A 49,002-nucleotide genomic window follows, 5' to 3' on the forward strand; every position below is an offset into this window, starting at 1 on the left:
CTGCTGGTCGTTCTTCCTCATCGCCGTGCTGGGCTCCGGTGCGTTCGCCCTCGACACGCTGCTGGCACGGCGAGGCCGGTCGCGGCAGGATGCCACGACCGGCTGAGCTTGCCGCGCTTACGGATTGAAGGGGATCGCGGTGCCCGCAGGGACGCACGGGGCCGGGTCGGCTGCGCCGTAGAGCCGCGACAGCGCGACCTTCAGCGGGCCGAACAGCAGAGTTTCGAGGTCGTTGCGGACGGGAGTGGTGAAGCAGTAGCTGGGCCCGGCCGCACCCTGCGGCGAGACCTCGGCGGCGGCGGATTCGGAGAGATTGGCGTCGGGGGTGGTGGCGCGGGTGCAGGCGTCCGCGGATTTCAGAATGTTGCAGTCGAGCCAGTCGACCGCGAAATGGGTTGAGGCGGCCCAGGATCCGACCGCACGCGGGGTGGCGAAGTCGATATTGGAGGTGTCGCCGTGACTGCCGCCCTTCAGGACCAGGAACTGCAGGGGCGCGTTGTCGCGGGCATTGGCGCGGACCCAGTCGTACCAGGATTTGCCGCCCAGCGGACCGTCGGTCGGGTCGAAACCGATATGCGCACCCGCGAGATCGATATCGTTGACGGGGAAGACGCCGCCGACGGTGACGCCGGGGATGTCGGTGTCGGCGGTCTGGATCTGGGTGGGCACATTCCCGAAGCTCGGTTCGAACCCCGACATGAGCACCGCCGCAGCGGGTTTCGGTAGCGGACGACCGTCCATGCCCTGGCCTTCGCCGAGGTCGTAGAGGTAGTGGCTGGTGGCGATGGAACCCATGGACTGCGCCATCAGGCCGATCCGATCGGTGTCGACCAGGTCGAGCAGCGGATTGCGGTCGTTGTCACCGGCCGGAGCGTAAGCGGGGTCGTATCGCTTGCCCACGCGCGGAATGTGCACGGTGTTCCAGAATCCGACCGGGCTGGAGGTGTCGCCCAGCACGGACTGCGTGTCCGATGCCGGGAGGATGTCGTCACCGACCACCCAGCGCACCACGTCCTCGATGTCACGGCACGGGCCCGACGCGAAGCAGTGCGGGGTGTTGTAGGGCACGACCTCGTCGAGCACCGTGCCGTCGCTCGCGCCCTGCCCGGCTTCGTCGTAGGTGAGGCCGATGTAGCCGTGCCGGACCGCGGTCATGGTGTAGGCGTAATAAGAGGACTGCGGCACCACCGCACCGTTGGAGAACACCGTCATGGGGAACTTCCGGCCCGGATTCGCGCCGAGCGCGTCCTCGGGCAGCCACAGGGTCGCGGCCATGCGCAGGCCGCGCGCGTTCACGATCTGGATCTTGCGGGCCTCACCGAGTTTGAAGTCCGCGCCCGGGGTGTCGCCGGAAACGCAGTCGCCGCTGCGGGTTTCGTAGAGCACGGTGTCGTCGGGCTGGATGCAGGGGTAGCGGAACGCCCCGGTGAGGCCGACATTTCCGGGGCTGGTGGTCGGTGAGTCGCCGTCGAGGACGTTGTCGGCGGCGTCGCCGAAGACGCCGCTGTGACTCCAGTTCGGCAGGAACAGCCGATTGGCCGCGATCGGTTGCGCGCCGAGGGCAGTCGGGAGCTGGCGGATGGTCTCGTCGAGCACCTTCTGGATGTTGTCGCGCAGCTTCTGCTGTCCGTCGGGACCCTGGTATTGCCCGGGATCCAGCATGGGCGCGAGGTCGGCGAAGGCACGGCCCGGCAGGCTGGTCAGGTGGCTGATCCAGTACTGCCATTCGGCGGGCTGCGCCCAATCGTGCTGATAGCCCTGCAGCAGCATGGCCATGTTCTGCAGGATGTAGGCCGGGTCCACGGTGTCGGGAGTGGCGGGTGCCGTCGCGGCGGGGTCGGGGGGCTCGGCCACCGCGGGCGCGGCGGCACAGCCCAGCAGGCCGACGGCGAATATCGCTGTGGCGCAGCGAATCCGAGCCCGGGTCGAAACGTTCACGTTGGGTCCTCCCTCTTGTTCCGCAGTGCATCAGACAGTGAAATCCCTGGCGTGCACCGGACGCGAGGACGTGATCGGCCAACTTGTTGTCGTTATCAGCCGCGCGAATTCTGTCGGTTTATGTCAATCACCTGTCTTCCGGCGAACTGCCCTGACATTGTCTGAGCCAGTTCAATGCGAGAGAGACCCGGATCACAGTCGATCCGGGTCGCGATCGAGGTGAACCAGGAGGTCCGGGTGCGTAGAGCCCGTCGTATTCGTGGTCTGGCAGCGCTGCCGGCGGTGGCGTTGCTGGCGCTGGGCGGGCTGTCGGCCGCCCCCGCACAGGCCGACGCCTATCCCGGACCGCAGCCGCCGGACCCGTCGTACGTGTTCACCGAGATCGGGCAGCTGTTCACCGGAACCTTCGTCGACGCGATGACGCCCGGCCAGCTCCAATACTTCGTGCAGGCAGGCATTCTCGACACGGCGGGCCGCCTGTCGGAGCCGTTCGTGGATCTCACCAAGCCGGAGACCTGGCACACCCCGCAGGGCGCGTCCGGCGCGGCGGCGGCGGCACAGAAGTTCTGGGACGCGCTGACCCATGTCGCGCCGTTCGGGCTCGGACTGCCGACCCATCCGGCCTACATTCCGGACTGGAATCACAACGGGCGCTTCGGAGTCGCGGACGCCGAGGACGCGCTGCACGACGACGATTACGACGATCCGGCCTACGCGCAGGCGCAGTACCGGCTGCCGTGCAACAACCCCGACGGCACGGTGTGGTTCGAGACCGAGGACGGCAGCTGCGCCCCGACCGACGCACCGGTGACGTTCAAGCTGGCCACGGTGAAGAAGTTCCGCATCGTCAATGCGCGCGGAATCTCGTTGGCGGGCAAGGTGTTCTTCCCCGCCGGGGTCGATCCGGATCATCCCGATGCGCAGAAGCATCCCGTGACCATCGGCTTCCCGGGTGCGTCGGAGCATCAGAGCGATGTGGGCATGTACGCGATGGGCGCGGCCCGCAACGGGTTCGTCAGCTTCACCTTCGCGCAGGCCGGGCAGCCGGGCAGTGACGGCAACGCGCTGGATCTGCTCACGCCGCTGCTGGCGTCGTGGGGGTGCTTCGCGCCGGGGTCGTGCCTGGACGCGCAGGATGTGACGCGCTGGGTGGCGGGGCAGGACATCACGGCCATCAGCGATCTGAACAACGAGGTCGGAAACCTGCTGCGGCTGCAGAATCCGCGTCTGGTGCGGATCAATCCGGCGTATGCGCCCGAGGGTGAGAATCAGCGCAATCCGTGGCTGGATCTGCTGGATCTCGATCACATCAACCTGTGGGGTCAGTCGGTCGGCTCGATCGGCATGTCCTCGTATCTGCGCTGGCAGGATCAGGGCCACGGGTACGACGGGCGGCCGATCCCCCGGGTCGACTCGTTCGTGGGGATGTCAGGGTTCACGCAGTCGGTGGCGTCGGCGGCGGTGCAGTACCAGACCGCCGATCTCGATATCCCCGGGCTCAACGAGAACGGTCTCATCATCCCGAATCCGATCCTCTCGGCGACCGACGGCCCGATCGGCACCAAAGATCTCTACGACTTCGAGCGCCGCGACCCGCGCAGCACCTCCCCGATGATGACGGTCACCTACGAGGGCGGCAGCCACGGCGACTCCATCAACTGGCTGGGTGTCCCGCACAATGTGAAATCGCCTGCGCTGTCGGTGCATTACGCCATGTCGTGGTTCAACTGTTATGGCCGCGCCGACACCGATCAGGCGGCCTGTGACGCGCTGAGCACGCCGATCGACGGGCTGTCCCGGGCGGTGGCCACCGAGTACGCGCCGCAGGGCCACGACGGGCCGAGCCTGTGCGTCACCATCCCCGACCGCGCCACTCTCGAGCAGGTGCTGCGGCCGCAGATCTTCCTCCAGAACCTCACCTCCAGTCCCGGCTGGCACGACTGCACCCCGCAGTGACCCCGAATTCCTCAGGAAAGCAACACATGTCGATACACAAGACGCTGCTCACCACCGGCGCGCTGGCGGCCTCGCTGGCACTGGCCGGGCTGAGCGTTCCGGGCGTGGCGAGCGCCGCCCCGGACAGCGGATCCAGCCTCACCGGATCCACCGGACCGAATCCGGTGTTCGAGGATTCGGTCGAGTACTACGCGGGCGGACTGGGTTCCGGGTACGGCTCGCAGACGATGGCCACCGGTGACTTCTTCCACGACGGCAATCAGTCGGTGGCCGCCACCGGTGTGGCCGGCGGGGTCGCGATCATGCGCGGAGACGGGCACGGGAAGCTGCGCCGAACCCAGTTCATTCCCACCGAGATCGGCGCGAACGCCGTGGTCGCGGGCGATCTGCGGGGCACCGGGAACCTGGATCTGGTGGTGAGCAATCAGCTCAGCATCACGGTGCTGTTCAATGACGGCAACGGCAATTTCAGCGTCGACCGGGTGTATGCACGCGACCCGAATCCCGATGTCACCTACCGCACCGGCGGGCTGCCGGTGGGTGTGGAGCTCGGCGATTTCAACCACACCGGGCATTTGGATCTCGCCTTCAACAATCTGGTGCCGGTGCCCGGCGCGATCGGCGTCATGCACAATGACGGGACCGGTCACTTTGCCGAACCGCAGTGGCTGGCAGCGGGTTTGATCCGCTCCACGGTGTTGGTGGCCGATGTCGACAATGACGGCTACGACGACATCATCACCGGCGATCTGGGCACCACCGGGTTCTGGGTGCTGATCAACGATCATCATGGCGGATTCTTGCCGCCGCGCTGGAATCTGCTGCCGCTGCCGGACGAGGATCTGAAGGCAGTCGACATGGATGGCGACGGCAATGTCGATGTCATCTCCGCGAATGTCGCGGCATTCAGCTTCTCGATCAGCTACGGCGACGGCCACGGCAATTTCGGGCCGCCGCAGATGACCTTCGGCCCGATCGCCCCGTGCGCCATCGCGATCGGCGACTTCACCGGTAGCGGCCGCAAGGATATAGCCGCCATGCAATACGTGCCGTCGACGGCGATGGTCTATCGCAACAACGGCGACCGGACCTTCAGCTATGTCGAGCAGCACACCATCGGGCTGGGTTCACAGGCCGGTGAGGCCGTGCGCCTGGACAACGACCGCCACGACGACATCATCACCATGAGCATGCTGTCGGAGTCCGTGGCCGTGCTGCGCAACCGCATTCCCCTCAATTCCGATGAAGGACAACAGGATCGATGAAGAGCATGATCACGGCCGGGCTGGCGGTGACCGGGAGTGCGCTCGCGGTCACCGCGTCGCTCGGCGCACCCGGGGCGAATGCCGTGGAGCCGATGCTGTCGTGGGGCACCAGTTTCGGCGGCACCAGCATCAATCACCTGACCACTGCTCCGGCCGGTGCGGTGTTCGACGGTGACATCGGCACGCTGACCCCGGCCGTCGCGCCGGGCGTGCTCGGTGTGCTGGCGACAACCGCGGGCGGGCACTGTGTTTCGGGTCAGTACGCGTTCTACCCCAAGGACGGGAGCTCGCCGGAGATCGTGCCGGTGGGCACCACGTGCGGGCTGCCGGTGATCTACGCGGTCACCGCGGGCCGTCCCGCGGGCGTGTACGCCGAGGTGTGCGCGGAGATCACCACCGACCCGTACCGGACTCGCACCTGCCTGCGTTTCCCCAACGACTGACGAAAGCCCTTTCATGACTGCCTCTTTCACCCGACGGATGTGCACCGGCATGGCCCTGGCCGCCCTCGCGGCCATGCCCGCCGCCCCGGCGCTCGCCGACACACCCACCCCGGCCGACACTCCCGCGGTCAACGAACCGGCCGCGCCGCAGCCCGCACCGCTGCCCCCGGGCCTGACCACCAGCGCGGGCTGGCTACCGCCGATCAACTTCAATGTCAATCTGGCCGGATTCGACTTCAAGCACACCGATCTCACGCCCGAGTGGGCGACCTACGACGCGGGCAACTGGTATGTCAGCCCCGATCTCCCGATCTGGACGCTGGGCTGGCTGGCCGATCTGAAGCTGGGCGATCCGAACGGCGCGGACGCCGAGATGACGCTGTACCTCAAGGACGGTACGCAGGAGGTGGTCCCGCTGCACTCCAATCTGACCGTCTGGAACTACCTGTCGAACCATCCGGGCCGTGATTACGCCATGGTGTGCCATCGCGCCATGCAGCCCGGCGACGCGGGTCAGCGCACCTGCTTCCGCTTCGTCAACTGACCCACCGACCACAGAGGTATCCCACCGATGCGATCCCCCACCCGCCTGCGCGGCCTGACAGCGCTGACCGCCGTCGCGGTCACCACCTCGAGCTGCCTCGTCGCCGCCGGGCTGGCCACTGCCGAAACACCCGGGCGCACCGAGCAAGTCGTCGAGAACTGGGGCGGCATCGAGGTCCGCGAGATCACCCTGGACAGTCCGATGCTGCCGTCCGCAGGCCCGCACCCGCCGGAATGCGACAAGATCAGCTACTTGCGCTACCGGCTCACCGACGGGCCCGAGGATCCCGAGCAGGCCGACGCCGTGCTGGTCATGCAGCCCGGGGCGACCGGCAGCGCGTACTCGATGGACCGAGTGGCGCGAAATACGCTGCACCAGTTGGCGGGAACGGGCAAGAAGGCGGAGTGGTGGTCGATCGCCCGGCGCGGGGTCTGCCAGCAGGACAACACCGGCATCGACGCGGCACGTGCGGCCGGCGACTACCGGCTTGCGCTCGATTACTACTACAACGGCAAGGAGATCGACGGGAAGACGTTCCCGGGGTGGCGCGGGCTGTGGGGCGACAAGATGGGCGCGGACTTCGGCGTCGCCCAGACCTCGCAGGACGAGTACGAGGTGCTCACCCGGGAGCTGCCGGATCAAGGCTTCCGGCAGACGAAGACGTTGTGCGGCGGGCATTCCCAGGGCGGGCTGCTCACCGGATTGTTCGCGGCGACCGACTTCACCGGGAACCGGGCCGACGCCGGGTACAACCAGTGCGCCGGGTTCGTGGCCTTGGACACGCTGGTGACCGCGGATCCGGTGGGTTCGAAGGTCGATCCGCTGTTCAGCAAGCTCAGTGAGCTGGGACTGGCACTGCCGGAAGCGATTTCGACGGCCTTGCTGAAGTTCGGTCTGGCTCCGGCGGACAATGCGCTGATCCCGATCTTCAACCCGCAGACCTTCAACGCGCTGGCGATCCTGGGGCTGGCCGCCCAGTTCGAACCCGACGCCGAATCCGATGTGCTGAAACGTCTTCCGGTGACGTGGGGACTGGACAGCACGTTCCGGGTGGGCGGTGCCAACACCTGGGCCGACTTCCTCACCGGCGCGAACAGTCTGCGTGACTTCCGTTTCACGAATCAGGCGGCGTTCGGTCAGCTGCTCAGCAAGAACGGCATGAACATCGGCCTGGACCAGGTGAGCCTGGGGACGCTGGCGGGTGGCCCGGTGGAGGAGAAGACGTTCCCGCTAGCGGATGGGCTGCAGCACATTCCGCTCATCGGGCTGGGTGTCGGTGGCGCGCTCGGACACGAGAAGCGGGTGGGTCCGGTCGATCCGAACACGCTCTACAGCTGGGACGACTACCGGCACACCCCGACCACGTTCTACACCGATCCGTGGAAGGAAGTCGTCGACATCAACGACTTCGCCCGAATGGTCACCGGGCCACTGGGATTCACCGAATGGTATTTCCCGACCCGGGTGCTCTACGACACGTTCCTCGCCCTGGGCGGCAGCCGTACCGGTTCGCTGTCGAACATCAAGTACAACGCCGAGGTGATGCAGAAGCCGATGATCACGATCAACGGCACCGACAGCATCGTGCACGACATCCTCGACGCGCAGGACCTGGCCGCCTCGATCATCCCGACCGCACCGCACTTCCAGCGCGTGATCGTGCCGGGGTACACCCATATCGACACTCTGGCCGGGGCGGAGACTCAGAACGACGGCAGCCCCGACCCGGTCGGGGTCGCGATCGCCGATTTCACAGCCCGGACCATCGGCTGAGGCCGCATTTCAACTGGCTGACGCCGCAATTCACGCGGCTGAGGCCGCAAATCAGCTGGCCGAGGTCGCAATTCACTCGGCTTCGGCCGCACCCATCTCTCACGAAGGAATCGCCGTGGCAATCAAATCCGATGTCGCGGCTCGACTCGACGCCTCGCCGCACTGGCGGGGCGCTCGCGCCGAGCTGGCTCCCGAGCTCGGACGGTTCCGCAGCACGCACACGTTCACCTGGCTGGCATCCCGCGCCGGGGGCGGGATCGGCGGCGGCGGACGGGTCAAGCTGCTCGAGGTGATGGGGCTGAGCGGGGCGATGGCTTTGTGCTACGCCCCGCTCGGGCTGCGGGTCGTGTTGCGCAGCAAGCTGACTCGCGTCGACTGCGAGCTGGCGACGCTGCGCACGGCGTGGAATGCGCGCGCCCGCTACGAATGGCATCACCACGTGTACGCGTCGCGCTTCAGCGGGCTGTCGTTGGAGACAGTGGAGCGCGTCACCCACGGCCCGGACGCACCCGGGTGGACACCGGCCCAGCGGCTGTTGCTGCTCGCGGTCGACGAACTCTGCGCCGACCGGATGATCAGCGAACCGACCAGTGCGGCGCTGTCCCAACATCTTTCGCACGCCCAACTGGTCGACCTGTGCATGCTGGTCGGCCACTACGACATGCTCGCCATGCTGCTCATGACCTTCGGCATCGAACCCGAACCGGAAACCTGGCGGCGCGGCCCCTTACGCCGGCTGCGCGACACGTCGACCGGCGACGGGATCACCCCCTCCTGGCTACCCGCCTTCAACCGCCGCGTCACCAACCGCCTGGCTCGCCTCTACGCCGGAAAACTCCCGCCTTACAGCCTGATCCACCATCGCGGCCGCAAATCCGGCACCCCCTTCACTACCCCCGTCGTCGCCCACTACGACGACTCTCTCCTGATAATCCCGCTCCCCTACGGCACCAACACTGACTGGGTCCGCAACATCCTCGCCGCGGACGGCGGCTCCGCCACGTACCGCCACCGCACGGTCCCCTTCAAAAACCCCCGGCTCGTAGACGCCGCCGGCGCCACCGACCTTCCGGCTCGCGCCCGCCGCTACACCCGTCTGGTCCAGGTACTCGTAGCCGACCTCGTCACGGCCTAGATTTCTCGAATAGTGCTGCCATACAGGACATTTCGGGTTCCCAGGGATCTTGTGCGGCGGTAGAATTAGCACATGCATTCGAAGGGGGAATCACTCGACAACAGCGGCATCACCGCCCTGGTGACCGCGGTGCAGGACTTCTCGAACACCGTGCACGACAACGGCCTCGCCGTGCTGAGCGACACCGATTTCGTGGAAGCCCTGCGCCAGTTGGAAACTTGTAAACGTCAACTGTCGGCGCTGGATTCACGCCTGATCATCGCCGTCACCGAACGTGACCTGCCGCAATCCACCGGCACCGGTTCGGCGAAGGAATTCCTCCGTCAAACGTTGAGCCTGTCGCGTTACGACGCCGCCGGCCGCGTGAGGATCGCCCAGTCCTGCGGCGACCTCCTCGACATCACCGGCAACCCTCGCGGCGATACTCTGTCCGCGACCGCGGAAGCCTACGAGTCGGGCGCGATCTCCCGCGACCACACCCGCAACATCGTCGACGTCATGACCCACCTGCCCGCCGACACCGCCGCCGAAGCGTACGCCGAGATCGAGCAACACCTCGTCGAACACTGCCTGACCGGCGGGCCCGACGACCTCCCCAAAATGGGCCGCGAAATCCTCGCCCGCCTCGACCCCGACGGCACAGTCATCTCCGACGCCGACCGCCGCCGCCGTCGCGCCCTCACCCTGGGTCGCGCAGGTGTGGACGGCATGTCCAAGATCGAGGGCTGGCTGACCCCAGAACTGCGCGCCTACCTGGACGCCTTCTTCGCCAAGTACGCCCGCCCGGGCATGTGCAACATCGACGACCTCGAACCGCTTGCGCTGTCGGCGAAGTCGTTCGACTCGAAGGTGTTGGAGGCGGCTGCGCGTCGTGATCGTCGTGACGCGGGTCAGCGCACCCACGATGCCCTGTTCGCCCTGCTGCAGCCGGTCCCGTCCACCGGCAAGCGTGTCGCCATGCCCGGCACCTCGGTGGCTGTGGCTGGCACGCGTGGCCACGTGGTGGCCGCGTCGGGAACATCCGGCAACACGGCGGCCGCGACTGCTGCACCGGACACCTCGGCTGTGCCTGGCGCGCCCGGTAACTCGGTGACTGCGACCGGTGCGGCCGTCGGTTTGATTGCTGCGGCCGGTGGGTCTGCGACCTCGGCTGGCGTCGTCGGCGCAACCGATACCTCCTCCGCCGCGGGATATGGCGAGTCCTTGGGTGCAGCAGCCGCATTCGGTGAATCCTTCGGCGCTGCCGCCACGTTCGGCCAGCACCGTGGCCTCAAGACCCAGGTCATCCTCACCATGAGCCTCGCCGACCTCGAGCGTGGTGCGGGTCTGGCATCCACCGCGACCGGCGGGCACGTGTCCATCAACGAAGCCCTGAAGATGGCTGCAGGTACCCGCCCCGTCCTGGCAGTCCTTGACCCGCACGGGATCCCGCTGTTCCTGGGCCGAGGCAAGCGCCTCGCCTCCCCGGGGCAGCGCCTCGCCCTGATCGCGCGGGACAAGGGCTGCACCCGCCCCGGCTGTGATGCTCCTGCCTCGATGTGCGCGGTCCACCACATCGTCGACTGGGCCGACGGTGGCCCGACGGATCTGTCGAATCTCGCTCTGGCGTGCGATCACTGTCACGCCCTGGTCAACGACTCGGTCGACGGCTGGAAAACCGTAGTCATGGACAAGGACTCGGCCCACCCCGGCCGCTGCGGCTGGATCGCCCCCAAGCACGTGGATCCGACCGGCACGCCGAAGGTCAACCAGCGTCATCACTTGGGGGCGTTGGTTGCCGCTGCGGTGGATTCCAGTTGCCGGCAGTGGGGTTCACGGGTGGCGTGAAACCCGGACGGCCGGTGTACAGCTGGCGTTCGCAGGGCAGGGGAAGTGTGGTTACGTCGCCTGCCCTACCGCACTTGGGCTGACGCCAAGTTGGGAGCCGTGACCCGCCGATCCCGGCCCACGGACTGCACGCATCACCTTCTCGAGACAAAACAAAACAGAACAAGACAAAACAACACAACAACGCCGAAATCTCCCGGTAGGACTCTCCACCCCCGTCGCCCTGGTCGCCGAGTGGCACATTTTCTCGGGCAAATCACCCAAAACCCCTCCGGAATGTGCCACTCGACGAAAACCATCGGGCAGTGCGCCTTCGGCGACAATCTCGAGGTTCTTTGACAACTCCACAGCGCAGCGATTGCCCACAGAACGGTCGGTCCACCTCGGGTGCCCCACCCACCCACCCACCCCTGCCAGCGGATCCGTAAACGCGGCTACGCCGCCTGCCCGCGCAGCAACGGCGTCCGCGCACCTGGTTCTTGTTTTTCGTTGTTGTTCTTGTTCTTTGACATCCGCACCGAGTCGATGCGCGGCCGGTCGGTGAGGGGGCTGGGGCCGGTGGTGGGCGAGCTCAACCCGGCCACCTTGTTACTCCTCCTCCTGGCCGTCTTTGTCTTTGAGCTTTTGTCTTTTCGGCTCTTGGCTTTTCGGGCTACGGGTTGGCGGGGTGGATGTGGGACATGGCGGCTTCGGTCATGGCGCAGATGGTGAGGCTGGGGTTGACGCCGACGTTGGCGGGGACTGCGGAGCCGTCGCAGATCAGGAGGTTGGTGTAGCCGAAGACTCGGTGGTGGCGGTCGATTACGCCGGAGGCGGGGTCACGGCCGATGACGGCGCCGCCGAGGAAGTGGGCGGTCATGGGTGCGGAGCCGAGGGTTTCGCCGAGGGAGGCGAGGGGTCGGCCGTTCATTTGGCGGGCGGCGAGGGTGGAGATCCGGCGGGCGATGTCTACGGCCGAGGTGCCTTCGGGTGGTGGGGCGGTGGATTCGGTTTGGAGGCGGCCGGGGCCGAATCCTCTTCGCAGACGCAGGGATACGTCGGTGCCGCGCATGACGGTGAAGATGATGGTGCGGCGGGACCATTGGCGGGTGCGGAGGAGTTGAAGGAGGTAGCCGGGGTAAGAGCGGAGGAATTGGGACCAGCGACCGGCGGTGGTAACAGCGGTGGTGGCGGGGCCGTAGGTGAGGGCCAGGAGGCTGCCGCCGTCGCCGTAGGTGTTGTTGGTGATGTGGGTGTGGTCGTCGAGGAAGATGCTGGAGGTGATGGCGATGTCGCTGCGGTAGTCGGAGTCTCGGACCGATGTGGTGGCGGCGGGGATGGATTCGTCGTTGGTGCGCACCACGTCTCCGAGCCGGTCGGACAGGTCGGGCAGGGAGCCACGGCGTTTGCAGGCGGCCAGTAGTTCGTTGGTGCCGAGGGCACCGGCCGCGACCACGATGCCGCGAGCGGTGAATTCCCGGACACCACGGCGTAAGAGCCCCGGCCGGTGTGCGCGAACTCGGTAGCCGCAGGCCCCGGAGCGGTCACCGACCGGGACGATGTCGACCACCTTGAGTTCGGGAACGACGGTGGCACCGGCTTTCTCGGCCAGCCACAGGTAGTTCTTCGGCAGGCTGTTCTTCGCCCCGTACCGGCATCCGAGCATGCATTGCCCGCACCGCACACATCCGGTGCGAGCGGGTCCTACCCCATCGAAGTAGGGGTCGGGCACCGTTTTTCCGCTCTCACCGAAGTAGACGGCGGTCGGTGTATGCCGATACCCGTGCGGCACACCGAGTTCGAGCGCCAGCTCGCGCATGAGTCCGTCGACCGGCCGCTCACCCTGATATGCCTCGACCCCGAACATGCGTCGCGCGGTATCGAAGTGTGGCGCCAATTCCGCTCGCCAGTCGGCCAATTCGCCCCATTGCGGATGCCGGTAGAACTCGTCGCCCTGCGGTTGGTACATGGTGTTGGCGTAGACCAGGCTGCCGCCGCCGACGCCGACCCCGGCCAGCACCATGGCGTGCCGGTAGGGCGCGAGCCGCAGGATGCCGCGCAGGCCGAGGCTCGGCAGCCACAGGAATCTGCCCAGCTGGGTGGCGCGCTCGGCGAAGTCGGTGTCGGCGAAGCGGCGGCCCTGTTCGAGGATGCCGACCCGATATCCCTTCTCGGACAGGCGTAATGCGCTGACACTGGCCCCGAATCCGCTGCCGACGACGAGCCAGTCGAAGTCGAAGCCCGGGTCGTCACCACCCGTGTCGTCACTACCGATATCGTCGGAGCCGTCGGCCTCGAAGTCCTTGTTCCCGGTCTGGGAATTTTCCACGTCGCAACCTCCGCGCAGCCGATGTCCCGGGGACGCTATCGGTGCGCGGGCCACTGCGAACAGGGCCGTCGCGGTCGGGCGATTGACATTTCTTGTCTGAAACGCCAATCGTTCGAACGGGTTATGCCGGTTCGAGTACCCGTGCCGGGGCGCGGCCGTGACGGGCGCGGTATTCCTGCGGCGGGCAGCCTTTCCAGCGCCGGAAGGCCCGGATGAACGAGGCGGCTTCCGCGTAGCCCAGGCGCGCGGCGACCTGTTCGGTGGTCATATCGGTGTGGTCGAGCAGTTCTTCCGACAGCATCTGGCGCACCTCGTCGAGCAACGCCCGGAAGGAGGTGCCCTCCTCGGCCAGCCGCCGCGACAAGGTGCGCGGGCTGATGAACAGCTCGGCGGCGACCGCGACCTGATCGGGGATCCGGCCCGGATCGCGGACCAGTAGGTCGCGGACCTCCCCCGCCACCCCGGTGCGCGCCTGACGGCGGACCAGCAGGTCGCGACAGAGTTGCTCGCAGGTGCTGCGCGCCCACTCGTTGGCTTGGGGCAGTGGCACATCCAGATAGGCCGCGTCGAATACGAATTCGTTGCGGGGTGCGTCGAATTCGGGTTCCAGGCCGAAGACCTCCCGATAGCGCCCGGTGTCGGCGGGCCCGTGATGCCGGAAGGTCATGCGCGACACCGGGACTCCCCCGGTGAACAGTTCCCGCGCCAGCATCTGGATGCCGGTCATCACCCGCTCGGTGAGGAAGCCGCGGACGTCGGCGGGCACCTCGGTGTCGTCGAGGACCAGGCGCGCCTCGGTCTCGGTCTCCTCGAATTCCAGTTGCCCGAACGCGAAGGCGAGCCCCACGTACCGCAGCGCCACCTCGACCGAATCACGCAAGGTGCGGCTCGAGAGCATAGCCAGACCCCACGGTCCGTAGAGCGAGATGTGGTATTTGCTGCCAGCTTCCACGCCCAGCCCGGCCTCGTGGCCGAAGCGGGCGAGCAGGTTCCGCACCACCGTGAGTTCCTGGCGGGCGGTCACCGTGGCATTCGGATCGATCACCGCCTCCGGCAGCAACCCGGTGCCCGCCAGGCATGCCGTCGCCGGCATCCCGCGTTCCTCCGCGATCCGCGTCATGATGTGAACGCTGGAGGTGTTCCTCGATAAATCCCAGTCGAACATGTGCGCGTTGTCCTCATCGACTCCCGGCCCGCATCGACTCCCGGCCCGCCAATGTGGCACAACTTACACGGATAAGTGTGCCGCAGGTTAGCGGTAATTTCGGTCCGGTTGACTCCCGCCGCCACCACTTTCGCCGTTTCTGCCGCTTTCGTCCTGGTCAGGCCTGGATTCTCGCTCATCTCCCTAATCTGACGCCGACCCACTCGAGGATCGCAGTGCACTCGAGAACAGCTATGGGGAGGTTGAGCGATGACACGCACCGAGATGACACGTATCGAAGCAGAACTGGAGATCCGCGACGGCATCCGACTGAGCATGGTGACGCACCAGGTCCCGCTGCCGGACGGAGCGCCGGCGCATCCGGCCGAGTGCGATCAGCTGCGGCATTTGCGGGTCAGAGCGGTGGCCGCGCCGGATGATCCGTCCCAGGCCGATGCCGTGATCGTGCTGCTGCCCGGGGCCATCGCCGGGGCTCGGTCGTTGCAGCCGCTGGGCCGCAATACCGTTCGCAATCTGGCCGCGGCCGGGATTCGCGCCGAGGTGTGGGTACTGGATCGGCGGGCCAACGGGGTCGAGGACCACTCCGCAATCGAAGTGGCGATGGCCGAGGGCGACTACCACCTGGCCTTCGACTACCTCTACGGAGGAAAGCGGGTCGGCGGCCGCACCTTCGACGGTTTCCGCCGCGACCGCGACCTCGGCTTCCTGTCCGAATTCGGTTCCGCCCGCACGGTCGAGGACACGCACGCGGTGTTGTGCCGGGAGATCCCGGATGCCGATACCCGCGCGCAGAAGGTGTTCCTGGGCGGGCATTCGCTGGGCGGGATCCAGGCGGGCACCTATGCGGCCTGGGATTTCGACGGCCGTCCGGGGCACGAGCAGATCGCGGGGCTGATCGCGCTCGACACCGTCACGCATTTGGATCCGCTGCGGCTGGAGCGGCGGCGGGCGCTGGCCGGACCGCTGGGCGTGCTGGCCCGGGCGGCCGAGCGGGGTCCGGCGCTCATGCGGCGGCGGCTCGCGCCCAACAGCACCGCCTTCCTGAAGGGCGGTTGGGGCAATGCGGAGACCTTCGCGATCGTGGCCGCGGTGGGCGCGGCCGCGACCCTGGCCCCGGACGAGGAGTCCGACATTCTGCGGCTGCTGCCCGAACGGGGCACCCCGGATCTGATCGTGCGCGGCTCGACCGCCCGTACGTGGCGTGAATTCCTCACCGGTACACCGGATTACCGCAAACTGCGGCTGACCAATCAGGCGGTGCTCGGGTTGCTCGGCGGTGCGCACACCTCGGTCAATTTCGCCATCCTGTCGATGAGTTGCGGCACTCTCGACAGCGCGGAGGTCGCGCCCCGCACCTTCCCGCTCTCCTTCGAGGCCGGCCAGACGCCCGGTGTGCGGCCGCTGTACCAGGCCGCGTGCGGTACCGCTCCGCGCTACAGCCCGACGTCCTTCGAGACCCTCTACCGCTGGCGCGACTACGACCGCTGCGGAACCCCGGACGCCCCAGCACAATTCACGCGCACGGGGATCGCTGCCGCCACCGGCGAGAGCGAGGTGGTCAGCCTCGCCGAGTTGGCCGGGATCTTGGCCGGTGGGCGGCTCAATGTGTTCGAGGACTACTTCCCGGTCCGCCAGCCGCTGGACGCCTTCGCCGCCATGGCCGGGTGCCGGACCGGTTCGCTCGCGCCGATCCGGCACGAACGGGGCGCTGCCCGACTGCCTTTCGTGAATCTGATGGGCGGGTCCAGCTTCACGCAGGTGATCGCCAGGCTGGGCGTGTACCCGGAACAGAATGTGCACTGGTTCCCCGGCTACCTGCACTGCGATCTGGCGGCCGGAGCGGATCCGCGCACCGACGGCAGTCCGGAACCGATCGCGGCGCACCTGACCGAGTTCGTCCGGACCACGCTGGCCTCGGTCACGCTCGCCTCCTGAGTTCACCGAGCCCCCAACTGCAGGCCACCGACAGAACCCGCCGACGGAAACTGTCAACCGCCTGTCCGGCGGTGCCATGGGCAGCGGTTCCGCCGCTGCATAGCGTTCAGAAAAGCCTTAACCCCCGGGAGATTTCACACTCGCCGGCGCGGCAGGCGCAGGGAGGAATCAGTAGATGCCCGATGCGGACCCTCTCGTCCCATCACCGGTCACGGCCGTGGGGATCCTGCGCGCGAATGTCAGCGGGATCGCGGTGGCGAGCCTGCGCACCTTCGGGCGGACGGTCGATCTGGGCGCGGAGGCGCTGCACGGCGGTGTCACCGACCTGCTGGCCCGCCGCTTCCAGTGGCGCGAAATGCTCTCCCAGGCTTGGTATCTCATCACCGTGACCGCGATTCCGGCGATTCTGATGGCGGTGCCGTTCGGGGTCGTGGTTTCGGTCCAGGTGGGCAACCTCATTCATCAGTTGGGAGCGGATTCGCTCATCGGCGCGGCGGGTGGGCTCGGCGTCATCCAACAGGGCGCACCCATCGCCACCGGACTACTCCTCGGCGGCGCGGGCGCCTCGGCCATCGCCTCCGATCTGGGCGCACGCACGGTGCGCGAGGAGATCGACGCGCTACGGGTGATGGGCATCGATCCCGTACGCCGCCTGGTGATTCCACGGGTGGCGGCCATGGTCCTGGTCGCTCCGCTGCTCAATATTCTCGTCATCTTCGTCGGTGTGATCGCCGGATACGTGGTGGCCATCGGCGCGCAGAATGTGACCCCGGGCAGCTACTGGGCGACCTTCGGCGCGTTCACGGTGGTGACCGATGTGTGGATCTCCCTCGGCAAGGCAGTAGTTTTCGGCTTCGTCGTGGTGATCGTGGCCTGCCAGCGCGGGCTGGAGGCACGCGGCGGGCCGCGCGGGGTGGCCGATGGCGTGAACGCGGCGGTGGTGCTGTCGGTCGCCGCGATCATCGTGATGAATCTGGTCTTCACCCAGTTCGTGGCCATGTTCCTGCCGATGCGGGTGGCGTGATGACCGCGACACCGTATGTGCCCCAGGGGCTTCGGACCATCAATCGGCTCACCCGCAACCGGGGCCGCCTGCTGGCTCCGCTGGAGAATGCCGGGTTCATGCTGGGCTTCGTCCTGCAGGCCCTGGCCGGAATCCCTTTGACGCTGCGCCGCTATCGCGGCGAGACGCTGCGCGCGATCACCGATATGACCTGGGGCCGTGGCTCGCTGATCGTCGGCGGCGGCACCGTCCCCATGCTGGTGGTGCTGGGCCTGTCGATCGGCGCGGGCGTCGGCATCCAAGCCTTCACCGCCTTGAATCTGATCGGCCTGGGCTCGGTGTCGGGCGTGGTGTCGGCGTTCGCCAATACCCGTGAGCTCGGCCCGATCGCCGCGGCGGTCGGGTTCGCGGCGCAGGCCGGGTGCCGGATGACCGCCGAGATCGGGGCCATGCGGATCTCCGAGGAGATCGACGCGCTGGAATCGCTCGGTCTGCGGTCGGTGCCGTTCGTGGTGAGCACCCGGGTGATCGCGGGCGCGGTGGCCATCGTGCCGACCTTCCTGATCTCGCTGATCCTGTCCTACCTGGCGTGTTCGACGGTGATCGTGCTGCTGCACGGTCAGGCCGCGGGCGTGTACGACCACTATTTCTTCCAGTTCACCAGCGGCTACGACATTCTCGCGGCGGTCGTGAAGATCCTCGTGTTCGGTGTCGCGGTGATCCTGATCCACTGCTACTACGGCTTCTTCGCCGCGGGCGGGCCGGAGGGTGTCGGTATCGCCTCCGGTCGCGCGGTGCGCGCCAGTTTCGTGGCCATCATCGGCCTGGACATGGTGCTGACCCTGCTGCTGTGGGGCATCAATTCCGCGATCGAATTCCCCGGATAGGTCTATGCCCAACTATGCGATTCCCGGCGTACGCACCGGCCCCGGCAGATCTCGCCTCCTCGGGGTGCTCGCCGTACTGCTGATCGTTCTCGCCGTCGTGGCGTGGTCGATCCTCGACCAGCGCGCCACCGGTCCGCGACTGCGAATCCAGTTGCGTACCGAGCAGATCGGGGAGGGCATCACGCCCGGCACCTCGGTGCGCTTCGACGGCGTGGCCATCGGCCGCATCGCCGAGGTGCGGCCCGAGGCGGGCCGGCAGCTGCTGACCCTGGATCTGGATCCGGCGCAGACCCGCGGCCTCACCGACACGCTCACCGTGGATTACGCCCCGGAGAACCTGTTCGGCATCAGCACCGTGGCCGTACACGGTGCGCCCGGCGGCAGCCCGCTGCGCAACGGCCAGCTGATCGATATGGCCGGTCGGGTCAGCGATGTGACGATGGGCGCGCTGCTGCGTTCACTCACCCAGACCTCCACCGAGGTGCTGACGCCGCAGCTGGCCGCTCTGCTCACCCAGGTCGGCACCGACCTGCACGCCTTCACCCCGGTGCTGCGCGCGGTGGTGACCTTGAGCCGGACGGTGGCCGACACCCAGCAATACCCGTCCTCGTATCTGCTGGGTCAGTACGCCGGGTTCTTCCACGGGTTCGGCGCCTTCACTTCGGCGACGTTCAAATTGGCCAAGGCCATCATGGATATCGAGATCTTCCAGCAGGATCGAGGGCGCTACGACGCCTCGATCACCATGCTGCGCGAAGGCGTGCTCAGGGGTCTGGGCTCGACCTTCGACACCGTCTACCAGAATTTCGGCGGCTTCACCGATCCGCTCGCGCCGGTCGTGCAGGCGCTGGCGGATACGGTCCCGGATCCGGCGGCTTCACACGCGCAGCTCACCGAGACCATCGACCGGGTGCAGCGCATGTTCGCCGACACCCCGGACGGGCCCGCCCTGCGAGTGGCCGTGAACCTGTTGGGAGCCGGGCGATGAAGCGGCCGGGTACGGGTGGCGTGCTGTGGCGTTTGAGCGCGTTCGCGGCGGCCATGATCGTGCTGCTGGTGGTGGTGATCGCGGCGATCGAGCGCCCGGTGAGCGGCGAAACCGTCTCGTACAAGGCCGAATTCACCGATGTGAGCGGCCTGAAGACCGGTGACGATGTGCGCATGTTCGGCGTGCAGGTCGGCAAGGTCACCGAGATCGCGTTGCACGGGACGCGGGCGGCCGTGAGTTTCACGGTGAGCCGGGACCGGCCGTTCTATACGGCCAGTGGCCTGGCGATCCGCTATCAGACGCTCACCGGCCAGCGGTATATCGATGTGCGGCAACCGGATTCACCCGGTGACCGGCTCGCACCCGGAGCCACCGTGCCCGCCGAACGGACGGTCCCCTCCTTCGACATCACCCAGCTGTTCAACGGACTGCAGCCGGTACTGCGGGAGTTCTCACCCGATGCCCTCAACCAGTTCACCACGAGCGTGCTGGCCGTGATCCAGGGCGACGGCCACGGCATCGGGCCGGCATTGGACGCTTTCGAGCAGCTCAGCCGCTATGTCAGCGACAAGCAGGCGGTGCTGTCGCTGATCCTGTCGAATCTGCAGGCCATCTCCGATCAGATCGGCGGCAAGTCACCGCAATTGGTGACCCTGCTGCGCGGCATCGCGGATGTGTTCACCTCCTTCCGCACCGAACTCGACGGGCTGCTGCACTTCGCGGCGGTCGCGCCCTCGGCGCTGGCGCCACTGGACAGCCTGCTGGAAACCCTGGGCATGACCGAGAATTCGAATCCGGACCTGGAGAAGGATCTACAGCTGTTGTTCCCCGATCCGAACCAAGCGCTGGACGTTCTAGGGCGGCTGCCGGGCCTGCTGCAGTCGATGGCGAACCTGCTGCCGCCCGCCGGACCCACGGCCGGGCAGATCAAGCTCGGCTGCTCCAAGGGCCTCGCCGAGGTACCCGCGCCGTTCTCGGTACTGATCAGCGGACAGCGGGTGTCGATATGTCGAAGCTGAAGCCCGCCAACGCATCCCGGGAACTGCGGTTCGGCCTCTACGGTGCGGCGGTGCTGGTCGTGCTGCTGATCGCCGCAGCCGCGGTGTATGTGCTGCCGCTGGGCAAGGCCACCTATACCGCCGATCTGAGCGAGGCCCGCTCGGTGCGGGCCGGGGACGAGATCCGCATCGCGGGCATTCACGTCGGCTCGGTGAAATCCCTGGAGTTGCGGCCGGATCGGGTGCGCATGACCTTCACCCTCAACGACAACATTTTCCTGGGCGATCGGACCACCCTGGAGGTGCGCATGCTGACGGTGGTCGGCGGCCACTATGTCGCGGCGTTCCCGGCCGGGGACCAGCCGCTGGGCAGCACGCCGATTCCCGCCGATCGAATTCGCCTCCCCTACAGTCTGGTTCGCACGCTGCAGGATGCGACCGCCCCCATCCAGCAGATCGACGGCGATACGCTGCGCAAGAACTTCGACGCCCTGCAGAACTCGCTCACCGACAGCCCGGATGCGTTGCGGCGCATGGGCACCGCCGTGCAGGGCCTGGTGGGATTGATCAACCGGCAGAACACCGACGTCTCGCGCGCGGTGACCGTGATGGACGAATACCTGACCGCCGTGAACGGCAACCGTTCGCTGCTGGGCACCTTCATCCGCAAGATCGGTTCGCTCGAGACCGACGGCCTGGCCAAGAAGGCCGAGATCGCCACCGCGCTCACCGTCACCGCGCAACTGCTGGCCCGCATCGCCGGAATCGAACCGGCCTGGCACGACGAACTCGAGCCCCTCGCCGACCAGCTCGAGGCGGCGGTGCCGCAGCTGGAAGATCTGGGCAAACGCTTCGATCAGGCTCTGAACAGCCTGGGCGACATCAAGTCTCGGTTGCAGGCCGCGGCCGGCACCGGCGTGACGGTAGACCAGTCCGGCATCACCGTTGCCGCCCCTGACGTGTGTATCCCGCTGCCCGGACGGGAGTGCTGAGATGAGACGCCTGTTCGCCTCCCAGGGCTTCGTCACCGCGGCCGGTGTCGCGCTGGCGATCCTCGTCGCCGTCGCCGGATATCTGCTCACCTTCGACCCGATGAAGAAGACCATCGCCTATTGCGCGATCATGCCCGACTCCATCGGCCTGTATCCCGGCAATCACGTCACCATGCTCGGTCTTCCGGTCGGTTCGGTGACCGGGGTGACGCCCGAGAACGGCACGGTGCGAGTGCGTTTCACCGTCGACGCCGCACACCCGCTACATGGCGCGGTCTCCGCCACCACCGTGTCGGACACGCTGGTCGCCGACCGGGATCTGGAGGTGCTGGGCGACAACGCATCCCCCGACCGCTGGCCCGAGAGCACCTGCATCACCAAGACATTCACCCCCAAGAGCATCACCCAGACCCTCGAAGCGTTCTCCACCCTCGCCGGTCGGCTCAATGGCGACGGCGACCCCGGCCAGGCGAATCGGCTGCGCGACGGGGTGCGTGCCCTCGATCAGGCCACCTCCGGCACCGGGCCGCAATTGAACCAGCTCATCAAGGATCTCGGCACGGCTCTGGATCACCCCGATGCCGCCATCAGCCATCTGGGCGCGGCGCTCGACGCCTTCGCCGCTCTGGCCTCCAGCGTCGCGCTCAATTGGGACGACATCAAAGTGGCGCTCACCCAAGCCAACGAGGGCATCGGATTCATCAACTCGGTGTGGGGCAAGACCGTCGATATCGTCGACTCGCTGCTGGTGATCATGCCGTGGTTCAACACGATCGCGCACAAGTACGGGCGCTCGATCCTCAACGGTCTCGATGCCGCGGTGCCGAAACTGCAGCTGTTGTCGGCCGGAATCGCTTCCCTGCGACAGCTTCTGGAGATGATTCCGGCGGTGGTGTCGGCGTTCGGGCAGTTCGTGGATCCGGCGACCGGGCAGGTGAAGGTCGGCTACGCACCGCCCCGCGTGCAGTTGCCCGCCGAGACCGCCGGGCAGGTGTGCGCGGCCGTCGAGGCCCTGCTGCCGGGCCACTGCCGCACCGCCGACAACGGTCTGGCGAGTGTGGATCTGGTGCCGCTGGTCTTGCGAGCGGCGGGTGCCCGGTGAGCACCGTAGCCATGCGCATCACGGTCGTCTGCACGACTGTCGCTGTCGCGGTGGGGCTGTGCTCTAGCTGCGCCATCGACCCCGCCGCGTTCCCGGTGCCGGGAGCCTCCGTGCCCGGACCGACCTATCCCGTCCACATCCAGTTCGCCACCGCGCTCAACCTGCCCGCGCAAGCCAAGGTGGTCGCCAATGGCGCGCGGATCGGTAGCCTGCGCTCGGTCCAGGTGATCGACCCGTCTGCCGAGGGTCCCGGCCGCATCGACGCGATCGTGGATATCGAGAATTCGGTGCGACTGCCCGCCACCACCACCGCGCAGTTGCGCCAGGACACCATCCTCGGCGATGTGTTCATCGGGCTCACCACTCCCCCGGGCGATGCCGCCGCCCCCATTCCCGCCGGCGGCACCATTCCGCTGGGGCAGACGAAACCCGCACTGCAGGTGGAGGATCTGCTGGTCGGGCTGTCGAGCTTCGTGGGCGGCGGTGCGCTGCACCAGATGCAGGAGATCATCGATCAGGCCAATGCGGTGCTGCCGCCCGACACCCACGACACCGCACGGATCTTCAATCGCATCGGCACCGATGTGGAGGACCTGTCCGGGCATCTCGATGTCCTCGACCGCTTCCTCGACGCCTTCCAGGCCGACCTGGACGCCGTCCGCGACAACCCCCGCGAATTGAACGCGCTGCTGAGTGAGCGCGGCGCACACGATATTCCGGCCGATGTGCAGGCGCTGGTGAACACCCTCGGCATCGTCGGCTCGCTCGGCGATATCGGCCAGTCGCTGGTCGGTTTCGCGCCGTTGCTGCGCGCCGGGGACGCGGCCGCCACCGCGTTCGTGCCGATGCTGCTGGCGCACAACCCGCTCGACCTGACCGCACCTTCGAACCTCGAGCGTCTCGTCGCGTTGCTGCGCGACAAGGTGATTCCGTTCGTTCAGTACGGGGCGAAGGTCGATGTCACCGGCGTCACCGTCGGTGACGATCCCACCTCCACCGACGATCGCATCGACGCGATCGTGCGGGCCCTGCGCATGATCGGAGTGGTCCGGTGAAACCGAGTTCACTGCTGTCGCTGGCGAGCATCCTGGTGATTCTGGTTTCCGGGAGCGTCTATCTCGCGGTCGGCGTGGTCCGGGTGCGGCCATTCGCCCACGACCTCACCGTCACCATGACCATTCCGAAGTCCGGCGGGGTGCTGCCGCGCTCGAAGGTGCTGCTGTCGGGAGTGCAGGTCGGGCAGGTCACTTCGATCAGCCATGACACCGACGGCGTGCGGGTGGGCCTGCGGATCTCGGACCGCTATCCGATCCCGGCGGCCGCCGCCGTGCGGATCGACGGACTGTCCGGGCTCGGGGAATCCTTCATCGAATTCGAGCCGACCTCGGGCACGGGCCCCTACCTGCGCGATGGGCAGACCTTGCGCGCCACCAGGATTGCCGCCCCGATGTCGATCCCCGAGGTGGCCAAGACCACCACCGAGCTGATGCACCAGCTGGATCCGGCCGCCCTGTCCTCGATCGTGGACACCTTCGGCCGCGCCATGTCCGGCACCGAGGCGGTGATCCCCGAACTCTCCCGCGCCACCGATCTGCTGGCCGCCACCCTGATCAGCCGCACCGACCTGATCCGGCAGATGCTGCTGGCCCTGCAGTCCCGGGCCACCGATATGGACTGGACGGAACCGGCATTGGTGAGTGCGTCGGGGCCGTGGGCCGACTTCGGGCCCCGGGTATCGGATGTCGCGGCCTCCATCGCCGCGGTCATCCGGGCGGGCGATATGCCCGACTCCTTCCTCGCGGACGGGCCGGAGCACCAGTTGGGCCTGGTGCCGTTCCTGAAACAGCTCACCGACCGGGTGCGGCAGCTCGGACCCGAACTCGGGCCCGTCGCACCGCTACTCACGCCGCTCTACGCCAGTGCGACGCCGATCCTGCAACAGCTGGATCTGGGCAGCCTCATCAGTCAGGCCCTGCACGCCACCAGCCCCGACGGGTCGCTGCGACTGCAGGTCACCGTCAAATGATCCGTACCGACACCGGGAGACAGCCATGACCATCGAGCTCGACGAACAGGCGGAAACAGTCACGCCGACACCGACTCCCACGAAATCTGCCACCGTCGCGGTACCGGTACGCACCCTGGTGTGGTCGGCCGCCGTGGCGGTGCCGACCGTCGCCGCGGTCACGCTGGGCGTCCTGTTGGTCTCCGCGCACGGCGATCTCGCACACCGGGACGCGACGACCGCCGATGACGCGCGCGCCGAACAGGTGGCCAGCGACTATGCCGTGGGCGCGTCCACGGTCAATTTCGCCGACTTCGACGCCTGGGTGGCGCGTTTGAAGAAGAACACCGCACCCGCGTTGACCAGTAAATTCGATGCCACCGCCCCCAAGCTGCAGGACCTGCTCACCCCGTTGAAGTGGACGTCGACCGGCAGTCCCATCGCGGCCAAGGTGGTCGGCGAGAACGCGGGCGTGTTCAAGGTGAACGTCTTCGTCAATGTCTCCTCCACCAATGCCCAGAACCCCGGCGGCGCGCAGACCACGGTCACCTACAACGTGAGCGTGGACCGCAATGCCGACTGGAAGATCAGCGATGTCGGCGGCCTCGACGGCGCGCTGCCGCTCAAGTGACGGGACGGGCTGTGACTCACGACTTCGACTGGCTGGTCATCGGTTCCGGATTCGGCGGCAGCGTCTCCGCACTGCGGTTGCAGGAGAAGGGATATCGCGTCGGCGTCCTGGAGGCCGGGCGACGCTTCGCCGATACCGATTTCGCCGAACGCGCCTCGCAGGTGCGGCGCTACTACTTCCTGCCCGCGCTCGGGATGCGTGGCATCTTCCGACCCACCCTGTTCAAGGACGTGTTTGTGGTGACCGGCGCCGGGGTCGGCGGCGGATCACTCACCTACGCCAACACGCTGTATCGCAGCCGCCCGGAATTCGCACGGAATCCGCAGTGGTCGCACCTGGGCGACTGGGATGCCGAACTCGCCCCGCATTACGACACCGCCGAACGCATGCTCGGCGTCACCAGCCTGCCCGAGGACTCCCCGGCCGACACCCTGCTGCGGGAGTACGCCGCCGAGCACGGCTTCGCCGACACCTATGCCCGCAGCCGCGTGGGAGTGTTCCTCGGCGAGCCCGGAAAGACCGTGCCCGACCCGTATTTCGGTGGTGAGGGCCCCGACCGCGCCGGGTGCATCCGCTGCGGATCCTGCCTGCTCGGCTGCCGCCACAATGCCAAGAACACGCTCGTCAAGAACTACCTCTGGTTCGCCGAACGCCGTGGCGCACAGATCATGGCCGACCGCACCGTCATCGACATCCGGCCGCTGGGAGCCGCCGACGGCAGCGACGGCTACGCGGTGACCACCGAGCGCACCGGCAGTTGGGTGCGACGCGACCGGCGCACACACACGGCCGGCGGAGTCGTGGTGGCGGGCGGTGCGCTGGGCACCAATCGGCTGCTGTTGCGCTGCAAGCTCTCCGGTTCCCTGCCGCACCTCTCCGAACGACTAGGCACGCTGGTGCGGACCAACAGCGAATCGATTCTCGCGGTGACCGCCCGCGACGACACCTACGACTTCGCCCAGGGCGTCGCCCTCACCTCCGGCGTCTACCCGACCCCGACCACCCACATCCAGCCCGTAACCTACGGCGCGGGAGGCGATTTCATGTCGCTTCTCACCACCCTGGCCACCTCGCGCGGCACCCGCCGCACCCGCCCGTTCCACTACGCCGCCACGGTGCTGCGTCACCCGGTGCGATTCGCCCGCGCCTCCCGGATCCGCCATGCCTCCCGACGCACCATGCTGCTCACCACCATGGAGTCGGTGGACAATTCGGTGCGGTTGCGGGTGCGGTTCCGGCTGCCCACCGGATATCCGGTGCTCACCACCGTCCAGGATCCGAATAATCCCATCCCGCAATTCATTCCGTCCGCCTACGCCGCCGCCGAGGCGATCGCGGCCCGGATCGGCGGGGTGGTGCGAGCGGCGGTGCCGGAGGCGATCGCGTCGATCCCCACCACCGCGCACATCCTCGGCGGCGCGGCCATCGGCGACTCCCCCGGCACGGGCGTCGTCGACGCCCGCCACCGGGTCTACGGCTACCGCAACCTGCTGGTGTGCGACGGTGCGGCCATTCCGGCGAACGTGGGCGTGAATCCGAGCCTCACCATCACCGCCATGGCCGAACGCGCCATGAGCTTCGTCGAGTGACCGCCTCGCGAATTACTTTCCGCTCCAGCGGGGTTCACGACGCTCCAGGAAGGCGGCGATGCCCTCGGCCGTGTCGTGCGACGACAGGGTCGCGGTCATGGCCGCGTCGGTGACCTGCCAGGCGCGCACATCGTCGGCGGAGTTGAGGCGCTCCAGGGCGGTCAGGCTCTCCCGCACCGAGACCGGGGCATTGCGGCAGATCCGTTGTGCCAGTGCACGAGCCGACGCTTCGGCGGCACCCGGCTCGGTGAGCCGGTTGACGAAGCCGAGTTGATACGCCCGTTCGGCGGTCAGCGGATCGCCGGTCAGCAGCATTTCCTTCGCCACGTTCAGCGGCAGCGCACGGCGGGTGCGGAAGAGGCCGCCGCAGGTGGCGATCACGCCCCGGGTCACCTCGGGCAGTCCGAACGTCGCGGTCCGGCTCGCCACCACCAGGTCACAGGCCAGCACCAGTTCCGTGCCGCCGCCGAAGGCGTGGCCCTCGACCGCGGCGATCAGGGGCTTGCCCATGCGGCGGCGGATGACGCCGTATTCGCCGCCGCGCGCGGTCTTCTCGCCCGAACCGGCGCTCAGGTCGGTGCCCGCCGAGAACATCGACTCGGTACCCGTCAGCACCGCCACCCACAGGTCGGGGTCGTCCTCGAAGGCATTGAGCGCGGCGTCGAGTCCGGCGGTCATCTCTGCGTCGATCGCGTTGCGCTTGTGCGGGCGGTTCATCCGGATGACGAGGGTCCGGTCGTCTCGTTCGTGTTCGACGGTCATGCCTCGATCATGGCCGATGCTCCGGTGGACCTCCGGGGGCGTGTCCGTTGCGGTCAATCAATTGGCAAGCGAGGAATGACCGTCCGGCAGCGCCTGGACATAGGTTCCGTAACCATGACGCCGTTCTTCCAGATACCCCTTCGCTCGCAGCGCGATCAGGACGCCGAGCACTCCGAGCCCGATCTCGAGGTCGCGATCATCGGGGCCGGCTTCGGCGGGCTGGGCGCGGCCGTCGAACTGCGGCGCGCCGGCATCGACCGGTTCGTCATCGTGGACAAGAACTCCGATATCGGCGGCACCTGGCACGCCAACACCTATCCCGGTGTGGCCGTGGACATTCCGTCGGTGTATTACAGCTTCTCCTACGAGCCGCCGCAGACCTGGTCACGGCTCTTCGCGCCCGGCCACGAGGTGAAGGCGTACGCCGATCAGATCGCCGACAAGTACGGACTGCGCGACCACCTGCTGCTCGACACCTTGGTGGAGGGCGCGACCTGGGACGAGAACAACCGGGTCTGGCACATCGACACCGCCGAGGGTGGCACCTTCACCGCGCGGCATCTGATCGCGGCCATCGGCGGCCTCGAAGTCCCCCGCATGCCCGATATTCCGGGTATCGAGGAGTACGCGGGCAAGGTGGTGCACACCGCTCGCTGGGATCACGAGTACGACTACCGGGGCAAGCGGATCGCGGTGATCGGCACCGGAGCCACCGCGCTGCAGTTGATTCCGGAGCTGGCCGAGGAAGCCAAGCAGTTGACGGTCTTCCAGCGCACCCCGATCTGGGTGGTGCCCAAGCCCGATTTCCGGGTCGACCGCGGCGTGAAGCAGGCACTGGACACCGTGCCGGGTCTGCGCAGACTGGTACGCCTGGCCGTCATGGCGACCTTCGACACCGGCGTCTCGACGGCGGGCGTGTTCTACCGCGCCACCAGTCCGGTGATCGCGGTTACGGGTCGAATCATCAAGCGCTGGTATGGAACCCAGGTCGATGATCCGCAGCTCCGCGACCGGCTCGCACCCGATTACGCGCTGGGCTGTAAACGTCCGTCGGTGTCCAACCGCTACCTGCGCACCTTCACCCGCGACCATGTCGAGCTGATCACCGACCCGATCGAGAAGATCACCCCGACCGCCGTGGTCACCGCCGACGGCACCGAGCACGAGATCGACGTGCTGGTCTGCGCCACCGGGTTCAAGGTGATGGAAACCGGTGCGACCCCGCCGTTCCCGATCCGGGGACGCGACGGCGTCGAACTCGGAAAGTTCTGGCAGGACAACCGCTTCCAGGCCTATCAGGGCGTCTCGGTGCCCGGCTTCCCCAATCTGTTCCTGATCACCGGCCCCTACGGTTTCGCGGCGGCCTCGTACCTCGCCATGATCGAATGCACGGCCCGGCACGCCCGCCGCGTCATCACCGCCGCCCGTGAGCGCCGGGCCACCACCGTCGAGATCCGCCAGGAGCCGCACGACCGCTACTGGCGCAAATCCCTGCAGCGGCACCGCAATGCCTTGTGGCTCAACAACGACTGCGAATCCTCACGGACCTACTACATCAACAGCCATCACGACGTGGCCGCCATCCGGCCCACCACGCACCTCGAAATGTGGTGGGGCAACAGCCGTTTCCCCCTCGACAACTACCGCTACACGGGTGCCTGAACAGCGGCTCACTTGCTCACGGGCACATCGCTGAAATGCACGTTCTGCGCCGTCGCGGTGGCCTTCAGGCCTTGCGCGCCCGGCTGGATGCTCGTCAGCTTGGCCCCGAGCGGAAGCTGCTTCAACGGCACGGTGAAGGTCAGCGATTTACGCACGGAGGCCAGCGGAATCGGGATCCCGCCCGCCAGGGTCTTGACCGAGGTGGGCGTGATCTCGATGCCGTCGTCGGTGGGAGTGACCGTCACGATCACGGTTCCCGGTACCGAGACGCCCCCGACCGGGAAGCTGCCCTTCACCGAGAGTCCGTCCGCCCCATAGGAAAGCGACTCCACCTCGGACGGCGCGTACGTCTTCACCGTGTCGTAGGTGACCAGGGCGGTGGCCGTGGCATTTGCCGCGACGAACGCCGAGGTGCGGCCGTTCATCACGTCGCTCACCGACGCCGAGACATCGGTCAGCGCCACGTCCACGTCATGGACCGACACCTTCTGCACCGTCCAGTCCCCGACCCGGACGTCGATCTTGCCGTACGAACCGCTCAATGCCTGGGTCAGGAACGGAATCCCGTCGATGGACACCTGCGGCTGCGCAGACAGGTTGTACTCGCTCTGGATGTGGCCGGCGATCTCCTTCTGCGCGAACACGGCACCCACCCGGTCACCGACGATCAGCGCGATCGCCAGAATCACGACCAGTATCAACAACGTCCGCATCTGCTCCCCTTCTCGGCCTTGCCTCCATCATGCTGGTTATCGCACCCGGGGGTGGTCGGCAGTAACGGTAGTCGCCGTCTATTTCGGTGGCTGGAATCCGCCGATCCGCTCCTCCAGCAGTTCGGCCAGCCGCAACGGGGTGCGGTCCTCGTACATCGGGCCGATGAGTTGCACACCCACCGGCAGCCCCTCCGGCGAGAGACCGGTGGGGATCGCGGTGGCGGGCAGACCGGGCATGGTCGCCACGCCCGACCAGGCCATCTGCAGGCCGAACGGGTATGCGACGCCGTCGATATCGATGCGGCGCGCGTTCGGGTCGGGATTGTGCTCGTGCGGGAACGCCGGGGTCGGTGAGACCGGGCAGACCACGGCATCGAATTCGGCGAACAACTGCCGCCACTGCTGACGATGGGCTTCCCGGCGACCGTCGGCCCGCAGCCAATCGCGGTGCGTGGCCACGGCCGAACGCAACCAGACGGCATCGGATTCCGGTACGTCCGTCGGCAGCGCGGCGGCCATCACCCGCATCTGCTCGAACTGCTCATCGGGCATACCGGCCGCGAAGCCCGAAACCAGCAGTTGCACATACAGCGTCGCGGCCTCGGTGAGATCGGGCAGCAAGTCGCTCTGCCGTTCCACCCGGGCGCCCGCGGTGGTCAAGGCGTCGGCGACCCGGTGCACGCCCGCCCGCACCGCCGCGCTCGACGGCACCTGCGGGTGGTCTTCGAGGATCAGTACCCGGAAGTCCGCGAGCCGCTCGTGCCGGGCCGGCGGGAGCCGCAATTCGTAGGCGAGGCCACGAGTCAGCGGATCCGGCCCGGCCATGACATCGAACAGCAGCGAGAGGTCGCGCGCGGTCCGCGCCATCGGACCGACCACGGCGAGATCGAGATCCGCCGGGAGCGGCGTCACCGGCGGCGGCACCATGCCGCGCGTCGCGGCCAGCCCGACCGTCGGCTTGTGCGCGTACACGCCGCAGAAATGCGCGGGCACCCGCAGCGATCCCGCGATATCCGACCCGATCGACAGCGCCCCGAACCCGGCCGCCAGCGCCGCCGACGACCCGCCCGAGGATCCACCCGGGCTGCGCGCAAGATCCCACGGATTGTTGGTGGTCCCGTAGATCTCGTTGTAGCTCTGCCAATCCCGCAGCATGAACGGCACATTCGTCTTGCCGAGGATCACCGCCCCCGCCTCCCGCAGGCGCGTGACCTGCACCGCGTCCTCCTCCGGCACATAGTCGCGCTGCGCGGGCATTCCCCATGTCGTCGCCAGCCCCGCCATGTTGTAGGACTCCTTGACCGTCACCGGAATCCCCAGCAGCGCCCGCTCCTCCCCCCGCGCTCGCTCCTCGTCGGCCGCCAGCGCCGCCGCCCGAGCCCGCTCGAAGTCCGGCACGCAGATCGCATTGATCGCCTTGTCATCCCGCTCGATCCGGGCGATCGCCTCCTCGGTCAATTCCACCGAGGTCACCTCGCCCGCCCGCAGAGCAGTCAAAAGGTCCTCTGCCGCAAGAAAACTCCACTCCATGCCCACGAAGCTACCCGCGCCGCCCGATCCGGCACGACAGGTTAAACCGGCCGAGCAACCCTCTGCCGAGGGTGCCGGCCGGGTCTTGCTGCTCGTCGAGTCTGCGGGTCAGCTCGCGGGGCCGAGGGCGAGGGGCTCGTATTCCACCGGGTCCGAGCTGTTTTCACCGGCGACCGGGGATACCGCGCTGCCGGTGCCCAGTGCCGCACTGCCGCTGACGATCAAGGCGGCGATGCCCGTGCCCGCACCCGCGCCTACGGGAGCGGCCGCCGCACTGCCCGCGCCGAGCGCACCGCTGCCGGTGCCCGCGAGGGCCGCCAGCGGGGCTGCGGCGGTACCCGCCGCGGCCAATCCCGCGCTGCCGGTGCCGAGGGCCGCACTGCCCGTGCCCAGGAGGGCCAGCGGGGTGCCGACCCCGGCCGTGGCGGCACTGCCGGAAGCGCCGGCGGCCGCGCTGCCGGTGCCCAATGCCAAAGCGGCCGCGCCCAATATGTCGCCGACGGGTGCCGCCGCCGCGCTGCCCGCACCCAATGCGGCGCTGCCGGTGCCCGCGCCGGCGGCCCAGGGCGCGACGGCAACGCTGCCGGTTCCGAGCGCGGCACTGCCGCTCGCGATGAGCGCGGCGAGCCCGATTCCCGTTGCGGCACTGCCGGTTCCGGCGAGCGCCACGGGGGTCGCGACCGGATCGGGTGTGGCCTGGGTGATCACCACCGCCCCGGCGGGCGTCGAAGCCGCCCCGATCGCGGCCATCCCGCAGGCCAACCCGAGGACTGTCAATCTTGCTACCAGCATGGTCGAGCACCTTTCGCCGGAGAATCCCGCGCGACCGACATCGCGCGGTCACGGCCGACCTTAAGATGAACCGGGCGGTCTCACAGTGTTCGAATCAGCCATACGGCAATCCTCAAATGTCGATAGCTGATAGCTATCTCATTGCATGCTTGAACCGAACACCAGTGCGGTGGAAGGTATTTGGTGCCGTTGTTACCAGACGGAACTAATGTGGCCAATGAGGGAAGCAATGAGCTAACTCATGGTTACAGCCAAATGACCGGAGACCCCGCCCACGCACGCAGCGCCCACCCCCATGACTTCGATCACACAGTGCGCGGTTACGGTCGGCCCCTTTGCGCAGGGGCCGACGCGCAGCCCCCCGTTAGCGGTGTTCGGTGTTCGCGTACGCGGATCCCGAACTCGCCACTCCGGCGAGTTGCGAGAACAGGCTCATGATGACTCCGACGATCGCCATGTTGATCTACATTCCTAACTGCGATTGCATTGGTGGATATATATTCCGATGACAACCGTTATCACAGGCCCGGGTGACGTACCGCGTGTCCGAATCGGTCATCGGATCGGTTGCCGAATCCGCCGGGCATGCAAAGTAAACGGACGGACAACACTCGCGGAAATAAAATACAAGATGGTCGCTAACCACTATCGGCCAAATGTTAAGTACCATCGTTTACCAGTGGCGGCCTTCACATCAGAGCGTGCCGCAACATAAGTGGTCGAATCGGTTGCCGAATAGGTAACCGAATCTGTCATTCCGAGGCCACGAATCGACATCACCACCCTGACCAGGGTTTATCTCCCCATGATCGGAACCTTGCATCCGCACAGCGCATTTGCGAACTCCACGGACAGGCATTAACGTCACGCGAAACTGCATAAATCCGAGCAGGATTGCGAGCTCTCGCGCTCATCAAGTTCGCTGCCGGGGAGGAAACAGTTCGTCAGCGGACAGATGCGATGCCACCGGAGGGAGTGTGGCGTCGCCTGTCGGAAAGCATCAGGGGCAGTTCATGACAGCGGTCGTTTCGGTTCATACCGAACCGGAAGACATTACCGATATTCACCCACCGTTCGCCTTGCGTGGCGTCGCGTTGATGGCCACGATCTCCACGATCGTGCTGACCGTGACGGCCGGTCGCTACGAGTTCTTCGGCGACGAACTCTATTTCCTCTCCGCCGGACGGCGTCTGGACTACACCTATGCCGACCAAGGCGTGGTGGTCGCCTTCTTCGCGCACCTGGCGGACCTGCTGGCGCCGGGATCGGTGACGGCGGTGCGGTTTCCGGCCGTGTTGATGTCGGTCGGCGCGATCGTGGTGTCGGCGTTGATCGCCTACGAATTGCGCGGCAGTCGCCGCATCCAGTTGCTCGCGGCCGGCACCTACGCGACCTCCTACCTGCTGGTGACGCAGTGCGCGTTGAGCACGTTCTCCTTCGACGCCACGCTCACCGCCGTGATCACCTGGCTGTTCATCCGCTGGGTGCGCACCCGCCAGGACTGGCTGATCATCGCGGCGGGATTGGTTGCGGCCCTTGACATGCAGGTGAAGTGGATGATTCCGCTGGTCTGGGCGTGCCTGGGGGCGGCGGTCCTGGTGTGCGGTCCCCGGGAGATCCTGCGCCGCCCCGCGCTGTGGGTCGCCACCGGCATCCTGGCCCTGTCGCTGGTCCCGATCCTGTACTGGCAGTCGCAGCACAATTGGCCGCAGCTGGCCATGGGCACGATCATCGGCGCGGAGCAGGATGCCACCGGGTACGGCCCGCCCGGCTTCTTCCCGCAGTGGCTCGGCTTCGCGGGGTTCCTGGGCAGCGTGCTGATGGCGATCGGATTCTGGGCGGTCGTCAAGCAGAAGTCGTTGCGCCCCTACCGTTTCATCGCCGTCGCCCTGCTGCTGATGACCGCGTTCGTGGTCATCACGCACGGCCGCCCGTACTACCCGACGGGCTTCTTCCCCGCCATGTTCGCCATCGGCGCCGTCGGTTTCGCGCAGTACCCCCGCAAGCGGTGGATGAACCTGGCGGTGATTCCGCTCGTCGCGGTCACCGTGGTGACCTACATCGGCACCCTCACCCTGCTACCGCTGCCGTCGAGCTGGCGCAGCCAGACCCAGAACGCCATCGATCTCGGCATCCGTTCGGCGTTCTGGGGCACCACCAATTGGGATCGCATGGTCGCGGCCGTCGACGCCGGCTACGAAACCCTGACCCCCGAGGAGAAGGCCCACTCCGCCATCCTCACCCAGGGCTACTGGCAGGGCGGCGCGGTCGAGGAGTTCGGCGGCAAATACGACCTCCCCGCCACCTACAGCCCCAGCCGCGGCTTCGGATTCTTCGGTCCCCCACCGACTTCGGTCACCACGGTCATCTTCGTCGGCCTCGACACCGCCGAACCCGGCCTGCGCACCCACTTCACCGACGTCGAACGCGTAGGCACCCTCGACGACCCCATGGGCATCCCCGGCATCGACCGCATGGTCGCCGTCTGGAAACTGAAGGGCCCCAAACAACCCTGGCCCACCCTCTGGGACTCCATGACCACCCTCTACTTCGACCTCGGCCACTGGCACGACCCCCGAGCCACCACCCGCCCCACCCACTGATCGTCGGGGCTCGATACCACCCCGGTACCGGCCGAACGGAGCGATAATCCGGGTCGGGCGAGAAATCGCTTGCGGCACAGGCCGACAAGGGGTGGTTGGGGAGTATGACCGATGAACGCGAGGATCGGCGCGGGGAGGAGTTGCCGCGGGATGTGTTCGCTCAGCAGCTGACCCAGCTCTGGGTGTGCGCCGGCAATCCGACACTGCAGAACGTGACCGAGGCGGCCAACCGCATGGTTCGTTCCACCGGCGGCACCTCCGCGAAACGCCTTACTCTGCAGCGCATCAGCGATTGGCGCGCGGGCCGCAATCTGCCCGCACGTTTCGACGCCGTACGGCCCGTATTGTTCGTCCTGATCGAGAAGTCCAGGCACGCATCCGGCCCGACACCGAAGCCGCTGCTAGACCTCAATCATTGGCGGCAACTGTGGGTGAGTGCCCGATCGTGGACGCCCGATTCCGACTGTCCCTATCGGGGATTGGAGCCGTACCGCCCCGAGAACGCCGGCCTGTTCTTCGGGCGCGATCGTGCCACCGGCGAGCTGACCGCACTCGTGCGCTCGACGGGCGCGGAGGGTGGCGGCATCGTGGTGCTCGTCGGGGCATCAGGCGCGGGCAAGTCCTCGCTGCTCGCCGCCGGGTTGATCCCCGGTCTCGGCTCGGACTGGCAGATCGTCTCCGGCACACCGAGTTCCCCACCCGAGGGGGCGAGCCTTCCAGAGGCCGGGCAGCGCGTCCTCATCGTCGATCAGTTCGAGGAACTGTTCACGACCGGCCTCAGCGAAGCCCGGCAGCACGAGTTCCTCGCCGAGCTACAGCGCGAGGCCACCTCCGGCGCCATCGTGGTGCTGGGCCTACGCGCCGATTTCTTCGCACGCTGCCTCGAATATCCGGCCCTGGCGCACGCACTCGCCCACCGCAGCCACGTGCTGGGGCCGATGAGCGAGCCGGAGCTCACCGAAGCGATCACTCGGCCCGCACGATCGGCCGGCCTCAAACTGGAGCCGGGCCTGGTCGAGCTGATCATCGCGGAGCTCATCGGGCTCGGCGGCCGCCATAGGGGTCATGACGGATCCGGCGCCCTGCCACTGCTGTCGCACGTCATGGCCACCATGTGGGACCGTCATGACGGAAATCGGCTCACAGTCGCCCGGTACCGAGCCGCGGGCGGAGTGGCCGGCTCGGTGGCCAAGACCGCACAAGACGCGTGGGAACGGCTCGGCCTCGCCGAGCGGGACGCCGCCAAGGACATGCTGCTCGCCTTGGTCACCGTCGGACGCGACACCCGCGACACACGTCGATACGTCGTGGCGGCCGAATTACTCACCCGCACCACGGATCCCGACGCCGCCGTCACGGCCCTGGAACAGCTGGCTCGTGCCCGGCTGATCACCATCGACGCCGACTCCACCGCGCTAACGCACGAGATCGTGATCGACGCGTGGCCCGTACTGCGCGGTTGGATCGAGGCCGACCGCGCCGGCCATCTGGTACGTCAGCGGGCCGAAACCGATGCCGCGGAGTGGATTTCCAACGGTCGCAGCCGGGCCTTGCTGTACCGCGGTGCACGCCTCGCACAGGCCCGCGAGTACCGCCGCGGCCTGCCCGCCGCGGCGGGTGAATTCCTCTCCGCCGCACTGCGAGCCCGACGTCGGCGGACCTGGGCGCAGGCCGGACTCGCAGCGACGCTGGTCGTACTGCTGGTGGCCACACTGACCGGCTACTTCAACACCAGGATCGCCAATGCGAAGAAGGATGCCGGGTTCTTCGCGACCGTGCTCAGTGATGCCGATCGACTGCAGAGCAGCGACCCGACATTGTCGGCGGAACTCGACGTGCTGGCACAACGGTTGCAGCCCGGCAGTCTCGACGCACGCTCACGCCTGATCGGAAGCCAGAGCCTGCCCCTCGTGTCGGCTTTCAACGACCGCGCCAACTCCGCGACGCACGACACCCTTCCGATTCTGGCCTACCTCGACAACGATCTGCTCGCCGTCAGCCGCGACGACGATCGGAGCATCGACCTGTGGAACACCACCAAGCCCAGTGCCGTGGTGGCGGCAGCACCGGCGATCACCGACCACTCCGATGTGGTGACAGCCCTCATCGCCCATGGGACGCTGTTGATTTCGGGCAGCAAGGATCACACCGTCCGAATCCGTGATGTCGCGGATCCGACCCGGCCACGCCTGATCGACGTTATCGACATCGGCGTCCCGGTCGTCGACCTGGCGATTTCCCGCGATGGTCACACCCTCGCGATCGGTGATGCGCACGGAGCCGACCTCTTCGACCTCGGCAATCCTGTATCGCCGCGGCGCCTCCCCCTCCGATTCCCGGTCGACGGCGAACTCGCCGCGCTGTCGTTCGTCAGCAACGGCCGCACACTGCTGACCAGCGAGCGGGCGAAGCCGAGTTCCGTCACCGAGATGCGCACCCTACTGGCGTGGAATACCGATCCCGCACAGGGCATTCCGCACAGCACCCAGCTTGCTCGATCCAGTGATCAGCGAACGTTCGTCGGCCCGACGGACAATCTCGTGGCAATCGCCGATAACCGCACGGACAGCACAACGAAGGTGGTGGACAGCGACGTGCGGCTACTCCGCATCGACGATGCCGACCATCCGGTACAGGTGGCTGCGCCGTTCAGCGTGGCGTCGGTGTACTACCTGATCGGACTGGCGTTCAGCCCCGATGGCCATACCCTGGCGACGTTGACCAGCTTCGGTACGAGCTTCTGGAATCTGTCCGATCCCGCGACACCGACGAAACTCGCCACCGCGACTTTGACGGGCGCCGACACGACGTGCCCCCGGGCCCCGGCCGGGCATCGCTGCAAGTATGTGCCGCAGAGTCTGCGCTTCAGCCCGGACGGCCGACTGCTGACCATCGCCTACGAGGATGGTTCAGTGCAGCAGTGGTCGATGCCGCCTGCCGTACTGTTCGGACAATCGGGCCAGGTACGACCGACTGTGAGTGCCGATGGCACCCGGATGCTGACGACCGCCCCGGGAGCGGACGCCCATATCTGGGATGTTCACGACCCTGCGGCGGTGCGGTTGCTCGGAACCATCACCAAGCCCGACTTCCGGATGCCCGGTCTCGCTGTCGCCGCCCTGCCCTCCATCAGTTCCGATGGCCGATTGGCCGGCCTTGTCATCGACGGCGCGATGACGCTCCTCGACATCTCCAACCCCGCGGAACCTCTTCCGGTGCACCGATTCCCGGATGCCGTCGGGATGGCGTTCGCGGTCGATCGGCCACTTCTCGCGACGGTCTCGGCGCTGCCGCCGAGCTTTCGCCTGTGGAATGTCTCGGACCCGAATCACCCGGTGCCGCTGGGTATCCCGACATACATATCGATCTCTCCGAGCATCGGTGACACCGGCTTGCAGGAGGCCGCCAGCCGGGACGGCAAGGTCGTCGTGGTGCTCAGCGACAAGCTGATGGTGTGGGACGCCCTGATGGAGCATCCGGGCCCGCCGGTGGGAACGACCGCTGTCGACCGGACCGGTGATGGTGCCGGCCTCGCGGTCAGCCCCGATCATCGGACCGCGGTCACCGCCGTGGATTCCGGCATGGCGCTACGGTGGGACATCAGCGACCCGAAGAATATCGCGCCACTGGGTGACCCCCTCCGCGTGAGCGAAAACATCGTCGCCTCACTCGATATCAGCCCCGACGGCCGGTTCCTGGCGACCGGCGGCACGGATTCCACCGTACGGCTGTGGACCTTCACCGATCCGGCGCATCCGCAACCTTACGGCCGCTCCCTCACCCCGTCGGACTCGATGCCCTGGCAAGTAGCGTTCCACCCGCGGGCGGGGTATCTGTTCGGCGGCGGCGACAACGGAGCGCTTCGGGTGTGGGATCTCGACCCTGACCACGCGGTCGATCGTGTCTGCGGCCTGCTCGGCTCACGCATCGACGCCGATCTCGCCGATCATTTTCCCGGCGCCGCGCTCCCCCGCGTGTGCTGAAACTGTTCGTCAAGGCAGCCGATACTCCATGGCGAACGAAATCGACTGCCGTAGAGCCCCTTCGGCATCGTCGACGAGGTTGTGGTCACCACCGTCGAGGGTGAGGATCCGGACCTGCACCGGGCCGACACCGTAGGTTTCCAAGGTACCCGGATGGATGAAGCCGGCTCCCGGGTCCGTGTGCTGTACGGACAGCGGAGCCGGTGGCCGGGGATCGCTCGCACCAAGCGCCAGTTCGTCAGTCCCGAGCCATTGATTCAACGCCATCCGGCCGATGGGAACACTGCTGAAAGGATCCTCACTGTCCTCCACCATGAACACCGGCAGTGGGCGCGCCCGCGGACCCATCTCGGCAAACGCTGCGGTGCCTGTGAGGTCGGTGCCACCGCGATACGCGCCAGTGCAGAGGACATCGAGGGCCGCGAACAGATCCGGGTAGGCCGCACCCAGTACGGTCGCCATCAACCCGCCCCCTGAGTGTCCGGCGACGTAGACCCGCCGCTTGTCCAGATGCATCCCCGCCAGCACGGTCCGCGTGATACCGGCGAGGATCGAGGGCTCGCCCGCATCGCGATGCTGGTTGGCGGGGTCGAAAGAGTTCCAGCAGCCGAGCGGGTTCGCCGCCATCGGTTGAATGGGCTCCACGAACACGAAACCGAGTTCCCGAGCCAGCCTGCCGAACATGCTCGCACCCATGTTCTCGCGGATATTCGGTTCGTCGCCCTCGATGTCGGTGCAACCGTGCAGCCAGAGGACCAACGGCAGTCCGGCGGTGTCCCCCGGCGGCGAGTACACAAAATAGTGCCGGGTCCCCGCGGAATTGCCGAAGTCCGCCTCGGCGGTAACTCCGTCCGCGCTTGCGCGAACAGTCGCACCGATTGCCATCATGATCACGAAAATTGTTGCCGCAGTGACCCGTACGAGCAGCGGGCACCCCTGCCGGACCGCCTTCCCCACCCGAACAGCGTAGTTGCCCGAACGGCGGCCTGACGGCTTTTGCCATCACCGGGTCCGCAAGTTAGGTTACGCTCACCAAACATAGCGTGACTCGAGGCGAAGGTGGGTTTGTGGAGTTCTCTCGTCGGCGGTTCTTCGCGGCTTCCGGGGTCGGGGCGGCCGGGCTGGTTGCGGTTGCTTGTGGCGGGTCGGGGGGCAATGCGCGGGGTGGGGGCGTGTTGCGGGTCGGGGCGTTGGGGAAGTCGGCGAAGATCGAGCGGGATCCGCATCGGACGTTGAGTAATGACAGTGACTTTCTTATTGCCTCACTGGTTTTCGACGCGTTGACGGTGCCGGGGGCGAATCCGACTGTGGCGCCGCGGCTGGCGTCGGGGTGGACGCAGCTCGAGGATGCGCGTAATTGGCGGTTCACCATTGCGGCGGGGGCGCGGTTTCATGACGGGAGTCCGGTCGGGGCCGAGGATGTGGTGTGGTCGTTGCAGCGGCTGCGGGAGATCGCCGGGGAGACCAAGGTTCCGGTAGCCGGGGCGGACGCGATCAGCGCCGACGGGGTCGACGCGGTGCGGATCACGACGGCGTCGGCGAATCGGGATCTGCCGATGTTGTTGCGGCTGATGACCTTCGTCGTCAAGGCGGGCACCACGGACTTCACCAGCCCGGTGGGGAGTGGGCCGTTCCGGCTGGAGTCCTATCACGACGGCAATGCCCGGCTGGTGCGCAATGACGCCTGGCACGGCGGGGCGCCGCGGCTGGACGCGATCGAGGTGCAACGGTTCGAAAGCACCACCGCGCTGGCCAATGCGGTCATGGCGGGACAGATCGATCTGGCCTCCAATGTGGGTGCGGTCGCGGGCCGGACCGCGGCCGGACGCCGGGAGCTATCAGTGGTGCGGCGCGCGAACGACGTGGTCATCCCGATCGTGATGCGCACCGCGGATGGGCCTTTCGCCGATACCCGGGTGCGGACGGCACTGCGGCTCGCGGTGGATCGCGACGCCATGGTCAAGCAGGTCACCTCCGGCTACGGCAGCCCGGCCAACGATGTGCTGGGCACCGCGGACGCGAACTACGACACCACGTTGCCGAAGCGGGACCGCGATCTCGCCCGGGCCAGGACGCTGCTGGCGGAGGCCGGATTCGATACCGGCCGCACCTACCAACTGGTGACCAAGGACGAGGCGGTCGGCGAGGTCGACTCGGCACGCCTGTTCGCCACCCAGGTCGCGGAGGCCGGGGTGAAACTGGAGGTCGTGGTGCAGGACGCGAACGTCTTCTACGACCAGACCTGGCTGAAAGCCCCGCTCTACACCGCGAATTGGGGCACCAACGACTCGGTGATCTTCTTCGCCAGCAAGACCATGGTGTCCACGACGAAATGGAACGAGGCCGCCATCCACGACCCGGATCTCGATGCCGCCTACCTGCGTGCCCTCTCGGCCACCGACGACGCCGCCTACGCGGCGGCGAGCCGCGAGATCCAGCGCCTCGAATACGACCGAGGCGGCTATCTGGTGTGGGGCACCGCCGACGGCGTCGACGTCGCCTCGACCAAGGTGCGTGACCTGCCGACGCTGGCCGGGTACGGGCGTGTGCAACTCGAACGGACCTGGCTGGCCGGGTGACGATGTCGCCGAACGGATTCCGCCGGATCACACCGTGGCTGCGGCAGCTCACGCTGCGGTTGGCCACCCTGGTGCTGGTGCTGGGCGTGGTGTTCGCGACGGTCGCGGTGCTGCCGGGCGGCGGTGCCGGGGCGGTGCTGGGACGTGATGCGACGCCGGACCGGATCGCCGCGTACGAGTCGGCGCACGGCATGGATCGTCCACTGCCGCTGCGGTTCTGGTCGTGGCTGACCGGTCTGCTGGGTGGCGATCTGGGAACCAGCCTGCGCGGCACGGCGATCAACGAGATGCTCGCGACGAAGTTCCCGAATACGTTGCTGCTCGGCGGAACAGCGCTGGCGCTCACCACGATCGCGGCGATCACGGTGGGCGCGTGGTGGTTTCTGCGTCCGAAGGGTGTGGCGCGACTGCTCGACCCGATTACCACGTCCGCGGTGGCCGTGCCGGAGTTCGTGGTCGCCACGATGCTGGTGTTCGTGTTCGCCCTCGGACTGGGCTGGCTGCCCGCGGCGACGGTCACCGATGCCACCGGAACCCCCGACGTCGCGTCACTGGTGCTGCCCGTGCTGGCATTGGCGATTCCACAGTCGGCCTGGAACATTCGAGTCACCCGCGCCGCACTCGGCGAAGCCGCATCGCTGCCGCACGTGCACGCCGCCGAACTCGACGGGCTGCCGCCACGGCACATTCTGATCCGCCACGTACTGCCCGTCGCCGCGCCCACCATCGCCGCGTCGCTGGCGACCTCGGTCGGGATGCTGCTCGGCGGCACGCTGGTGGTGGAATCGGTGTTCAACTATCCGGGACTGGGCTCGGTGCTGGCGGGCTCGGTCACCGACCGCGACCCGGCCGTGGTCGCCGCCGTCGTCGCCCTGGCGGGAACCGCGATCACCGGGGTGCTGCTGGCGGCCGATCTGGTGCGCGCCTGGTCGCTGCGAGGGCAGCTGTGAAGGACTCCGCCCCAACGAGATTCGGTCGACGCGCGCTGTTCGGCGCGCTCGCGGCGGTGCTGCTGGTCGCGGTCGCGGGCCCGTGGCTGGCGCCGCACGGCGTGCACGACAGTCTCGACATCCCCTTCGCCGGGCCTTCGAGCGCGGCCCGGCTGGGCACCGATCATCTCGGACAGGATGTGACGAGCAATCTCCTCGCCGGTGGCTGGGGTCTGATCACCCTCGCAGCGGTGATCGCGCTCGCGGTGACCGGATGCGCGGCCGTGCTCGGCGCCACTGCGGCGCTGCGACCCCGATTGGGTGTCGTGCTGGAACGCCTCACCGACGCTTCGATGCTCGTCCCGCCCATCCTCGCGATGCTGCTGGTCATGCTGTCATGGCCGGGTTCCGGGACCATCGGGCTCGTCGTGCTCGCCACCGTGATCGGCACCCCGTACTCGGCGCGGGTCTTCGCCGCCGCGGCCGCGTCGGTCGCCGCCAGCGGATATGTCGAAGTCGCCGTGGCCGGCGGGGAATCGCTGCCGTATCTACTGACGCGCGAGGTGCTGCCGAATCTACGCCCGACCGTCCTCACCCAGCTCGGATTGCGGTTCGTCGAGGCCGTATACCTGGTCAGCACCGCGGCGTTCCTGCAGTTGCCCGCCACGCTGGGACAGACGAACTGGGCGATCATGGTGCGCGACAACAGCTCCGGCATCCTGCTCAATCCCTGGTCGGTGCTCGCACCGGCCGCGGCGATCGCTCTGGTCTCGATCGGCGTGGCCTGCACCATCCGCACATTCGAAGCTCGGGAGGGGACACGATGAGCGAACCGCCGGTGGTGCTCGACGATCTCGCCCTCACCGACCGCCGCACCGGGACACCGATCATCGACGGCCTGTCGATGTCGCTGGCGACCGGCACCGTCACCGCGCTCACCGGCGGTTCGGGGTCCGGTAAAACGACGGTCATGAAGGCGATGCTGGGCTGGCTGCCGGACACGATCGGGCACGACCGCGGCACACTGCGGGTGGCCAGCCAACAGGTACTCGGCCTCGACGCCGCCGACGTACGGGCGTTGCGGCGCAACCAGATCTGCTTCGCCGGGCAGGATCCGGGCTCGGCGTTGAATCCCACGCAACGGGTGCGGACCCTGCTCGGCGAGGCCGGGCCCGACGGCAAGTCGGTCGAGCGAGTGCTCACCCGGGTCGGTCTGGCACCGGCGCTGCTGCACCGGCGACCGGCGCAGCTGTCGGGCGGGCAGCAGCGTCGCGTCGCGCTCGCTCGCGCGCTGCTGCGGGACACTCCGATCCTGATCATCGATGAACCCTTCGCCGGTCTCGATACCCGATCTCGCGCAACCGTTTCCGAACTCCTGCGCGAGCTGGCGCAGCAGGGCAAAACCATCCTCGTCTCGGGGCACGACCTGACCACGCTGTACGCACTGACCGATAAGCACGTTCATCTCGGTCCCCGCAGGCAGGCGACGGCCGCCGTCACCCACACGGTTGACGAGTCGTCGTCTCCGAACCTGTTGACCGCCAGCGAAATCGGGCTCGATCGTGGCGGCCGCACGGTGCTCTCCGGCGTCGGCCTCGCCGCCCCGGGCGGATGCCTCACCGCCGTCCTCGGTGAATCCGGTGCCGGAAAGACCACGCTCGCACGGATTCTCGCCGGCCTGGAACCCACCGCGACCGGCAGCATGACCCTGCACGAGCGACCGGTCCCGCTGCCCGGACGTCGCCGCGACCAGCACACCCGCGCCCGCATCCAGCTGGTCCCGCAGAATCCGCTCTCCACCCTCAATCCCTGCCGCAGCATCGGCCAGATCCTCGAAAGACCGTTGACCCGCACCGGTATTCGCCGCCCGGACCGCGCGGCCGCGGTGACCGCCGCCCTGCACGCCGTCGAGCTGGACCCCGGCCTGCGCGCCCGCCGTCCCCATGAACTCTCCGGTGGGCAGCGCCAACGGGTCGCGATCGCCCGCGCGCTGGCCTACCGGCCCGATGTCCTGATCTGCGATGAGGTGACCTCCGCGCTCGATCCCGTCACCGCCGAGACGGTCATGGCGCTGCTGGCCCGCATCGCCGCCGACTCCGCCATCGCGGTCATCGTCATCGGGCACGATCTCGAACTGCTCGGACGGCACTGCCGCCACGGCATTCTCATTCACGAAGGCATCCGGGTCGCCGCCGGATCCGTGCCCGAACTCGTCCCGGCACTGTCGATCGCCCTACCCGCGACCGTGCCCGCGCCCGCCTCCGGCAAGAATTGACCTCATGGACGAAGCCGTCAGCAAGTATCGCGAAGGGATCGACCCGGCACAGCAACCGCTCTTCGATCGCCTCCATCGTCTGATTCTCGCCACGTGCCCCGACGCCGAGGTCACCATGGCCTACGACATGCCGACCTATCGGGTGGGAGCGCGTCGCCTCCATATCGCGTCCTGGAAACACGGGCTGTCGCTGTATGTCGCGCCCGCACGGGACGGCGGTTTCTCCGCACGCCATCCCGAACTGGCCTCGGGGAAGAGCACCATCAAGCTCACCTCTGCGGGCGCAGCGGATATCCCGGATGCGGAGTTCCAGGATCTGGTGCGCGCCGCGCTCATCGGTGTCGCCGATCGTGGGTAAACCGAATCGCAAGCATCGGGCGGCCAAGCAGCGGGCCAGATCCGGCGGGGCCGACTTCTCGAGCCTCGCCGGGACCGACGGTCGGGCACCGACCGCCGAGGACATCGGCAACGCGATCATGGCGGCCGCCATGGACGCCGCCCAGCGCGGGATACCCGGATCTATTGCCGGTGAGCCGGTGGTCGCGTTCGCCGTCCGGCTCGCTGCCGACGACCCGCTGGTCGGCGAGGTGGAACGCGGTGTGTCCCTGGCGGGTCAGCACCTCGTGACGCGGGCCTTCCACCATGGCTGGCTGCCCGCCGACATTCAGCAGGCAGCGCGCCGCCGGGTCGACGAGTTCGCGGTCGGCTTTATGATCGACACCATCGCCGGATACATGGCCCCCTTCGACTCCGCGACCGTCGACGAAACCTGGCTCGCTCAGCTCGGTGACCTGTCGGCGGAAGTCTGGTGGTCGGATTCGGCGGTGCATTTCGGGCAATGGACGGCAAAACACCTGCTGACCACCGCCGAAGCACTCGGCACCGTCATCGACGCGCTCGCACTGCTGATGCTGCTGCCCAAGCTGGAACTCATCCGGTCCTTGCCCGGCACCGCGCGCACGACGGTCGTCGTCCCCCACCACATCGACGAGAAGATCCTCGGTCGCGTACGCGGACTGCTCGCCAAGGCCGAGTCCACCTCCTTCCCCGAGGAGGCCGAGACCCTGTCGGCCAAGGCGCAGGAGCTGATGACCAAATACGCGCTGGACCGGGTGCTCGTCGACGCCGACCACGCCGTGCCGGATCTGCCCGGGGCCCGGCGCATCTGGCTCGACACCCCCTACACCGACGCGAAGGCCCTGCTGATCGACGTGGTCGCCTCGGCCAACCGCTGCCGCGCCATCTTCGCCTCGGCGTGGGGTTTCATGACCGTCATCGGAGACGACGCGGATCTCGATGCCGTGGAGCTGCTGTCCACCTCGCTGCTCGTGCAGGCCACCCGCGCGATGATCGCCGACGGCGACAATGCCGCCCGCACCGACGAGGCCCGCACCCGCGCCTTCCGCAAGGCGTTCCTCATCGCCTACGCCACCCGCATCGGCGAACGGCTGGCGGCCGCGACCGCCGCCACCATCGCCGAATCGCCGGAGCCACAACGACTCCTGCCGGTGCTGGCCTCCCATCAACTCGCCGTCGACAAGGCCTTCGACACACTGTTCCCGCAAGTCCGTAACCGCGGCATCAGCATTCGCAGCGCCGCCGGGTGGGACGCGGGCCGCGCCGCCGCCGACCGCGCACATCTCCAGCCCTGAAGATCGCGCCCAACCACGACATACGCGACGTCGCCGGGCCCTACACTCCGGCGATGTACGTTCTCAGCCTTACCGTGCACGCGATCCTGGGCGTCGCGGTGACGGCCTGGATCCTCCGCGAAAACCGTTCCGCCTTCGCCTCGACACGTGTCGGCCCGCTCGAACTCGCCTATTGGGCAGTCGGTTTCGCGTCGGTGGTGCTGGGCTGGTACTTCAACATCCGCTTCGTGCTCGAGTATCACCACATCGACCTCAACCCCCTGTGGGGCCCCGGCGCGAGCTGGACCGAATACGTCTACCTCATGTTCCCCAACTGGGCCGCCGACTCCGCGTCCCAGGACTACCTCTTCCTCAATGTCCTGGTGCTGCCGCTCATGTCGATCGCGGGCGGCCTGCGCCACCGCATCCCGAAACCCTGGCTGTTCTTCGTCGTCAGCCTGTTCACCAGCGCCGCATTCGGATTCGTCCTCTACCTCATCGTGGCCGGCCGCCGGCGCTCAGCGGGCGATCATGCGTAGCGGGAGGTGACGGATGCCGGTGTGGCGGCTGCTGCGGGTCCACTCGACCGGACCGGCCAGTTCGAAGGCGTCGAAACGGGCGAGGAGTTCCTCGAAGACGACCCGCAACTCCAGGCGGGCCAGGTGAGCGCCCAAACAGAAGTGGATGCCGTGACCGAAGCCCAAGTGCGGGTTGGGGTCCCGGTGGATGTCGAAGGTGTCCGCGTGCGAGAAGCGGCTCTCGTCGCGATTGGCCGACGCCTCCCAGACGAGGACCTTCTGTCCCGGCGTCAGGCGGTGCCCGCCGAGTTCGGTATCGCGGGTGACGGTGCGGCGTTTGGACGGCGACGGCGCGGTCCAGCGCACGATCTCCTCGACGGCGGTCGGCAGCAGTAGCGGATCGGCGCGCAATTCGGCCAGCTGTGCGGGGTTTTCGAGGAGCGCGAGCAGTCCGGCGGCGATGGCGTTGCGGGTGGTGTCCGAGCCGCCCGAGAACAGCAGATTGAAGAACGACCGCAGCTCCTCGTCCGAGAGTCGCGACGGATTCTCCTCGGGCATCTCGGCGTGCACGACCAGCGACAGCATGTCCGTGCCCGGATGCTCACGCCGCAAGGCGATCTGGGCGAGTCCGTAGCGGTAGAGCTCCTCCATCGAGGACTTCCGCAGCGGACTCATCGTCAGATAATCCTGCCCGCCGGGAATGTCGAAGACATGCTCGATGAGACCGAAGAGGCGATGGCGGTCCGCCTCCGGGATGCCGAGCAGGAAGCAGATCGCCTGCATGGGCAATTCCGCGGCGATCTCGGTCAGAAAATCGTGGTCCGCGCCGCTGACCACGGTGTCGAGCAACCGGCCGGTTCGTGCCCGCAGGTCTGCTTCGAGTGCGCTGATCGTCCTGGGCGTCAACCCTTTCGAGACCAGCCGCCGAATCCGGGCGTGGCGCGGATCGTCCATCATGTTCAGCACCACCCCCGACATCGGCAGATCCTGCAGCACGGTCCCGCCGTACCGCCGATTCCCGCCGGTCTCGGAGGAGTACGTGACCGGATCTGCCAGCACCGCCTTGGTTTCGGCGTAGGTCGCCACCGACCAGAAGCCCTCACCGTCGGGGGTGTGCGCGGTGGGTTCGTGCCAGAACACCGGGGATTGCGCGCGATGCGCGGCGAAGAGCTCGTGCGGGAACCCCGCGGCGAAGTTGTCCAGATCGGTGAGATCCATGGAGGAGAGCGACACTGCCATGTTCAACACGCTATACACGGCGTGCGCTCGCGGAGGGCGACTCGGTCGATCACCGATTCGGCGGTGCCGTGGATTCGCCTCCGCCACAACCGGATAGCGAGTTACCTACGCCACAGTCGCCGCAACCAAGCCACACCGACCAGCAGGTTTTCACTTCGGGCGGGTGCGTGATTCACGTTGTGACCGGCCGAGTCTTGACTCCGCTGAATCGAAATGATTCGATCTGAATCATCATGATTCCAGTGAATCGGCCCGCACAGGGCGCAACCGACGCAGCGGACACCGCTGCGAATCCGGTTGCGCACCAGTCGCGCCCGCGCCAGCAGTTGGGCGCGGAGCTGCGACGGCTGCGGGACATGGCCGGAATCTCCGGGCGGGAGCTCGCCAAGCGGGTCGGTATCAGCCAATCCACGCTGTCGCGGATCGAGGCCGGGCACGTGGTGCCCCCGCTACCCCAGGTGCTCGATTGGGCCAAAGAGGTTGGGGCCGAGGCCGATTGCCGGGACTCGCTACGCGCCCTCACCGAGGCGGCGCACACGCCCGAGGTGCACGACTGGGCAGCATCGCTAGCCCAGCGCCCGCATTTACAGGACGATGTGCGGGCCTTCGAGGAAGACGCGCACGTGGTGCTGAACTTCCAGCCCGCGCTGGTGCCGGGTTTACTGCAGACCGCCGACTACGCCCGCCGGGTGTTCGACACCTTCGATCCGCCCTATTCGCCCGATGCGCTGGCCGCCGCGCTCGCCGCCCGTCTGGATCGCCAGCGGGTGTTGTACGACCCGGCCAAGCGCTTCGAATTCCTCATTACCGAAGCGGCCCTGCGTTTTCGGCCCGGCCCGCATCGCGTGCTGCTCGCCCAACTGGACCGGATCATTTCGATCGAGACCCTCGATACCGTGGTCATCGGGGTGATTCCGCAGGATATCGAGGCGAGCAGCACGATCCCGCACGGTTTCGTCATCTACGAGAACGAGGACCACGCCCTCGCCTCCGCGGAACCGATTGTCGGAAACATGGTGACGCGCGGACCCGAACTCGTCGACACCCATCGTCGCCGCTGGGAAGCCTTGACCCGAATGGCCTTATTCGATACCGATGCGCGGGTATTTCTCGCCGAGCTGCGGGATGAAATTCACCGCATCGCAACCAACTGACCTGTTTCCAGCGGCCGCACGAGGGGTCGGCCGCATGTGGGGGTGGTGGTGGGGGGGGCGAGATAAGAGGGGGCACACCAGAACCGGTCAGGAACCGAAAAAAAATAAACCGCCCCCCCCCCCCCAAAAAAAGCCCCCCCCACGAGAG

General features: G+C 67.4%; 40 protein-coding genes (1 of these 40 only partly in view). 30 read left to right on the forward strand and 10 right to left on the reverse strand.

The genetic code is table 11. The features are described 5' to 3' along the window. Positions 1-106 carry the 3' portion of a DoxX family protein gene (locus tag ACFXHA_RS12345; RefSeq protein ID WP_379355813.1) on the forward strand. The gene continues 350 nt to the left of window position 1, outside the view, so only the last 106 of its 456 coding nucleotides appear in the window; the start codon falls outside the window, past its left edge; it ends in the stop codon at positions 104-106. Between the two features lie 11 nt (positions 107-117). On the opposite strand, the gene ACFXHA_RS12350 is transcribed toward ACFXHA_RS12345, so the two are convergent. Beyond that, positions 118-1,938: a hypothetical protein gene (locus ACFXHA_RS12350; RefSeq protein ID WP_379355815.1), complete on the reverse strand. Its 1,821-nt coding sequence runs from the start codon at positions 1,936-1,938 to the stop codon at positions 118-120. A gap of 237 nt (positions 1,939-2,175) precedes the next feature. Between ACFXHA_RS12350 and ACFXHA_RS12355 the strand changes: the two genes are divergently transcribed. The 7 genes from ACFXHA_RS12355 (at position 2,176) to ACFXHA_RS12385 (ending at position 10,881) form a co-directional block, all read left to right on the forward strand. Further along, positions 2,176-3,894 carry a hypothetical protein gene (locus ACFXHA_RS12355; protein ID WP_379355817.1) on the forward strand — a complete coding sequence of 573 codons (1,719 nt, stop codon included), beginning with the start codon at positions 2,176-2,178 and terminating at the stop codon, positions 3,892-3,894. Between the two features lie 26 nt (positions 3,895-3,920). Next, positions 3,921-5,159 carry an FG-GAP repeat domain-containing protein gene (locus tag ACFXHA_RS12360; protein WP_379355819.1) on the forward strand — a complete coding sequence of 413 codons (1,239 nt, stop codon included), beginning with the start codon at positions 3,921-3,923 and terminating at the stop codon, positions 5,157-5,159. Next, on the forward strand, positions 5,156-5,602 hold the full coding sequence (locus ACFXHA_RS12365) for a hypothetical protein (protein ID WP_379355821.1): 447 nt from the start codon (positions 5,156-5,158) through the stop codon (positions 5,600-5,602). Before ACFXHA_RS12360 ends, ACFXHA_RS12365 begins: the two co-directional genes overlap by 4 nt. 13 nt (positions 5,603-5,615) lie before the next feature. After that, on the forward strand, positions 5,616-6,146 hold the full coding sequence (locus ACFXHA_RS12370; RefSeq protein ID WP_379355823.1) for a hypothetical protein: 531 nt from the start codon (positions 5,616-5,618) through the stop codon (positions 6,144-6,146). Positions 6,147-6,173: 27 nt separating this feature from the next. Continuing rightward, a complete protein-coding gene (locus ACFXHA_RS12375) occupies positions 6,174-7,919 on the forward strand; it encodes a hypothetical protein (RefSeq protein WP_379355825.1) in 1,746 nt (581 codons plus the stop codon). Positions 7,920-8,034: 115 nt separating this feature from the next. Beyond that, a complete protein-coding gene (locus ACFXHA_RS12380) occupies positions 8,035-9,054 on the forward strand; it encodes a nitroreductase family deazaflavin-dependent oxidoreductase (RefSeq protein WP_379355827.1) in 1,020 nt (339 codons plus the stop codon). Between the two features lie 72 nt (positions 9,055-9,126). Then, positions 9,127-10,881, forward strand: a complete 1,755-nt coding sequence (locus tag ACFXHA_RS12385) for a DUF222 domain-containing protein (RefSeq protein WP_379355829.1) — start codon at positions 9,127-9,129, stop codon at positions 10,879-10,881. Between the two features lie 434 nt (positions 10,882-11,315). Here the strand turns inward: ACFXHA_RS12385 and ACFXHA_RS12390 are convergent, their stop codons facing one another. From ACFXHA_RS12390 to ACFXHA_RS12400, 3 genes are all read right to left on the reverse strand, one after another. Continuing rightward, entirely contained in the window at positions 11,316-11,456 is a 141-nt protein-coding gene (locus ACFXHA_RS12390; protein ID WP_379355831.1) for a hypothetical protein, read from the reverse strand. A 77-nt stretch (positions 11,457-11,533) separates the two neighbouring features. After that, positions 11,534-13,189 carry a GMC oxidoreductase gene (locus ACFXHA_RS12395; RefSeq protein ID WP_379355833.1) on the reverse strand — a complete coding sequence of 552 codons (1,656 nt, stop codon included), beginning with the start codon at positions 13,187-13,189 and terminating at the stop codon, positions 11,534-11,536. A gap of 121 nt (positions 13,190-13,310) precedes the next feature. Next, positions 13,311-14,309, reverse strand: a complete 999-nt coding sequence (locus tag ACFXHA_RS12400) for an AraC family transcriptional regulator (RefSeq protein WP_379355835.1) — start codon at positions 14,307-14,309, stop codon at positions 13,311-13,313. Between the two features lie 294 nt (positions 14,310-14,603). On the opposite strand from ACFXHA_RS12400, the gene ACFXHA_RS12405 reads away from it, so the two are divergent. The 11 genes from ACFXHA_RS12405 to ACFXHA_RS12455 all read left to right on the forward strand — a co-directional run bounded on the left by ACFXHA_RS12405 (position 14,604) and on the right by ACFXHA_RS12455 (position 26,484). After that, positions 14,604-16,289, forward strand: coding sequence for a hypothetical protein (locus ACFXHA_RS12405; RefSeq protein WP_379355837.1), 1,686 nt, complete (start codon positions 14,604-14,606; stop codon positions 16,287-16,289). A gap of 175 nt (positions 16,290-16,464) precedes the next feature. Continuing rightward, a complete protein-coding gene (locus tag ACFXHA_RS12410) occupies positions 16,465-17,313 on the forward strand; it encodes an MlaE family ABC transporter permease (protein WP_379355839.1) in 849 nt (282 codons plus the stop codon). Continuing rightward, a complete protein-coding gene (locus ACFXHA_RS12415) occupies positions 17,313-18,179 on the forward strand; it encodes an MlaE family ABC transporter permease (RefSeq protein ID WP_379355841.1) in 867 nt (288 codons plus the stop codon). Before ACFXHA_RS12410 ends, ACFXHA_RS12415 begins: the two co-directional genes overlap by 1 nt. A 4-nt stretch (positions 18,180-18,183) precedes the next feature. Further along, the gene (locus ACFXHA_RS12420; RefSeq protein WP_379355843.1) at positions 18,184-19,167 is read left to right on the forward strand and encodes an MlaD family protein; all 984 of its coding nucleotides are present in this window, start codon (positions 18,184-18,186) and stop codon (positions 19,165-19,167) included. Next, complete coding sequence (locus ACFXHA_RS12425) at positions 19,164-20,186, forward strand: MCE family protein (protein ID WP_379355845.1); 1,023 nt, start codon at positions 19,164-19,166, stop codon at positions 20,184-20,186. The genes ACFXHA_RS12420 and ACFXHA_RS12425 overlap by 4 nt, the downstream gene beginning before the upstream one ends. Continuing rightward, complete coding sequence (locus ACFXHA_RS12430; protein WP_379355847.1) at positions 20,174-21,157, forward strand: MlaD family protein; 984 nt, start codon at positions 20,174-20,176, stop codon at positions 21,155-21,157. Before ACFXHA_RS12425 ends, ACFXHA_RS12430 begins: the two co-directional genes overlap by 13 nt. 1 nt (position 21,158) lies before the next feature. Beyond that, positions 21,159-22,259, forward strand: a complete 1,101-nt coding sequence (locus ACFXHA_RS12435; RefSeq protein WP_379355849.1) for an MlaD family protein — start codon at positions 21,159-21,161, stop codon at positions 22,257-22,259. Then, a complete protein-coding gene (locus ACFXHA_RS12440; protein ID WP_379355851.1) occupies positions 22,256-23,314 on the forward strand; it encodes an MlaD family protein in 1,059 nt (352 codons plus the stop codon). Before ACFXHA_RS12435 ends, ACFXHA_RS12440 begins: the two co-directional genes overlap by 4 nt. Continuing rightward, the gene (locus tag ACFXHA_RS12445) at positions 23,311-24,285 is read left to right on the forward strand and encodes an MlaD family protein (RefSeq protein ID WP_379355853.1); all 975 of its coding nucleotides are present in this window, start codon (positions 23,311-23,313) and stop codon (positions 24,283-24,285) included. Before ACFXHA_RS12440 ends, ACFXHA_RS12445 begins: the two co-directional genes overlap by 4 nt. A 25-nt stretch (positions 24,286-24,310) precedes the next feature. Then, entirely contained in the window at positions 24,311-24,895 is a 585-nt protein-coding gene (locus ACFXHA_RS12450) for a hypothetical protein (RefSeq protein WP_379355855.1), read from the forward strand. 11 nt (positions 24,896-24,906) lie between these two features. Then, on the forward strand, positions 24,907-26,484 hold the full coding sequence (locus tag ACFXHA_RS12455) for an FAD-dependent oxidoreductase (protein ID WP_379355857.1): 1,578 nt from the start codon (positions 24,907-24,909) through the stop codon (positions 26,482-26,484). A gap of 12 nt (positions 26,485-26,496) precedes the next feature. On the opposite strand, the gene ACFXHA_RS12460 is transcribed toward ACFXHA_RS12455, so the two are convergent. Further along, the gene (locus tag ACFXHA_RS12460; RefSeq protein ID WP_379355859.1) at positions 26,497-27,246 is read right to left on the reverse strand and encodes an enoyl-CoA hydratase-related protein; all 750 of its coding nucleotides are present in this window, start codon (positions 27,244-27,246) and stop codon (positions 26,497-26,499) included. Positions 27,247-27,360: 114 nt separating this feature from the next. Between ACFXHA_RS12460 and ACFXHA_RS12465 the strand changes: the two genes are divergently transcribed. Continuing rightward, on the forward strand, positions 27,361-28,908 hold the full coding sequence (locus tag ACFXHA_RS12465) for a flavin-containing monooxygenase (RefSeq protein WP_379355861.1): 1,548 nt from the start codon (positions 27,361-27,363) through the stop codon (positions 28,906-28,908). Between the two features lie 8 nt (positions 28,909-28,916). Here ACFXHA_RS12465 and ACFXHA_RS12470 read toward each other — a convergent pair whose 3' ends face one another. The 3 genes from ACFXHA_RS12470 to ACFXHA_RS12480 form a co-directional block, all read right to left on the reverse strand. Beyond that, positions 28,917-29,621 carry a DUF2993 domain-containing protein gene (locus ACFXHA_RS12470; protein ID WP_379355863.1) on the reverse strand — a complete coding sequence of 235 codons (705 nt, stop codon included), beginning with the start codon at positions 29,619-29,621 and terminating at the stop codon, positions 28,917-28,919. A 78-nt stretch (positions 29,622-29,699) separates the two neighbouring features. Next, complete coding sequence (locus ACFXHA_RS12475; protein ID WP_379355865.1) at positions 29,700-31,151, reverse strand: amidase; 1,452 nt, start codon at positions 31,149-31,151, stop codon at positions 29,700-29,702. Positions 31,152-31,259: 108 nt separating this feature from the next. Further along, positions 31,260-31,943, reverse strand: a complete 684-nt coding sequence (locus tag ACFXHA_RS12480) for a hypothetical protein (protein ID WP_379355867.1) — start codon at positions 31,941-31,943, stop codon at positions 31,260-31,262. Positions 31,944-32,956: 1,013 nt separating this feature from the next. Between ACFXHA_RS12480 and ACFXHA_RS12485 the strand changes: the two genes are divergently transcribed. Then, a complete protein-coding gene (locus ACFXHA_RS12485; protein WP_379355869.1) occupies positions 32,957-34,546 on the forward strand; it encodes an ArnT family glycosyltransferase in 1,590 nt (529 codons plus the stop codon). 104 nt (positions 34,547-34,650) lie between these two features. Continuing rightward, a complete protein-coding gene (locus ACFXHA_RS12490) occupies positions 34,651-38,529 on the forward strand; it encodes a hypothetical protein (protein ID WP_379355871.1) in 3,879 nt (1,292 codons plus the stop codon). Between the two features lie 9 nt (positions 38,530-38,538). On the opposite strand, the gene ACFXHA_RS12495 is transcribed toward ACFXHA_RS12490, so the two are convergent. After that, positions 38,539-39,486, reverse strand: coding sequence for an alpha/beta hydrolase family esterase (locus ACFXHA_RS12495; protein WP_379355873.1), 948 nt, complete (start codon positions 39,484-39,486; stop codon positions 38,539-38,541). A gap of 110 nt (positions 39,487-39,596) precedes the next feature. On the opposite strand from ACFXHA_RS12495, the gene ACFXHA_RS12500 reads away from it, so the two are divergent. The 7 genes from ACFXHA_RS12500 to ACFXHA_RS12530 are packed head-to-tail and all read left to right on the forward strand — an operon-like array spanning position 39,597 to position 46,482. Continuing rightward, on the forward strand, positions 39,597-41,108 hold the full coding sequence (locus tag ACFXHA_RS12500; protein ID WP_379355875.1) for an ABC transporter substrate-binding protein: 1,512 nt from the start codon (positions 39,597-39,599) through the stop codon (positions 41,106-41,108). A 2-nt stretch (positions 41,109-41,110) separates the two neighbouring features. Further along, positions 41,111-42,058: an ABC transporter permease gene (locus ACFXHA_RS12505; protein WP_379356663.1), complete on the forward strand. Its 948-nt coding sequence runs from the start codon at positions 41,111-41,113 to the stop codon at positions 42,056-42,058. After that, positions 42,055-42,864, forward strand: a complete 810-nt coding sequence (locus ACFXHA_RS12510) for an ABC transporter permease (protein WP_379355877.1) — start codon at positions 42,055-42,057, stop codon at positions 42,862-42,864. The genes ACFXHA_RS12505 and ACFXHA_RS12510 overlap by 4 nt, the downstream gene beginning before the upstream one ends. Continuing rightward, positions 42,861-44,312: an ABC transporter ATP-binding protein gene (locus ACFXHA_RS12515; protein ID WP_379355879.1), complete on the forward strand. Its 1,452-nt coding sequence runs from the start codon at positions 42,861-42,863 to the stop codon at positions 44,310-44,312. The genes ACFXHA_RS12510 and ACFXHA_RS12515 overlap by 4 nt, the downstream gene beginning before the upstream one ends. Before the next feature lie 4 nt (positions 44,313-44,316). Continuing rightward, entirely contained in the window at positions 44,317-44,670 is a 354-nt protein-coding gene (locus tag ACFXHA_RS12520; protein ID WP_379355881.1) for an iron chaperone, read from the forward strand. Next, a complete protein-coding gene (locus ACFXHA_RS12525) occupies positions 44,663-45,964 on the forward strand; it encodes a DUF2786 domain-containing protein (protein WP_379355883.1) in 1,302 nt (433 codons plus the stop codon). Before ACFXHA_RS12520 ends, ACFXHA_RS12525 begins: the two co-directional genes overlap by 8 nt. Positions 45,965-46,017: 53 nt before the next feature. Continuing rightward, on the forward strand, positions 46,018-46,482 hold the full coding sequence (locus ACFXHA_RS12530) for a DUF2834 domain-containing protein (protein ID WP_379355885.1): 465 nt from the start codon (positions 46,018-46,020) through the stop codon (positions 46,480-46,482). Here ACFXHA_RS12530 and ACFXHA_RS12535 read toward each other — a convergent pair. Next, a complete protein-coding gene (locus ACFXHA_RS12535) occupies positions 46,462-47,706 on the reverse strand; it encodes a cytochrome P450 (protein WP_379356665.1) in 1,245 nt (414 codons plus the stop codon). The two genes, ACFXHA_RS12530 and ACFXHA_RS12535, sit on opposite strands and share 21 nt — an antisense overlap. Positions 47,707-47,942: 236 nt before the next feature. On the opposite strand from ACFXHA_RS12535, the gene ACFXHA_RS12540 reads away from it, so the two are divergent. Next, a complete protein-coding gene (locus tag ACFXHA_RS12540) occupies positions 47,943-48,854 on the forward strand; it encodes a helix-turn-helix domain-containing protein (RefSeq protein ID WP_379355887.1) in 912 nt (303 codons plus the stop codon). Positions 48,855-49,002: the final 148 nt, after the last annotated feature.

It is taken from the genome of Nocardia sp. NPDC059240 (assembly GCF_042753865.1).
In the GTDB taxonomy this organism is placed as follows: domain Bacteria; phylum Actinomycetota; class Actinomycetes; order Mycobacteriales; family Mycobacteriaceae; genus Nocardia.

Coding starts and splice junctions, on each gene's coding strand:
- ACFXHA_RS12375 (WP_379355825.1), top strand. CDS start 6,174: ATGCGATCCCCCACCCGCCTGCGCGGCCTGACAGCGCTGACCGCCGTC.
- ACFXHA_RS12370 (WP_379355823.1), top strand. CDS start 5,616: ATGACTGCCTCTTTCACCCGACGGATGTGCACCGGCATGGCCCTGGCC.
- ACFXHA_RS12530 (WP_379355885.1), top strand. CDS start 46,018: ATGTACGTTCTCAGCCTTACCGTGCACGCGATCCTGGGCGTCGCGGTG.
- ACFXHA_RS12460 (WP_379355859.1), bottom strand. CDS start 27,246: ATGACCGTCGAACACGAACGAGACGACCGGACCCTCGTCATCCGGATG.
- ACFXHA_RS12405 (WP_379355837.1), top strand. CDS start 14,604: ATGACACGCACCGAGATGACACGTATCGAAGCAGAACTGGAGATCCGC.
- ACFXHA_RS12450 (WP_379355855.1), top strand. CDS start 24,311: ATGACCATCGAGCTCGACGAACAGGCGGAAACAGTCACGCCGACACCG.
- ACFXHA_RS12505 (WP_379356663.1), top strand. CDS start 41,111: ATGTCGCCGAACGGATTCCGCCGGATCACACCGTGGCTGCGGCAGCTC.
- ACFXHA_RS12430 (WP_379355847.1), top strand. CDS start 20,174: ATGTCGAAGCTGAAGCCCGCCAACGCATCCCGGGAACTGCGGTTCGGC.
- ACFXHA_RS12420 (WP_379355843.1), top strand. CDS start 18,184: ATGCCCAACTATGCGATTCCCGGCGTACGCACCGGCCCCGGCAGATCT.
- ACFXHA_RS12365 (WP_379355821.1), top strand. CDS start 5,156: ATGAAGAGCATGATCACGGCCGGGCTGGCGGTGACCGGGAGTGCGCTC.
- ACFXHA_RS12465 (WP_379355861.1), top strand. CDS start 27,361: ATGACGCCGTTCTTCCAGATACCCCTTCGCTCGCAGCGCGATCAGGAC.
- ACFXHA_RS12475 (WP_379355865.1), bottom strand. CDS start 31,151: ATGGAGTGGAGTTTTCTTGCGGCAGAGGACCTTTTGACTGCTCTGCGG.
- ACFXHA_RS12520 (WP_379355881.1), top strand. CDS start 44,317: ATGGACGAAGCCGTCAGCAAGTATCGCGAAGGGATCGACCCGGCACAG.
- ACFXHA_RS12490 (WP_379355871.1), top strand. CDS start 34,651: ATGACCGATGAACGCGAGGATCGGCGCGGGGAGGAGTTGCCGCGGGAT.
- ACFXHA_RS12435 (WP_379355849.1), top strand. CDS start 21,159: ATGAGACGCCTGTTCGCCTCCCAGGGCTTCGTCACCGCGGCCGGTGTC.
- ACFXHA_RS12485 (WP_379355869.1), top strand. CDS start 32,957: ATGACAGCGGTCGTTTCGGTTCATACCGAACCGGAAGACATTACCGAT.
- ACFXHA_RS12470 (WP_379355863.1), bottom strand. CDS start 29,621: ATGCGGACGTTGTTGATACTGGTCGTGATTCTGGCGATCGCGCTGATC.
- ACFXHA_RS12360 (WP_379355819.1), top strand. CDS start 3,921: ATGTCGATACACAAGACGCTGCTCACCACCGGCGCGCTGGCGGCCTCG.
- ACFXHA_RS12400 (WP_379355835.1), bottom strand. CDS start 14,309: ATGACGCGGATCGCGGAGGAACGCGGGATGCCGGCGACGGCATGCCTG.
- ACFXHA_RS12425 (WP_379355845.1), top strand. CDS start 19,164: ATGAAGCGGCCGGGTACGGGTGGCGTGCTGTGGCGTTTGAGCGCGTTC.
- ACFXHA_RS12480 (WP_379355867.1), bottom strand. CDS start 31,943: ATGCTGGTAGCAAGATTGACAGTCCTCGGGTTGGCCTGCGGGATGGCC.
- ACFXHA_RS12415 (WP_379355841.1), top strand. CDS start 17,313: ATGACCGCGACACCGTATGTGCCCCAGGGGCTTCGGACCATCAATCGG.
- ACFXHA_RS12385 (WP_379355829.1), top strand. CDS start 9,127: ATGCATTCGAAGGGGGAATCACTCGACAACAGCGGCATCACCGCCCTG.
- ACFXHA_RS12515 (WP_379355879.1), top strand. CDS start 42,861: ATGAGCGAACCGCCGGTGGTGCTCGACGATCTCGCCCTCACCGACCGC.
- ACFXHA_RS12410 (WP_379355839.1), top strand. CDS start 16,465: ATGCCCGATGCGGACCCTCTCGTCCCATCACCGGTCACGGCCGTGGGG.